Here is a 56342-nt window from a genome sequence, read left to right on the forward strand (position 1 = left end):
TCACTCCCCGGGCGGCCCCACCACCGAGCGGGCGAAGCCCAGTTCCACCAGGTCCTGGGGGCGCAGCCGCAGCTGGTCGGCCGTGGCGTGCACCTCGTCGGGGGTGCGCTTCAGGATCGCCGCCGCCAGTTCCGGGGCGATGACCGAGAAGTAACTGTCCCGGGTGACATGGGTGTTCCCCGGCGCCGCCAGCGCCAGCGCGCCGCCCGAGCCGCCCTCGCCGATCACCAGGGTGGTGACGGGGACCCGGGCCTCGGCCATCGCCGCGAAGGCGTCGGCGATGGCGGCGCCCGCGCCGGCCCGCTCCGCCGCCGCGTCGTTGGCCGCGCCGGGGGTGTCGATCAGGGTGAGCACGGGGACGCCGATCCGGTCCGCCAGCCGGATCACCCGGGCCGCCGTGCGGTAGCCGGCCGGGCGGATCGCGGTGCCGCACTGGGCCACGTACGCGATCGACCGGCGGTCCCGCCCCCCGAAACCGGCGAGCAGCCCCGGGTCCGTGCCCCCGCAGCGGTCGCCGACGAGCGGCAGCCGGTATGCGAAATAGGCGTCCAGATACGCCTCGGCGCGCGGCCGGGAGGGTGAGCGGGCCTGCCGTACCGCGTCCGTGCCGGTCACCGGGAGCCCGGCCGTGGAGAGGGCCTCCGGCACCGGGGCGGGGGGCTCCGGGGCGTCCGGGAGGTGCAGCGCCCGCAGCCAGCGGCCCACCGTCCTCGGGAGCTCGTCCGGCGGGACGACCGCGTCGACCTGGCCCGCCGCCAGCTGGCCCTCGGCGGTGTACGCGTGCGGGTCCGCGTCCGGCGGCCGTACCCGGGAACCGGCGAACCCGACCTGGGCGCCCGGCAGCGCCAGGATCACATCGGCGCCGGCCCCCAGCGTGGCCCAGCCGCCGCCCGTCGTCGGGTCGCGCAGGACCGCGATCTGGGCCGGGCCCGCCGCCCGCAGCCGCGCCGAGGCGCGGGCCACCCGCTGGAGCTGGGTCAGGGCGACCATGCCCTCCTGCATCCGGCTGCCGCCCGTCGCGATCAGTGAGACCAGCGGCAGCCCCCGGGTCCGGGCAGCCTCGTACGCGGCCACCAGCCGGTCCCCGGTGCGCTGCCCCAGCGAACCGCCCAGGAAGCCGAACTCGAACGAGACCAGGACGCAGAACCGGCCGCCGAGCGAGGCGATGCCGTGGACGACGGACTCCTCCTCGCCGGTACGGGCGGTGGCGCGGGCCCGGGATTCCCCGTATCCGGCCCAGGAGAGCGGCCCGTCCCCGGTGTCGTCCGGAGCACCGCAGCCGGACGTGAGCTCCTCGAACTCCGTGGTGAGTGCCGTGATCGCCGCTCTCGCCGTCGGACGCTCAGCCATGGAGCGACCGCTTCATGATCTTGCCGAGGTCGTTGCGGGGCAGCGCGTCCAGGTAGCGGACCGTGCGCGGGCGCTTGTGCGGGGACAGCTGGGCGGCCACATGGTCCGCGAGCTCCTGCTCGCAGGGCGGCGCCGCCGGGTCGGCCGGCACCACCCAGGCGACGATCCGCTCGCCCAGGTCCGGGTCCGGTTCACCGGTGACGGCGGCCTCGCGGACGCCGGGGTGGTCCAGCAGCGCGTTCTCGATCTCCCCGGCGCCGATCTTGTAACCGCCGCTCTTGATCAGGTCGGTGGCCTTGCGCCCGACGATCCGCACATAGCCGTCGGCGTCCCGGGTGGCCATGTCCCCGGTGCGGAACCAGCCGTCCTCGGTGAGCGCGGCGGCGGTGGCGTCGGGGCGGTTCAGATAGCCGGTGAAGAGGTTCGGGCCGCGTACCTGGATCTCGCCGATGGTGTCGGGGCCGCTGCCGTCCCCGGGCAGGACGGTGCCGTCCTCCTCGACCAGACGGAGCTCCACGCCGCGCAGGGGTGCGCCGACCGTTCCGGGCCGGGGTTCGCCGTCGGCCCGGACGCCCGTGTTCATCAGGGTCTCCGTCATGCCGTACCGCTCGATGACCCGGCGGCCGGTGGCGGCAGCGATCCGCTCGTGGTCGTGCACCGGCAGCGCGGCCGACCCGGACACCAGCAGCCGGGCGCCGGCCAGCGCCTTCGCCAGCCCGTCCGCCCCGGGGCCGTCGAGGGCCTCGGCCAGCCGGTGGTACATCGTCGGCACGCCGAAGAGCATGGTGCCGCCGGACGAAAGCTCCCGGGCCACCCCGTCGGTGGAGAACCTGCCCAGGTGCCGCACCGAGCCGCCCCGGCGCAGCGGCCCGAGCACGCCCAGGATCAGGCCGTGCACATGGAACAGCGGCAGGGCGTGGACGAGCACGTCGTCGCCGGTCCACTGCCAGGCGTCCTCCAGCGCGTCGAGCGAGGCGGCGATCGCCCGCCGGGGCAGGATCGCGCCCTTGGGCGGGCCGGTGGTCCCGGAGGTGTAGACGATCAGCGCGGGGGATTCGGGGGAGGGCTCGGGGAGCGTGGTGCCGGCGCCCTCCCCGGCCGTGTCGACGTCGATGCGGTCCAGCGCGTCCAGCACCGGCGGGAGCGTGTCGCCCGCCCCGGCCAGCACCACGGCCGGTTCGCTGTCGGCCAGGATGTGGGCGAGTTCGCGCGTCCCCGTCTTCGGGTTGAGCGGAACCGCCGGTACCCCGGCACGCAGCGCGGCCACGACGGCGACCACCGTCTCGGGGGTGGGGGTGGCCCAGACCGCGACCCGCCCGGCCCCGGCGAGACGCCCGGCGAGCGCGGTGGAGGCGGTGGCCAACCGGTCGTAGGTCATGGTGTGTTCGCCGAACCGGGTGGCTTCCCGGGTCGAACCGTCATCCGGCACAGAGAGAAGAGGAGTCACCCACCGCACCTTATGGGCTGAGCCGGAAGCGCGGACTTGGATCGACCGGCAATCGGAAGGAGGGACGACGTCCTAGTCCCGCTTGAGTCCGCGCATGCGGCCGTACGCGTACACGCACCCCGCCAGTGCCAGGTCCGACAGCAGCATGAAGCCGATCGAGTACGAGCCCTTCGCGCTGTAGATCGCGCCCATCACCAGCGGTGGCACGAAGCCGCCCAGGCCGCCCATCGCGCCGACGATCCCGGTCACGCTGCCCACCTTCGCCTGCGGGGTCACCTGCGAGACCAGGGCGAAGACGCTGCCGCTCGCGGTGCCCAGGCCCGCCGCCATGCAGAGCAGCGCGATCGTGCCGCCCGGGGCCAGCGGCGGGTCGAAGGCCTGGACGATCGCCATCAGGGCGGCCAGGCCGAGTGCCCCGGCCGTGACCACGGCCGGGTGGACGCGGTCCGACAGCCAGCCCCCGATCGGCCGGAAGACGACCGTGACCAGGGCGAATCCGGCGGCCTTCGTGCCGGCGTCGGTGGGCGACAGGTCGTACCAGGTCTTCAGATAGGTGGGGAGGTAGACGCCGAACGCGACGATTCCGCCGAACCCGATCGCGTACAGCGCGGACAGCTCCCAGGTGACCCGCAGCCGTCCGGCGTCGGCCAGCCGGTGGGCGAGCGAGTCGGTCGGCACCGGGCGGCCCGGCCGGTCGCCGACCAGCACCGCGGCCAGTGCCGCGTACACCACGAGCGCCGCCGCGACCACCAGGTACGGCAGGTTGTCGCCGTGCTCGGCGATCCTCGGGGTGAAGTACCCGGACAGCGCGACACCGCCCATGCCCATGCCGAAGATCCCGAGCGCGAGGCCGCGTTTGGCGGGCGGGAACCACGAGTTGACCAGGGGGATGCCGATCGCGAACGTGGTGCCGCCCAGACCCAGCAGAAAGCCCACGGCGAGCATCGCGCCGTAGGAGTCCCGTGCCGGGATCAGCAGCAGCACCGGCACGATGGTGAGCGCCGAGACCAGCGGGAACATCAGCCGTGCGCCGTACTTGTCGGTCAGCGCGCCCACCGGGATCCGGCCCAGCGAACCCACCAGCACCGGCACCGCCACCAGCAGCGACTGCTCGAACGAGGTCAGCCCCAGCCGTTCCTTGTAGTCCCCGGACAGCGGCGCGATCAGATTCCAGGCCCAGAAGGTGAGCCCGAAACCGATCGTGGCCATCAGAAGGTTGCGGTAGGCGGCCGGGGACGGCGCGTCGACCGGGGCGGAGGACTGTTTGACGGCTGTATCCACCCCTTCAGTCAAGGGCGGGCGGAGGCCGCGGGCCTGCCGGGATGCGCCATGCGGGTCACCCGCCGGCAGGGGGCCGGGTACGGGGGCGGGGTACGGCCGGACGCGACTTGCACAGTCACGAACCGGACAAAGCTGCGACAATCGCAGTATGGACCGGCTGGACAGGGAAATCCTCGGCATCCTCCAGGAGGATGCCCGGATCTCGTACCGTGATCTGGGCGTACGGGTGGGGCTCAGCGCCAACGCGGCGGCCGACCGGGTGCGCAGACTGCGCCGCGACGGTGTCATCCGCGGTTTCACCGTGATCATCGATCCGGCCGCCGACACCCGTACCGGCCTCGTCGTCTTCATCGATGTGACGCTGCGCATCGACACGACCAACGAGGTGTTCGAGCGGGCGGTGCTCGCCCTGCCCGGCATCACCGAGGTGGTCCATGTGACCGGCGGCCACGACTATCTCGTACGGGCCACCGTCGCCGACACCGCCGCCCTGGACGGGCTGCTGCGCCGGCTGAAGCGGGAGGCCGGGGTCGCCCACTCCAACACCCGGGTCGCGCTCAGAGCGGCGCCTGCCAGCTGACGGTCGGCGAGCGCGAGCCGTCCTCCTCGCGCCCGTCGTCGGCGACCGTCAGCCGGACCGCGGCCCGCCCGTCCGGCAGCTCGGTTGTCGCGTCCACCGACACCTCGATCGCCGACACCCCGGCCCGTCGGTGCGCTGTCGCGAGCGCGCCGCGCAGCGCGGCGAGCAGCTGCCGGTCCACGGGCTCCCGGACCAGCGCGTCGACCGCCCCGGTGAAGTGCACCGACGGCTGGAAGCCGAGTACGGCGGCGGCGCCCGCGGTCTCCCGCAGCACCCGGCCGCGGAAGGTCGCGGGAGCCTCGGCGGGCGGCTGCTGAAGGGCGAAGATCGCCGTCCGCACCTCCTGAATGGTGGAGTCCAGCTCGTCCACGGCCCTGCCGAGCAGCTCGTCGGTGTCCGGGGCGGCGGCCCTGCGGCGGGTCGACTCCAGCATCATCTCGGTCGCGAACAGCCGCTGGACCACGAGATCGTGCAGATCGCGGGCGATCCGGTCCCGGTCCTCGTACACCGCGAGCTGTTCCCGGTCGTGCCGGGCGTCCGCCAGGACCAGCGCCAGCGCGGCCTGCGAGGCGAACTGGGTGGCCAGCAGCCGGTCCACGGCCGTGTACGGGCGGTCGCCGCGCCGCCGGGGCAGGGCGAGGGTGCCGATCAGCCGGCCGCCGCTCTGCAGCGGCAGCATCATGCTGGGGCCGAAGCGCGAGCGCACATGCGTCGTCATCCGCGGATCGGTCGCCGAGTCCTCGATGAACACCGGTTCCCCGCCGAGCAGTTGGACCAGTACCGCGGAGCCGGGCGCGATGGTCGTACCGACGATCCCGGCCGGGTCGTCGAGCGTGGACGCGGTGACGATCTCCATCCCGCCCTCCTCGTTCGGCTGGAGGATGACCCCCGCACAGGCGTCGGCGAGCGTCCTGGCCCGTTCGGCGACGGTCATCAGCGCGTCGGCCGCGCTCCCGCCGGTCAGCAGCGCGGTGGTGACGGCGGCCGCCCCCTCGATCCAGTGCTCCCGCTGCCGGGCCGCCGCGTACAGCCGGGCGTTGGCGATCGCGATCCCGGCCCGCGAGGCCAGCGCGCCGAGTACCGCCGTGTCCGGGTCGGTGAACCCGCCGGGGTGCTTCTCCGTGAGGCAGAGGTTGCCGAAGACCTGGCCGTGCACCCGGATCGGCGCCGCGAGGAAGGGGCGCTTCGGCGGATCGCCGGGCGGCAGCCCGCCCGTCCCTTCGAGCCCCGAGGTGTACAGCTCGCCGATGGTGCCGCGCTCCGGGTCGAGCACGCCGAGCGTGCCGTACCGGGCCCCGGTCAGGGCCGTCGCGGTGTCCACGATCTGCTGGAGCATGGTCCGCAGTTCGAGGTCGGAACCGATGCTCAGCACCGCTTCCAGGAGCATCGACAGCGCCGGTTTCTCCGGGGCGGGGGCCGCCGGGGCCGCCCCGCACGGTCCCGCGTCCGCCGTCTCTTCGGTCATGCGCCGCACGCCCGCGGTGCTCAGCAGGCCAGCGGGTCGAGGACCATCGGCTCGATCTTCCCGTCCAGCATGGCGCCGAGCCCCAGCACCGCGCAGACGTCCGGCCGCTCCGCGATGTGCACCGGCACGCCCGTAGCGTCCCGCAGCATCTGGTCGAGCCCGGGCAGCAGCGCGCTGCCGCCGACCATCATGATCCCGCAGTCCGCGAGGTCGGCCACCAGATCGGGCGGGCAGTCGCGCAGGATCTTGCCGAGCCCGTCCAGCACCGCGGTGAGCGGGGCGTGGATGGCCTCCCGCACGGCGGCGGTGTCCACCTGCACCGAGCGGGCCAGACCGGTCGCCACGTCACGGCCGTGGATCTCGGTCGTGGTGGGCCCCTTCGCGGTGAGGCCGCTGCCGCTGAGTGCCAGCTGCAGCGGGCGCACGGACTGGCTCGGCAGCATCAGCTCGTGGTGCTGGCGCAGATACTGGATCACCGTGTGGTCGATGGCGTCGCCGCCCACCGGGATGCGTACGGCGCTGACGATCGAGCCGAGCGAGAGCACCGCGATCTGAGTGGTCGCCGCCCCGCACACCATGATCATGGTGGCGGTCGGCTGCTCGACCGGCAGTCCGCAGCCGACGGCCGCCGCGATCAGGGTGTCGACCAGCTCGACCCGCCGGGCACCGATCCCGACCATCGTCTCCACGGCGGCCCGCTGGGCGAGCGGATCGCTGTCGTGCGGGGTGCAGGCGGCGGCCCGCAGCCGCGGCTTGCGGCGCAGCTGCCGGCGGAGCTTCTCGCCGAGCAGATGGCGGAGCATGCGCTGGGCCATCTCGATGTCGACGACGGTCCCGCCGGTGACCGGGCGGGCCACCCGGATGTAGTCGGGAGTGCGGCCCGTCATCTGTTCGGCGAGCGCGCCGACGGCGATGAGCGACCCGGTACGGGTGTTCACCGCGGCGACGCTCGGCTCGTCGACGACGAGCCCGAGGCCCTTGACGTACACCCGGGTCCGGGCGGCCCCGAGGTCGACGGCGACATGGCAGCGGCGCAACTGCTCAAGACTGACGGTCACGGCAGGTCTCCCGAGAGCGCGGACGATGACACCGGCGGCAGCCGGTTCTGTCCCGCAAGCGTGCGCCGTTCGGAGTCCTGGCGCGCGCTGGGCTGAGCCGTCGGAGGGACCGGGCTGACGGGCCGGCAGAAGGCCGCGGTACGCGTTGATCAGCCCGGCAGCAGCCGCTGGAGGAGCCCCCAGGTGAACTCGGCGACGTACGGCTCGCCCGTGTCCGGCGCGGTGATCGCGAGCGCCCACCGGGTCGGCGCGCCGCCCTCCAGCGGGCGGGCCGGCGCGAAGGCCCGCGCGACCTCGTCGACCGTGCTCGACCAGGGGCGCAGATCCGCGACCGTACGCAGCTCGGGGCCCGGTGCTCCCGGCGCCCGGACCAGCCACTCGTTCCACACCGCGCCGCCCGGCGCGACCATCACCTCGAACCACAGGTCCGGCCACAGCACCGTCGGCCACCGCAGCGCGTCGCACTCCAGGTCGCCGACGGTGCGGCGGACGGACGAGGCGGGCTCGCCGAGCACCGAGCGGTAGCGGCGCAGCGCGCCCCGCCCGCCGGGCGCCCGCACCATGGCCTGCCAGCGGCGGTTGGCCTCCCGCATCTCGGCGAGCGTGGCCCGGGGCTCCAGCTCGTGCCGGGCGTCCTCGACGAGGCCGGGCTGGTGGTCGGCCATCCGGCGCAGCAGGACCAGCTGGAACTCACGGGGGCCGAAGGGAGCGGTCACGGCTTCGACGGTTCCGTACCGGGGCCCCGGCCGCCGGACGGTGCCGGCTCGCCGAGCATCCGGCGCAGCAGGTCCCGCAGCATCGCCCGGTCCCCGTCCGACAGCCCGGCCAGCGGCTCCCGGGCGAAGGTGAGCGAATCGCGCAGCTGCTGCGCGGTCCGCGCGCCCAGCTCCGTGGGAGCGGCCAGCTTCACCCGCCGGTCGGCCGGGTCCGGCCTGCGCTCCACCAGGCCGCGGGTCTCCAGCCGGTCGACGATGCCGGTGACGTTGGACGGCTCGCACTTCAGCTTCTGGGCGATCCTGCGCATGGGCATCGGCTCCAGCGAGAGCAGCCCGAGCACCCGCGCCTGCGCACCGGTGAGCGAGTGGGCCGCCGCCGCCTCGTCGTACTCCTCGTAGTAGCGCGCCACGACGGTGCCGATGAGCTCGACGACTTCGAGGGTCAGCGGGTCTGTGCGGGTGGTGGCCATGACACCCAGGATAGCCGGTTGCTTGACAACATGAAATATTCAGGAGCATGGTTGTTTCACCACATGAAGTATTTCACTTCCCCGGTACGGCACCGACCGCCCCGGCCGGAGCCTCCCCCCCCACCGCGTAGGACTTCGAGGAGAACCCGAGCCCATGTCAGCAGCACTTCCCACGTCCGGCCGTGAATGGCACCTCGTCGCCCGCCCCCACGGCTGGCCGAAGGCCGAGGACTTCGCGCTGCGTGAGGTCCCGGTCGCCGCTCCCGGCGAGGGCCGGGTCCTCGTCCGCAACGTGCACTTCTCGGTCGACCCCTACATGCGGGGCCGGATGAACGACGTGAAGTCGTACACCCCGCCCTTCAAGCTCGACCACCCCATGGACGGCGGAGCGGTCGGCGAGGTCATCGCCTCGAACGCCGACGGCTTCGCGGTCGGCGACCACGTCCTGCACGGTCTCGGCTGGCGCGAGTACGCCGACGTCCCGGCCAAGCACGCCGTGAAGGTCGACCCCTCGCTCGCCCCGCTCTCCGCCTACCTCGGCGTGCTCGGCATGACCGGGCTCACCGCCTACGCGGGCCTCTTCGACGTCGCCTCCTTCAAGCCGGGCGACGCCGTCTTCGTCTCCGGCGCGGCCGGCGCGGTCGGCAGCCAGGTCGGCCAGATGGCCAGGATCAAGGGCGCCTCACGGGTCATCGGCTCGGCCGGCTCCGACGAGAAGGTCAAGCTCCTCGTCGAGGAGTACGGCTTCGACGCCGCCTTCAACTACAAGAACGGCCCGGTCGCCGACCAGCTGCGCGCGGCCGCGCCCGACGGCATCGACGTCTACTTCGACAACGTCGGCGGCGAGCACCTCGAAGCGGCGATCTCCTCGCTCAACCTGCACGGCCGCGTCACCGTCTGCGGAATGATCGCCCAGTACAACGCGACCGAGCCGACCCCCGGCCCGCGCAACCTCGCCCTCGTCATCGGCAAGCGGCTGCGCATCCAGGGCATGCTCGTCGGCGACCACGCCGACCTCCAGCCGCAGTTCGTCCAGGAGGTCGCCGGCTTGCTGGCCTCGGGCGAGCTGAAGTACGGCGAGACCTTCGTCGAGGGCATCGAGAACGGCTTCGACGCCTTCCTCGGTCTGCTGCGCGGCGAGAACACCGGGAAGATGATCGTCTCCCTCGCCTGACAGCCGCTTGGGCGGACCCGTTAGGCTCATCCACAGGCCGTCGCGATCGTGGGCGCGAGTCGCGGCGCACAGCAGGAGGAATCCTCAGCATGACCATTCAGGACATAACCGTTGCCTACACCGCCGTCGCCACCGCCGAGAACGGCCGTGACGGCCGCGTCTCGTCCGACGACGGCAACCTCGACGTCGTCGTGAACCCGCCGAAGGCCATGGGCGGAAGCGGCGCGGGCACCAACCCCGAGCAGCTCTTCGCGGCCGGCTACAGCGCCTGCTTCCAGGGCGCGCTCGGCGTCGTGGCCCGCCAGGAGAAGGCGGACATCACCGGCTCCACGGTGACCGCCGAGGTCTCCATCGGCAAGACGGCCGAGGGCGGCTTCGGCCTGGAGGTGGCGATCAGCGCCACCATCCCGAACGTCGACACCGCCACCGCGCAGGCGCTCGTCGAGAAGGCCCACCAGGTGTGCCCGTACTCGAACGCCACCCGGGGCAACATCAAGGTCGAGCTGTCGGTCGCCTGACCGGCCGTCCGCGACAGGCCAAGGGCCGCACTCCCGAACGGGGTGCGGCCCTTCGCCGTCGCCCCTCGCGGCAACGCCCGCCGACCATTGGGGACAAACCGTCCGGCGGCCCGTGCCCCGCCCCAACTCCCAGGTCAACGGCCCCCTTCGCCACCAGTACGCTGACGCCATGCGTGATCTGGGTGCGGGCTTCGGCTACTTGGCAAAGGGACAGCGCTGGGCCGTCCGGCACGGGCGCTGGTTCGGTTTCGGGCTGCTGCCCGGACTCATCACACTCGTGCTGTACGCGGGTGCCCTGGTCGGCCTCGGCTACGGCGCGGACGACCTCGTGGACTGGGCGACCCCGTTCGCCGACGACTGGTCCTCGCCCTGGCTCGGGCTGCTGCGCAACACCCTGACCGTACTGGTCTTCGGTCTCGGCCTCTTCCTCGCCGTGATCACCTTCACCGCCGTGACCCTGCTGGTCGGCCAGCCCTTCTACGAGTCGCTCTCCGAGCAGGTCGACCGCACCGAGGGCGGCGACGTCCCCGAGTCCGGGCTGCCGCTCTGGCGGGAGCTGTGGATCTCCGCCCGCGACAGCGCCCGCATCCTGGTCCGGGTGGGGCTCTACTCGGTGCTGCTCTTCGCCCTCGGATTCGTCCCGGTGCTCGGCCAGACGGTCGTCCCCGTGCTCGGCTTCTGCGTCACCGGCTACTTCCTCGCCGAGGAGCTCACCGCCGTCGCGCTCCAGCGCCGCGGCATGGTGCTGCGCGACCGGCTCGCGCTGCTGCGCGGCCGGCGGCTGCTGACCCTCGGCTTCGGCGTACCGCTGGGGCTCGCCTTCCTGGTCCCGTTCGTCGCCGTGTTCCTGATGCCGGGTGCCGTCGCCGGAGCGACGCTGCTGGCGCGCGACCTGGTCGCGCCCGCCGAGGACGAGGACGAGACCCCGGCCCCGTACACCCTCGACAAGGACTGAGGAGAACACTCGCCCATGACCGAACTCGTCGCCGTCGCCGTCATCACCGTTCTCGCCGTCATCAGCCCGGGCGCGGACTTCGCGATGGTCATCCGCAACAGCTGCCTCTACGGACGTACGACGGGGCTCATGGCCGCCGCCGGGGTCGCCGCCGGCGTCCTCGTCCACGTCACGTACACGATGCTCGGCGTCGGGCTGCTGATCGCCTCGTCGACCGCCCTGTTCACCGCGATCAAGCTGGTCGGCGCGGGCTATCTCGTCTACATCGGCCTGCGGACCTTCTTCGCCCGCGGTGACCTCGACGTCGACCTGGAGACCAAGCCGCAGCTGACGCGGCTCGGGGCCCTGCGCACCGGCTTCCTCACCAACGCGCTGAACCCCAAGACCACGCTCTTCGTCGTGTCGACCTTCACCCAGGTCGTCGGGCCCGACACCGCCCTGTGGCAGCAGGCCGGTTACGGGCTGTTCATGTCCGCCGCCCACTTCGGCTGGTTCGCCCTGGTCGCGCTGTTCTTCTCGAACTCGCGGCTGCGCACCTCGATGCTGAAGTGGCAGAAGGCCCTCAACCGGGGCATCGGATCAGTGCTCGTCGGACTGGGCGTCACCCTGGGCCTGGCCCGCTGAGCGACGCCCGCCGGTCCCGGCTCAGCTGCTGTGCACCTCAAGCGCCGACCTGACCGCCGACTCCAGCGCCCCCTCGATCCAGGCCGGCTTGACCGAGGTGTGGTCGCCGGCGAAGTACAGCGGTCCCTCGGCCGACCGCACATCGGCGAGGAGCTCGGTGTGCTGGCCCGGCAGCAGCACCGAGGCCTCGCCGTACGCGTACTGGTCGCGCATCCAGGACTGGGTGGCCCCGGCCCCCGTGTAGAACACCTCGACGCGCTGCCCGTACACGTCCTGCACCCCGCCGAGCGTGTGCGGGTAGCGCTCGTCGTCGTCCAGCGAGTCCCACTTCAGGGCGTCGTCGGCCCAGCTGTACGAGGCGAGGAGGACGCCGCCCTCGCTGCCCTCGACCGGGTGGGAGGGCTGGTAGACGAAGCGGTTGGCGTTGTCGGTGACCGATCCGCCGCCGATGACGTGCGCCGCCTCGGGCTGGTTGCGGGCGGTGGCCCGGGAAGCCGCGTAGTGCACCCGCTGGTTGGGGGTGATGTGGCCGGGCGGTACGGAGGGGTGCGCGCCGAGCAGTGAACCGTCGGCCGGTGCCTTGCCCAGCCGGTAGGCGTCGTACAGGCCCGGCTTGACCTTCTCCAGCTCGATCTTCCAGTCCTTCTCCTCGAACTCCCACCAGCGGCGGCTGAATTCGAGCAGCACCTTGGTCGCCGCGTCGTAGTGGATCTCGGTGATCGCGCGCCGCTTGCCGTACGAGAGCGCGGGCGTGACGGGGACGTGGCGCAGTCCGGAGAACGGCACGGTGATGATCGCCCGGTCGCCGGTGAACTTCTGCCGCACCAAGGGCTTTCCGTCGCGGCCCTCGGAGACCGTCTCGACCTCGACGCCGTCGGGTCCGTAGCTGATCCTGGTGGCCCGCCGGTCCAGCCGGACCAGGTCCTTGACCCGCTTGTACATCGCGTCGGCCAGGGTGGCCGTGCCGTCCGGCAGCTCGTAGAACGCGGTGTCCGGGCTGATCAGGGAGGCCCCGATGAAGCTGTGCACGAAGGCGAGATGGAGGCGGGAGGTGAGGTTCTCGACCGTGCCGACGAGGTCGATGGTGCGCTCGTCGAGCTTGGCCGCCTCGGTCAGGAAGCGGAACATCGACCAGTGCCCGTACTTCTGGATCACCCGGGCCCAGCCCTCGACGAGCTCCCGGCCCTGCTTGCCCTCGAACTCCTTGCGTACGGGGGCGAACGCCTCGCGCACGATCGTCGCGGCGGTCTTGTTCTCGAACTCGGCGGGAACTCCGAACGAGCGGTTGATCGCCTGGGGCTTGGCCGCGTAGTCGGCCTTGCGCATCCGGACGCCGTTGACGTGGATCCAGGTGTGGTTGACGGGCCGGCCCTCGGAGTCGACGTCCACCAGGTAGAAGCGGCGGCGCTTCAGACCGAAGCTGTCCATCAGGCCGGTGACCAGCGGATGGCTGTCGGGGATCCGCATCGCGCCGGCCTCGGCGTACTGCTTCGGGTCCGCGAACGGCGTTTTGGCGTGCTCGTGGCCGCCCTTGCGGAAGGTCTTGATCCGGCCGCCGACGCGGTTGCCGTTGGCCTCGATGACGGTGACGGTGTGCCCTGCGCTGCGGAGCAGATGGGCGGCGGTGAGCCCGGCCGGTCCGGCGCCGACGATCAGCACCTTCTTGGGGCGCTTGCTGCTGCGCGGCAGGCCCTTGGACAGCAGGATGTCGCGGTAGCGGGGGACCAGTGGCCGGTCCTGTTCGTCGACCACGAGGATGGCGCGGGCGACGGCCAGGCAGGTGTCCCAGTCGGAGCCGGTGGCCGCGGGGGCGAGCGCGGCACCGGAGGCGGTGGCGGATCCGGTGGCGGCGGGCGCCGCGGCGCGCGCGGTGCCGGCGGCGGTGGCGGCCAGGGCCGCGGCACCGGCGGTGGCACCGGTGATCAGGGTGCGGCGGGACGGCAGGCCGGGGGTGGATCCTGTGGGGTTGGAAGTCATGCGGCAACCCTGGGGCGCCCCGGAGGGTGCCCTGCGCCCGGACGCGCGTAGACCGGCCCGAAATCACCCGCAGGGGGAGCGGATCGATCATGTTCCGCCCCGGTCGGTCACAGCTCATGTCATGATTGCCGGTTCTCCAAGACCCTTGATCCTGCCCATGGTTGAGGGTCTGCGGGCCTCGGTCCGGTCCGCCGTCACGGGGTCCGGGGGCCTCCGGTCCGGTCCGCCGTCACGGGTTCTGCGGAGCCTCGGCCCCGTCCGCCGTCGCGGGGTTCGCCGGAGCCCGGCCCGGTCCGTCTTCACGGGTTCTCCGGGGCCTCCGGGTTCTCCGGGTTCTCCGGGCCCTCCGGTCCGGTCGGCCGCAGCAGCGCCAGGAAGTCCCCGAACGCCGCGGGCATGTCCACCGAGTCCGGGTCCAGCAGCCACTGGTACTGGAGCCCGTCCATCACCGCCACCAGCAGCGGCGCCGCACGCTCCGGGGTCAGTCCGCCCGGCAGCCGTTCGCCGTACTCCGCGCGCAGTATCGCCGCCATGCTCGCCCGGACCTGGGTGTAGCGGCGGGTGAAGAACTCCCGCGCGGGATGACCCTCCGTCACGCTCTCGCCGAGCAGCGCCGAGAACGTCTGGACGATGCCGGGCCGCATCGCGTTGTACTCCACCAGTGAGGCCAGCAGTTCGATCCGCCAGACCCCGTCGCTCCGGGTGCCGCCCCCGGTGTCCCACTGGTCGCGCTCCTCCAGCACGGCCACGAGCAGCGCCTCCTTGGTCGGGAAGTAGTGCAGCAGCCCCTGCTGGCTGAGGCCGACCCGCTCGGCGACGGCGCTCAGCGAGGCGCCGCGGTAGCCGCGCTCGGCGATCACTTCGAGCGTGGCCCGGACGATCTCCGCCCGGCGCTCCGTACTTCTGGCCCGCACCATCGCCCCGGCCCCTTTCGGCGCTCCATCGGTCCCGCACAGGGACCGTACGCCATCCTTGAAATCACGGAATGATAACGAAACCTACTGGTCTACCTGTGAGGGGGTCAGTATGGAGGTATTCAGTCCAGAATCCGACCAGGAGGCACGGCCGTGGCAGACGCGTCCACACCCACCAACCCCGATGCGGTCCGCGAGGCCGTGGTCGACGCGGCGCTCGCCGCGCTGGGACTCGACGACAAGGTACGGCTCCTGGCCGGCCAGGACATGTGGTCGCTGCCCGCGCTCCCGCAGATCGGGCTGCGCTCCCTGGTGATGTCCGACGGGCCGATCGGGGTCCGGGGCGTCGCCTGGAGCGCCGACGACCCGTCCGTCGCGCTGCCCTCGCCCACCGCGCTGGCCGCGACCTGGGATCCGGCGCTGGCCCGCCGGGCCGGCCGGCTGCTCGCCCAGGAGGCCCACCGCAAGGGGGTGCACGTCCTGCTCGCCCCGACCGTGAACATCCACCGGTCCCCGCTCGGCGGGCGCCACTTCGAGACGTACAGCGAGGACCCGTACCTCACCGGCGAGATCGGCGCCGGCTATGTCCTCGGGGTACAGGACGGCGGAGTCGGCACCACCGTCAAGCACTTCGTGGCCAACGACGCCGAGACCGACCGCTTCACCGTCGACAACATCGTCTCCCCGCGCGCCCTGCGCGAGATCTACCTCGCCCCGTTCGAGCGGATCGTCAGGAACGCCCACCCCTGGGGCATCATGTCGGCCTACAACCGGGTCAACGGCTCCACCATGACCGAGCACCGCTATCTGCAGAACGCGGTGCTTCGCGGCGAATGGGGCTTCGACGGCTACATCGTCTCCGACTGGCTGGCCGCCCGCTCCACCGCAGCCGCCGTCAACGGCGGCCTCGACGTCGCGATGCCCGGCCCGAAGACCGTGTACGGCAAGGCGCTCGCCGACGCCGTGCGGGCGGGCGAGGTCGAGGAGTCCGTCGTCGACGGCGCCGTACGCAATGTGCTGCGGCTGGCCGCCCGCGTCGGGATCCTGGACGGCGCCCCGCCCGTCGTCGACGAGACCGCCCGCCCCGCCGGCATCGACGGCGACGCGCTGGCCCGCGAGATCGCCCGCCGCTCCTTCGTGCTGGTGCGCAACGAACGCGCCACCCTCCCGATCGACCCGGCGGCCGTCCGCAGGATCGCGGTCAGCGGGGCGCTCGCCCGGGACGCCCGGGTCCTCGGCGGCGGCTCCGCCCAGGTCTTCCCGCACCACATCGTCACCCCGCTCGACGGCCTGATCGCGGCCCTCCCCGGGGACGTCGTCGACTACCGGATCGGCGCCGACCCGAACACCGAACTCATCCCCGCCGAGAAGGGCTTCGAGTTCACCGCGGTCTGCTACGACGAGGCCGGCACCGTCATCGGCACCGCACCGCTGCGGGGCGGCACCGTCCAGTGGATCGGCGACGACCTCCCCGAGGGCGTCACCCGTGCGAACCTGCACAGCGTCGAGATCACCGGCACCTTCGTCCCGCGCGACAGCGGCGAGCACGTCTTCGGCACCCGCGGCACCGGCGCGCTCACCCTCACCGTCGCGGGCGAGACCCTGTACGACGAGATCCACCGGGTCGTCGGATCCGCCGACCCCGGCGAGGCCTTCTTCGGCAACCCGCTGGAGCGCGGCCGGATCACCCTCACCGCGGGCGAACCCGTCGAGGTCTCGCTGCGGCAGGTCCCCGAGACCCTGGGCGACGACCAGCCGGTCCTCGGCGTCTCGTTCTCGCTCTGCCACCTCGGCCCGCGCCGCGACCCGCGGGAGCTGATCGCCGAGGCCGTCGGGGCGGCCCGCGCCGCCGACGCCGCGATCGTGGTCGTCGGCACCACCGAACGCGTCGAGTCCGAGGGCTTCGACCGCACCGACCTGAGGCTCCCCGGCCACCAGGACGACCTGGTCCGCGCCGTCGCCGCCGCCAACCCGAACACCGTCGTGATCGTCAACTCCGGCTCCCCGGTGGAGCTTCCGTGGCGCGACGAGGTCGCCGCGGTCCTGCTCGGCTGGTTCCCCGGCCAGGAGGCCGGCCACGCGCTCGCGGACGTGCTGCTCGGCGCCGCGGAACCGGGCGGGCGCCTCCCCACCACCTGGCCGGCCGTGCTCGCCGACGTACCGGTCCTCGACACCACCCCGACCGACGGCGAACTCCACTACGACGAGGGCGTCTTCGTCGGCTACCGGGCCTGGGAGAAGGCCGGCACCACGCCCGCCTACCCCTTCGGCCACGGACTGGGCTACACCACCTGGGAGTACGAGAGCCTGGAGGCCGGCCCGGACTCCGCCACCGTCCGCGTCCGCAACACCGGCACCCGGCCGGGCGCCGAGACCGTCCAGGTCTACCTCGCGCCCCGGGACGGCACCGCCGACCGCCCGGCCCGCCGGCTGGCCGGCTTCGCACGGGTCGAGGCGGCACCCGGCGAGAGCGCCGAGGCGGTCGTCGCACTGGACCGGCGCGCCTACGAGATCTGGGACGAGGAGGCGTACGGCTGGGTCCTGGTCCCCGGCGCGTACGAGGTGCAGGCGGCCCGTTCGCTCGGTGACGTGCGCCGGACGGCGGTCCTGGACATCAAGGAATAGGCAGGGCCGGGCAGGGGGACGGGACGGCTTTTGTCCCCCTGCCGCCCCGTCAGCGCACCGAGAATCCGTACACGGTCGTCGAGACGAACTCCTCGCCCGGCCGCAGCACCGTGCTCGGGAACGCGGGCCGGTTCGGGGAGTCGGGGAAGTGCTGGGTCTCCAGCGCGATCCCGGCGCACGGTCCGAACGGCCGCCCGTCGAAGTGGTCCGCCGTGTACAGCTGGAGGCCCGGCTCCGTCGTGGTCACACTCAGCACCCGCCCCGAGGCCGCGTCGTACAGCTCGGCCGCCGGACCCGTGCCCGCCCCGTCCAGCACGAAGTTGTGGTCGTAGCCCGCGCCGAGGGGCCCCGGCTCCCGGAAGTCGAACCGGGTGCCTTCCACCGGCAGGAACTCGCCCGTGGGCAGTGATTCGGCGTCCACCGGAGTGATCCGCCCGGCCGCGATCCGCAGCGTCTGCCCGAGCGCGCTGCCACTGCCGGCGCCCGCCAGGTTCCAGTACGTGTGGTTCGTCGGGTTCAGCACCGTCGGGGCGTCCGTCGTCGCCCGGTACGTGATCCGCAGCGCCCCGCCCTCGTCCAGGGTGTAGGCCGCCGACACCGCCAGACGGCCCGGGAAGCCCTCCTCCCCGTCCTCGGAGACCAGCGACAGCTCGACACCGTCCGCCACCTCCCGGGCCCGCCACACGCGCTTGTCGAAGCCCTCGGCCCCGCCGTGCACCTGGTTGCGGCCCTCGTTGGCCGTCAGCCGGTGGACGCGCCCGTCCAGCTCGAAGCGGGCCCCGCCGATCCGGTTCGCGTACCGCCCGACCAGCGCGCCGAAGTACGGGCCGGGAAACTCCCGGTACCCGGCGAGATCGGGCAGCCCGAGCGCGATGCCGGCCCGCACCCCGTCCCGGTCCGGCACCTCGACGGACTGCACGATGCCGCCGTACGTCAGCACGCGCACCCGCGTACCGTCCCGCTCCAGCGTCCAGCGGTGCACCCGGGTACCGTCCGCGAGGGTGCCGAACTCTTCCGTACGCATCGCCGTGCCCGGACCAGTGATCATGATCACGGAGCCTACGCGGGGGGCCGGGCCGCGGTGACATTGCGGTAGGCGATCTCCGCCAGCCTGGCCTGCCCGTCGCGCCCGGGATGGAACCAGTCCCACCGGCTGAGCTGCTCGCCGGTGAACGGGAAGTCGAAGACCGCCCCGCCGTCGTAACGGCAGCGCAGATCCTTCGCGCAGACCTCCCGGAGCACCGTGTTGTACGCCACGACCCGGTCCTGCACCGATGCGCGCCGGGCCGTCGCGGGCGCGCCCATGTCGTCCGCGTCGGCCAGCATCGACCGGCAGATCCCCAGCTTCCAGATCTGCTTGCCGAGCGCGTTCCCGCGCCCCGTCGACCAGAGCCGCTTGAGATCCGGCACGCTCGACACGTACACCTGCGCCTTGGGCGCCGTGGCCCGCAGCTGACGCATCGAAGCCTCGAAGGAGGCGCGAAAATCGGCCACCGGAGTCATGTACCGGGCGGAGTCCCGGCAGGCGTCGTTGGCGCCGATCATCACCGTCACCAGATCGGGTTTCTCCTTCGCCGCCGCCGCCATCTGCTCCGGCAACTGCGCGATCCTGGCCCCCGTCTCCGCGTGGTTCCAGCTGCGCGAGGAGGCCCCCGACGCACCGAGCAGCCGCACGGCCAGGCTGCGCACCTCCGTGTCGGTGCCGGTCGCCCAGGAGACCTCCGGGCAGTCCGCCAGCACCGAACAGGCGTCGAAGCCGCGGGTGATGGAGTCGCCGACGGCGGCCACCGAACCCGGCTCGCGGTCCCAGACCGGCCCCGGCCTGGCGGACGGCTGCGCGGCCGCCCCCTTCGTCGTCCCCTCCCGGCCGGAGTCGCAGCCGGTCAGGGCGGCCGTACCGAGCAACGAGACTGCCGCCAGGACGGCGGCCGCGGTGCGCGAACGGCGGCGGGCGGAACGATCCTGCATCGCTTGGTCCCCTCGGTTGTGCCCCCGGCAACCCCTGGTGGCACCGGTCGGAAGGCCCGGACGCCCCGGCGGGTGAAAGCTGAGCGAATGATGGGCCCGGGACCGACCGTACGTCACACCTGGGCCCCCGCAGCGCGGTAGCTTTTCCTCGTCGAACCAGCGGCGCGTTCCCCCGCCCGGCTCCACTCGGGTGGCTTTCCGGAAATCACATCACGTCACATACTGTCCCTTTTCAGGAGCTTCACCCCGATGCTGTTTACTGATGACAACCTCGGGATCCGGCCGAGAAGAGACGGTACGGGCGCGAGGCCGCTGGGAAAGGCGAACTTCGTCCCACACTGGAGGTCCCGGTGACGACACGTGGAGTTCTGTACGTTCACTCCGCACCGCGCGCGCTCTGCCCCCATGTCGAATGGGCGATGGGGGGCGTCCTCGGTGTACGGGTCCAGCTCGACTGGATCAGACAACCCGCCGCGCCCGGCACCTGGCGTGCCGAGTTCTCCTGGCAGGCCCGGCCCGGCACGGCGTCCAAGCTCGCCTCCGCGCTGCGGGGCTGGGACCTGCTGCGCTTCGAGGTGACGGCGGAGCCGAGCCCCACGTCGGAGGGCGAGCGCTACAGCTCCACGCCCGGCCTCGGCATCTTCCACGCCGTCACCGGCATGCACGGCGACATCCTGGTGCCCGAGGACCGGCTGCGGGCCGCGCTGGCCCGCTCCGCGCGGGGCGAGAGCGATCTGGAGGCCGAGATCGCCAAGCTGCTCGGCAAGCCCTGGGACGACGAGCTGGAGTCCTTCCGCCACGCGGGCGAGGGCGCACCGGTGCGGTGGCTCCACCAGGTGGTGTAGTTCCGGTCTCGCCGGCGTGTGAGGCGCGGGGGCCGGGGCGGAGCCCCGGGAGCACCCCGCGCAACGTACGATGCCGCCTCCCCCTGCGGGGAAGGCGGCATCGCCGTACCGGGGCTGCGGACCGCAGGTCAGACGCTGCGGAACGCCAGGACCACGTTGTGCCCGCCGAACCCGAACGAGTTGTTGATCGCGGCGATCGAACCCTCCGGCAGCGGACGCGGCTCGTCACGCACGATGTCCGCCTCCACGGCCTCGTCGAGGTGCTCGACGTTGATCGTCGGAGGGGCCATCCGGTGGTGCAGCGCCAGGACCGTCGCGACGGTCTCGATGCCGCCGGCGCCACCGAGGAGGTGACCGGTCATCGACTTCGTCGCGGAGATCGCGACATGGTCCAGGTCGTCGCCCAGGATCTTGCGCAGCGCCTTCAGCTCCGCGACGTCGCCCTGCGGCGTCGAGGTGGCGTGCGCGTTCAGGTGAACGACCTCGGACGGCTTGAGGTCCGTCTGGTCCAGCAGGTTCTGCATCGCGGCGGCGATGCCGCGCCCGGTCGGCTCGGGCTGCGCGATGTGGTGGGCGTCCGCGGACAGACCCTGGCCCAGCACCTCGCAGTAGACCTTGGCGCCACGCTTCGCGGCGTGCGCCGCGGACTCCAGGACGACGACCCCGGCACCCTCGCCGAGCACGAAGCCGTCCCGGCCGGTGTCGTAGGGGCGCGACGCCTTCTGGGGCTCCTCGTTGTTCTTGGACATCGCCATCATGTTGGCGAACGCGGCGATCGGCAGCGGGTGGATCGCCGCCTCGGTGCCACCGGCGAGGACCACATCGGCACGGCCGGTGCGGATCATCTCGACGGCGTACCCGATCGCCTCGGCGCCCGAGGCGCAGGCGGAGACCGGGGTGTGCACGCCGGCCTGGGCGTTGACCTCCAGGCCGACGTTGGCCGCCGGGCCGTTGGGCATGAGCATCGGCACGGTGTGCGGGGAGACGCGGCGTACGCCCTTCTCCTTCAGCACGTCGTACTGGTCGAGCAGGGTGATCACGCCGCCGATGCCGGAGGCGATGACCGAACCCAGCCGGTCGGGCTGGATCTTCTCGTCCTCGCCGGCCTTGCCGGTGAAACCGGCGTCCGCCCAGGCCTCACGGGCCGCGATCAGCGCGAACTGCGCCGAGCGGTCCAGCTTGCGGGCGAGCGGGCGGGGCAGGACGTCGCCCGGGTCGACGGCCGCGAGGGCGGCGATCCGGACGGGCAGTTCGGCGAAACGTTCGCCCTCGAGAGGCTTGACGCCGGAACGACCGGCCATCAGACCTTCCCAGGTCGACGCCGAGTCGCCACCCAGCGGAGTGGTTGCGCCGATACCGGTGACGACCACGGTGCGATTGGTCGAGTTCACTGGAAAATCTTCTCCACGTGTAGAGGGTCGTGAATCAGCGGCGCCACCGCCGGGTGGCGACACAGGAGCCGGCCGATCAGGCCTGGTGCTTGAGGATGTAGTCGGCAGCGTCGCCGACCGTCTTGAGGTTCTTGACGTCCTCGTCGGGGATCTTGACGTCGAAGCGCTCCTCGGCGGCGACGACGACCTCGACCATGGACAGCGAGTCGACGTCCAGGTCGTCGGTGAAGGACTTGTCCAGCTGGACGTCCTCGACCGGGATACCGGCGATCTCGTTGACGATCTCGGCGAGACCCTTGACGATCTCTTCCTGAGTGGCGGCCATGTTGGCGCTCCTTCGGTGTTTATCTGCAGGTTGGGGCGTGCGGGCCGAAATGGCCCGGTGTGCCTAGGGGAGGGTAACGACCGTCGCGGCGTAGACGAGACCCGCCCCGAAGCCGATGACGAGCGCGGTGTCGCCGCTCTTCGCCTGACCGGTCGCCAGGAGCCGCTCCATAGCGAGCGGGATCGAGGCGGCGGAGGTGTTGCCGGTGGTCTCCACGTCGCGGGCGACGGTGACGTTCTCCGGCAGCTTCAGGGTCTTCACCATCGAGTCGATGATCCGCATGTTGGCCTGGTGCGGAATGAAGACGTCCAGGTCTTCCGGGGAGATCCCGGCCGCGTCCAGCGCCTGCTGGGCGACCTTCGCCATCTCGAAGACGGCCCAGCGGAACACCGCCTGGCCCTCCTGGGTGATGGCCGGGAACTTCTCCGGACGCTCGGCGTGGAACTCGTCCCACGCCACGGTCTGCTTGATGGTCTCGGACTTGTCGCCCTCGGAGCCCCACACGGTGGGGCCTATGGCCGGCACCTTGGAGGGGCCGACGACGACCGCACCGGCGCCGTCACCGAACAGGAAGGCCGTCGCGCGGTCCTCCTTGTCGGTGAGGTCGCTGAGCCGCTCCACGCCGATGACCAGCACGTACTCCGCGGAACCCTCGACGACCATGCCCTTGGCGAGGGTCAGACCGTAGCCGAAGCCCGCGCAGCCGGCCGAGATGTCGAAGGCGGCGGGCCTGCCCGCGCCGACCTTGTGGGCGATCTCGGTCGCGATGGCCGGGGTCTGCTTGAAGTGCGAGACGGTGGAGACGATCACGGCGCCGATCTGCTCGGGCGTGATGCCGGCGTCCGCGATGGCCTTGCCGGAAGCCTCGACGGACATCGCGGCCACGGTCTCCTCCTCGGAGGCCCAGTGGCGGGTGGCGATGCCGGAGCGCGAACGGATCCACTCGTCGGACGAGTCGATCGTCTCCAGGATCACCTCGTTGGGCACGACACGGGTCGGGCGGTAGCCGCCGACACCCATGATCCGTGCGTACGGGGCGCCCTGGCTGGGCTTGATCTTCGACATTCTCTCGGGCTCCTTAGGCGCCGGCGTGCTCGGAGACGAGTGCGCGAGCCGCGTCGAGGTCGTCGGGGGTCTTGAGCGCGAGCGTCTTCACACCGGGCAGCGCGCGCTTGGCGAGGCCCGTGAGGGTTCCGCCGGGGCATGCCTCGATGAGAGCGGTGACGCCCAGCTCCTTGAAGGTCTCCATGCACAGGTCCCAGCGGACCGGGTTGGCCACCTGGCCGACCAGCCGGGACAGGACCTCGTCGCCCGTGGCGACGGCCTTCCCGTCGGCGTTCGAGACATATGTCACGGCCGGGGCGGCGGGCTTCAGCTCCGCGGCGGCCTCGCGCAGCCGATCGACGGCGGGGGCCATGTGGCTCGTGTGGAAGGCTCCGGCGACCTTGAGGGGCACCACGCGGCGCACGCCCTCGGGCATGTCCTCAAGCAGCGCGGCGATCTGCGCGGCGGTGCCCGCGGCGACGATCTGGCCCGCCCCGTTGACGTTCGCCGGGGTCAGCCCGAGCTTCTCCAGGTGCGCGACCGACACGTCCGGGTCGCCGCCCAGCAGGGCGGCCATACCGGTCTCGGTGACCGCGGCGGCCTCGGCCATGGCGAGCCCGCGGGTCCGTACGAGACGCAGCGCGGCCTCGTCGCCGATGACTCCGGCGAAGGCCGCAGCGGTGATCTCGCCAACGCTGTGACCTGCGACGACGTCCGGCGACGCGTCCAGCGCGGCGGCGGAGAGCAGACCGGCGGCCACCAGCAGCGGCTGCGCCACCGAGGTGTCACGGATCTCGTCCGCGTCGGCCTTGGTGCCGTAGTGGACGAGGTCGAGCCCGATGGCGTCGGACCACGCCGCGATGCGGTCGGTGGCACCGGGGAGATCGAGCCAGGGAGTCAGGAAGCCGGGCGTCTGAGCGCCTTGGCCGGGAGCGACGAGTACGAGCACCCTCACACTCTCTCTTGTGAACGGTCCCGAACACCCGTGGGGACAGGGACGAAGAACCGTATGGGGAATTGTTGATGTCCGACAAAAGTCTAGGACTGAGGATCTCTCGCGGCCAAGCGCCCCAGAATCAGGGCGATCCGCAGCGTGAACGCCGAGCGGACATCGGACGGTGACCATCCGGTGACGTCTGTCACACGTCGGAGCCGGTAGCGCACGGTGTTCGGGTGGACGAAGAGCATTCTTGCCGCGCCCTCCAGGCTGCTCGCCTGCTCCAGATAGACACTCAGTGTTTCCAGGAGCGCGGAGCCCGCCTCCTCCAGCGGTCTGTAGATCTCCTCCACCAATTGGTCCCGCGCGGCGGGGTCGCCCGCCATCGCGCGCTCCGGCAGCAGATCGTCGGCGAGCACCGGCCTGGGGGCGTCCTGCCAGGCACCGCACGCCTTCAGACCGGCGGCGGCGGCCTGCGCGGACCGGGTGGCCGCCAGCAGGTCGGGCACCACGGGGCCGGCGACGACGGGGCCCGCCGCGTACGGGCCGATCAGCGCCTTCGCGACGTGCAGCGGGTTGTCGCTGCCGCCCGCGATGACGACCAGGCGGTTGCCGAGGACCCCGGTCAGGACCTGGAGCTTGGCGTGCCGGGCGGCCCGCCGGATCGCCTCCACGGTCAGCTCGCTGTCGCCGTCCGGGGCCGTACCGAGCACCACGCAGACGTGTTCGGGGGAGTTCCAGCCGAGCGCCGCGGCGCGCGACACGGCGCCCTCGTCGGCCTCCCCGGACAGCACCGCGTTGACCACGAGGGACTCCAGCCGGGCGTCCCAGGCGCCGCGCGCCTCGGCGGCCTGCGCGTACACCTGGGCGGTCGCGAAGGCGATCTCCCGGGCGTAGACCAGCAGCGCCTCGCGCAGCACCGACTCGTCGCCGGGTGCGGCGACCTCCTCGATCGCGGCCTCCATGACCTCGATCGTGGTGCGCACCATCTCGACGGTCTGCCGCAGGGTGATCGCCCGGGTCAGCTCGCGCGGAGCCGTGCCGAAGACATCGGTGGAGATGGCCTGCGGGGTCTCCGGATGGCGGAACCACTCGGTGAACGCCGCGATACCGGCCTGGGCCACCAGCCCGATCCAGGACCGGTTCTCCGGTGGCATCGCCCGGTACCACGGAAGTGACTCGTCCATGCGGGCGATCGCGTTCGCGGCGAGCCGGCCGGAGGACTGCTCCAGCCGTTTCAGGGTCGCGGCATGCAGGTGGGCGTCGTTCGCAGCGGGCTGCTCAGGATCGGGTCGGGACACGGAGACAAGATTGCCTTATCGGGCGACGGGCACGGAGGGCCGGGGCGACCGCGGGTCGTACCGGCGGGTAGCCGCCGGGGGATCGGGCGGGAGGTACGGCCGCACGCCGGCCCGGCTACCGTGGGCGGGTGATTTCCGTACACCGCGCCGAGGACCGCTTCACGGGCGGGGACCAGGACGCCGGCATCCTGACCCGGCACGCCTTCTCCTTCGGCAGCTTCTACGACCCGGACAATCTGCGCTTCGGCGCGCTCATGGCCTGCAACTCGGAGCGGCTGGAGAGCGGTGCGGGCTTCGAGGAACACCCGCACAGCCATACGGAGATCGTCACCTGGGTGGTCGAGGGCGAGCTGACCCACCGGGACTCCGCCGGTCACGCCACGGTCGTACGCGCCGGTGACCTCCAGCACCTCGGCGCCGCCTCCGGCGTCCGGCACGTCGAACGCAACGACGGCGACACCCCGCTGACGTTCATCCAGATGTGGCTGACCCCGCTCGAACCGGGCGGCGACCCCTCGTACACGATTGTCCCCGGCCTCGCCGACTCCACCCCGTACGCCGTCCCGGCGGCCGGCGCGACGCTGCATGTACGCCGGCTGGACGCGGGGGAGCGGGCGGCGGTGCCGGACGCGGCACGGGTGTACGTCCATGTGGTGGCCGGGGGCGTACGGATCGGCGACGAGCGGGGCGAGGAGCTGGAGCCGGGCGACTCGGCACGGATCACCGGCGAGGCTGGGCTGGAGCTGGTGGCGGAGGGAGCGGCCGAGGTGCTGATCTGGGAACTGTCGGCCTGAACTGCCGCTTCGGACCGCCGGCCCGGACTACCGGCCGTCGTCCCGGCGCCACATCGACCACATCGGCGGCCCGGACCGGAACGTCATCTCCTCGTGCACGGTGAAGCCGTGCCGCTGGTAGAAGGTGAGGTTGCGGCGGTTGCTGGACTCCAGGAAGACCGGCCGCCCGTCCGCGTCCGCCCGCTCCAGCAGCCCGCCGAGCACCCGCGCCCCGCGCCCCGTGCCGCGCGCGTCCGCACGGGTGCCGATGTACTCCACGTACCAGTGCTCGGGCCCGGCCGGGTGGCGGTGCTCCATGGCGAACAACCGGGCTGCGGTACGCGGGAGTTGGGCCCTCGTCGCGCGTACGAGCGGCCCCGCGTTGCGCAGCAGGTAACTCGTCGGCAGCTTCCACTTCCCGGGCTCCGCCCACACCGCGGTGACGGTGCGCTCCGGATCGGTCCAAACCCGGCCGGCCGGGACCTGCTGGGCCAGATGCGCGGTGAACAGCAGCCGCAGGCGCCGGTCCCGTTCGCGCGGCATCAGCCAGGACCAGACGGGATCCTCGGCGTAGGCACTGGCGAGCACGGCGGCGAGCGCGGGAACATCGGCGGCGGTGGCGCGGACTATGTCTGCCATGGCCGAGGAGAGTAGCGGGTGTCGGGCCGTCCGATGCTGCGACGGGGGCTCGGGACGACTGTCGGTCGCCCCGAACCCCCTTCGCCGTACCGGCTTTGCGAGGTGACGTCAGACGAGCCCGCCCACGAACGCCCGCCAGGCATCCGCGCCGACGACCAGGACGGGGCCGTCAGGGTTCTTGCTGTCGCGCACGGGGACGGCACAGGGGAGGCCGTCGACCACCTCGACGCATTCGCCGCCGGTGCTGCCGCTGTAACTGGACTTACGCCATGCGGCGTTGCCGGTGACGGTGCACTCGACGCAGTCGCCGCCGGTGTTTCCGCTGTAACTGGACTTACGCCACCGCGCGTTCTTCAGGTCGTGGCCGGTCTCCATAACACTCCTCCATCACGCGGGTGATCAGCGCCGCGGACTCCTCGACGGAGAGGGCCGTGGCCTGCAAATGAGCGTAACGGAGCGCGGCTTCCTTGACAGTGTCAGGGCTGGCGGTCATATGGCCGGAGACGATGTCCTCCGTGTAGACGATGTCAGGGTCACTGTCGAAGCGCATCGTTGTGAACGAGCCGTCCAGACTGGCATGTTCACCGGCCGCGAAGGGCAGCACCTGAATGCGCATCCAGCGGTGGTCAGCGAACTCCAACAAGCGGAGCAGTTGCCTCCGCATGACGTCTCGGCCGCCGATCGGCCGGTGCAGCAAGGCCTCATCGAGAACGACCCAGAGGAGCGGGGGGTGCTCCCGCTCCAGGATGCGCTGGCGCTCCATTCGGGCCGCCACCTGGTTCTCCAGGTCGTCCGGCATGCCGGTGGCCAGCACAGCCCGCGCGTACTCCTCCGTCTGCAGCAGCCCGTACACCACCTGCGCCTGATACGTGGAGATGTAGGTGGCCTTGGCCTCCATGTCGGCGTACGGCTGGAACCAGGCGGGCAGTTGGCTGCGCAGAACGAGGCCGATCAGCCGCGAGAACATCCCGCCCGTGCCGAGTGCCGCGTCCACGCGTTCGGAGAAGTCGCGCGTGGGGAGCTTCTTCGTGGTCTCGATCTGGCCGATCAGAGAACCGGTGCAGAAGATGATCTCGCCGAGCTGCCCCTGCTTGAGGCAGGCCGCTTCTCTCTGGCGACGTAACTCCCAGCCGTAGTAGTCCAGTGGAGAAGCGCTCGGATCGAGCGCATGGATGTTGGCCACGGCGGGGCACCTCCGGCGTTCAACGCCTCGCGGCGTTCGTTTCCGTACGTAGCCGAGCGTAGTCAAACCACTGCAACCTGGTGACATGAATCACGTAACTGCCTCGCCGCCGGTCGGCGCGGAGCCGACCTATCACGCCGACTTCGCGATGGGCGAGCACTCCGCCCGGCATCTGCGCCGCATCCTGCGCCTCTACCTCAAGGGCTGGGGACTCCTGGACGTGGCCGACGCGGCGGAGCTGGCGCTGACCGAGCTGATCGCGAACGTGGTGCGGCATGTGCCCGGTCGCCGCTGTCAGACGTTCATCTTCCTGCTCGCGGCCGGCGGGGTGCGCGTCGAGGTCGCGGATGCCTGCCCCGACGTGCCGAGGATGGTCGTGGGGGACGAACTCGACGACGGCGGGCGCGGGTTGGTGCTGGTCGACGCCGTCACCGACCGGTGGGGCGTCGAGCCGCGCCCGGACGGGCGCGGCAAGACGGTGTGGTTCGAGTGCCTGGCCACGAAGGCGGCCGACCGGTGATCCCGCTCGTGGCGAGCGGCACCGCGCGCCCTACCCGGCGTCCCCCGGGGTGTCCCGGACGTCTGCCTGGGCCGGGAGGTCCCGGGCGTCCGCCTGGGGCGGGAGGTCCACCTGGGCGTCCCCCTTGGTCAGCGACGGCCTGGCGTCACCGGTGACTGCGTCGTTCCCGTTCAGGCTCCGCATCTTGTCCAGCAGCTCTTCCAGCCGCGCGATCGGCTGCGTCTCCAGGTAGGCGGAGAGGTCGCCGCCTCCGATGAACTGCGGAACAGGTGCCTTGGTGATCTCCGTGAGCATCTCCAGCACCATGACGTTGTTCAGCCCCAGTACGTCGATGCGGGCCTTGAGCTCCATGGCCATGCGTCGGCTCTCGGCCTGTACCCGCACCACATCGATGGCGTCCTCGCGTTCCGCGTTGGCCAGTTCCAGGTCGAGCAGTTCGCTGCGCATCTGCTCGTGGGCCGGCCTCTTGAGGATCTCGTTGAGCATGGGGTCCTCGGCCCTGAACTCTCCGAGAGTGGTGTTCCGGACCTCCACGCCCCATTCCTGCAGCGCGTTGCGCACCTGGGAGGCCAGGTCGGTCCGGGTCTCCGCGTACGCCTCCAGGAATTCCCTTACGGTGGCCGCGGCGGCGATCTCGTTGAAGTACGAGGCGACGATGGCGCCCAGCACCCGTTCCACGAACCGCTGGACGGGGAGCGGGTCCGGGTCGAGGCCGCCGAGGCCCGTCGTCTGGCTGCCGCCGTTCTTGCTGACCAGGATGGGCGCGGATGCCGGCGGAATCTGCAGTGTCTGGCTCATTTCCACGAGCAGCCGGTGGCCCTGGACGGTGACCGCGATCCGGTCCAGATGCGCGTCGTAGTTCCGGGACTCCGCCGGGGTCTTGTCGTTCCACTCCAGAATGAGCAGACGCGTCGGGATCAGCACGACACGGACGAAGTACGGATTGAGCGCGCAGACCGTGCCCTCGCGGAGGGTTTCCTCCTGCACGCCCCGGTGTCCACCGTTCCGCAGGAACACCCACGGCAGTTGAAAGCCCTGATGCCCGGGAATACGCGGCCCGAGCTGATCGGACGACTCAGGCTCCGCGCCGTCGAGCGTGATCACCACTCCGGTGTAGCCGATGGGAATGGAGATCTCCTGCAGGTGCTGGGCCGTCAGTTCCCCGTCCTTCTTCCGGAGATTCTTGACGGTGACGACCTCGAACAGTGCCGGATTGATGTTGTAGTAGGCGCCTCCTTGCAGAATGGCCAACTGCCGCCCCTGTTCACCGCCGTCGGCGAGGAACCGGCCGCCGTTCTGGAAGTTCTCGCACTCCACGTGCGGGCCGAAGAGACTGCCGGGCGGCCGGAGCCCGCCCGCCTTCGCGTTCACCAGGCCGATCGTTCCCGGGGGGACGTGGACGCGGTCCACCTGTTTGACCTTGAAGAGTTTCGTATTGATGTCGTAGGTCTGGCCGTGGGCCAGTGTGTCGACCTGCTTGCCCTGCTCCCCGCCGTTCAGCAGAAAGGCCTGGCCGTCCTGGAAGTTGTCGCACTCCACGGACATGGCCACGGCGCGGTTGGCCGGCCGCGTCTTCCCCGCCCTGGCCGTGACCAGGCCGATCTTGTCCTCGGCCACCCGCGTCCGCGGTACGTACTCGACCTCGTAGAGCATGGGCATGAGCCAACTGGAACGGTCCGGCAGCAGAATGCGCGCAAGGGTTCCGCGGGTTTCGTGCGGTGTGATGTGCCGGAATTCCGGATGGCTGGAGCCCAGGACCCGGCGCACGATTCCGACATGATCGGCGGGGACGGTGCGGTAGCCGCTCCACGCGCCGAGAGCGGCAATCACCAGCACCACGGCCAGGATGACCAGGAAAATAACCAAGGAATCCACCTTCGACAACTTCTCACCGGTCAGTGAAAGCAGGATCAGGATGAGGCCTGATTCCGCGCATCCGCTGTTTCTCCAGTTCTCTCCCTGCTCCTCGCGCATGCGCTGCTTCCGTGCAACGCGGCGGGAAAGTATGACGACTCCGTAAATGCCTACCAGTACGTATCCCGCAGGCGTTTCGAAGTGCACGGCCACACCGAACCCGATCAGGAAAACAATCAGATTCATCTGCTGTTCCTTCCGTTCCAGGGATGCAGCTGGACGGCCAGGACCGTGGCGGTCCACTGGTCGTACCAGTCGAGGAAGAGCTCGTTCTGCGGATTGCGCAGGGTGGGATAGAACCCGCTGCGGGGGCCGGGTCCTGCCAGGTCGGTGAATTCGCGGTAGCGCCGCGGCACGGCGGTCTCCGCGGAACTCCGCCAGCCGCAGGCCACCGACAGCGCGAGGAAGTCCGCGTGCCGCGCACGGCGCACCGGGGCGGAGGCCGCCTGGGTGCGGAATCCCTGCCTCCCGTGCGAATGGTCCGCCCACACCGCGTCGATGCCGGCCAGCACCGGGGAGGGAATCGTGCGTGCGTGCCGCGCGCCCACCCAGCCCTCGTCGAGCCGGCCCGCCGCCTCCAGGACGACGGCGGTGGTCTGGAGGTCGGCGTGTGCGAACTCCCCATCGCGCAGGTAGGTGTCCAGGCGTTCGAGGGAAGCGGCCGGCGGGACTCGTACCGTCCCCACCGCCGGGCGGGTGAGCGGGGCCGGGAACACCGGGGAGGAGACATCCGGCCGGCCGGCGTCCAGGTCCCGCAGCAGGTCGAGTTCGGCCGGGGCCAGCAGCCGGCCGTCGCGTGCGTCGACGTACCAGGTGTGCGCCAGGTGGTAGTTGCGTTGCCCTTCCAGCAGGACGGGGAAGAACGGGCGCTGGTGCAGCATTCCTTCGAGGATCATGCTGGTGATGTCGTCGGAATCCTGGGAGTGCGGCGACATCAGCACGACGACCGCCGCGGCAGAGGCCAGTTGCCGCCGGATCGTCCAGAACTGGGAATCCCCGGGCCGGAGATCGGCGGCCGACCAGACGGGCAGCCCGGCGGTTCTCAACTGGTCGGCGAGCGCCAGACCGTAGGCCGCGTCGGCCGCCGCGTAACAGAGCACGAAGGCGTGCTGGTCCGGCGAGGTGAGAGGGCGGGGCGGCGACGGCAGTGCCGCCGCCAGGTTCTCCTCCCGCAGCGGCGTACCGGAGCCACCCGGCACCTCGCGTGCCGTCTCGCCCAGAACGACGGCGAGGAGTTCCTCGACCTTGCCTTCGTATTCCCGCTCGTCCACGTTCCTGAAGTCGCGCCAGACCCGGTTGGCGGCGAAGGGCGGAAGGGTGGTGTCGCCGATCAGTACGGGAATGAACCGCAGGTTCCGCGTGGCTCCGGCCGTGGCCAGGGCGGCGTACTCCTCAAGTGCCCGCGGTGACGTCGCCGAAGCGGGGCTGATGACCACGACGGCGCACGCCGTGTCGCTGATCGCCGCGTCGGTGCGGTGCACGACCACGTCTCCGGGGAGCACGTCCCATTCGTCGAAGAAGACTGTCAGCCCACGCAGACGGAGGCCGCCGGCCAGCCTTCTCACCCATGCGGCGTCCTCGTGGGCGTAGGAGAGGAATACGTCGATCAGGTGGCATCGCTCCGGGACCGTAAGGCCCGCACCAGCATGGCGAGGCCGTCGTCGAACGGGGCGCTGCCCGGGGCCCGCAGATCCACCGGCCTGCGGATGCGGGCGAAGGGCGGCAACTCCACGTCCTCCACCAGCACGGGGACGAGCCGTCGGCCGCCGGTGTGCACACGGTCGAGCAGGGCGGCGTACTCGTCGCGGATCGCGGCGTCGTTCATGGTCGCGGTGCTGAAGACGAGGATTCCGTTGGCCGAGGAGCCCAGAGCCGCTTCCTTCTCCAGACTTTCCACAAGGCCGGGGCCGATCCACTTGGCCAGAAAGACGCGCAGCCCCTCGGCGGAAAGCCGGCCGGCCAGTGTTTCCGCCGCTCCGCTGTCCGCTTCGGCGTAGGAAATGAATACGTCGTATCTTCCGCCCTGATTCACCTGATTCACGGGAGGTGAGGCAGGGGCGGGGGACCGTCTGCGGGACATTCGGCCACGTACCTCGATGCCGGTCGAGACCACCGCGGCGACCGTGCCGATCACGCCCACCACCAGCCCCCACTCCTCAAGACCCATGCCGAAAAGGCTAACGGCGGATCCATGGGGTCCGCAGCCGGTCGGCCGGTCACCCGCAATTCTTGGCGCATTGTGGGCGGGTGGATTTCCCCGGTGATCGCCAATGAGACGGTGGGCCTGCCCTGCCGCTCAGGAAAGCAGCGGGTCGACCGTGCGCTCGGACACGTACCGCGGGTCACCCTCGCGGGTGACGACGAGCGTGCTGATCGTCTTGACCCGAGTCGCGGGGGCGAGCCGGTCCGAGCCGGAACGCCGGGCGGCGACGGCGCCCCGCGTCAGCGGGCGGTACGCAGCTCCGCGAGCACCGCGTCCGTGAACGGGGGCCACGCCTCGACGGCCCACGGGCCGAAGGGGCGGTCGGTCAGCGCGACGCACGCCGCGCCCGCGACCGGGTCGATCCACAGGAACGTCCCCGACTGCCCGAAGTGCCCGAAGGTCGCGGGGGAGGAGGAACTTCCCGTCCAGTGCGGGGACTTGGAGTCCCGGATCTCGAAGCCGAGGCCCCAGTCGTTGGGGTTCTGGTGTCCGTAGCCCGGCAGCACGCCCTTCAGGCCGGGGTGTACGACGGTCTGCGCGGCCAGCACCGTGCGCGGATCGAGCAGACGGGGCGCCTGCACCTCCGCCGCGAACCGGACGAGGTCCTCGACGGTCGAGACGCCGTCCTTGGCGGGCGAGCCGTCGAGCGTGGTCGCCGTCATCCCGAGGGGTTCCAGCACGGCCTGGCGCACGTACTCGGGGAACGGGATGTCGGCGGCCTTGGCGATGTGGTCGCCGAGCACCTCGAAGCCCGCGTTGGAGTAGAGCCGGCGGGTGCCGGGCGCGGCCGTCGTCCGGTGCTCGTCGAAGGCGAGCCCGCTGGTGTGCGCGAGCAGGTGCCGCACGGTGGAGCCCTCCGGCCCGGCCGGCTCGTCGAGCTCGACCGCGCCCTCCTCGTACGCCACCAGCGCCGCGTAGGCCGCGATCGGCTTGGTGACGGAGGCGAGCGGGAAACGGTGCGCGGTCGGGCCGTGCGTACCGAGAACGGTGCCGTCCGCTCGTACGACGGCAGCCGCCGCGGTGGGGACGGGCCAGTTGTCGATCATCGCCAGGCTCTGCATGCGTACGAGCCTAAGGGGCGCCGTTGAGCGGCGGAGAGGCGGTGGCCGGTGGTCCGCCAGGACCCGTCCCCGATCGCGCTTGCTTAGAGTGCACTCCAAGGTTCTAGCGTGGAGGGCATGACGGTGACGGAGAGCACTTCGGCGAAGGTGGACGCCTGCGCCGCGGCCCCGCAGGCGCCTTTGCGCCCCGAGGGTCAGGACCGGTACACCATCAGTGAGGTCGCGGCCCTGACCGGGCTCACCGCGCACACCCTGCGCTGGTACGAGCGGATCGGGCTGATGCCGCACGTCGACCGGTCCCACACCGGCCAGCGCCGCTTCACCAACCGCGATCTGGACTGGCTGGCCTTCGTCGGCAAGCTGCGACTGACCGGGATGCCGGTCGCCGACATGGTCCGGTACGCGGAGCTGCTGCGCGAGGGCGAGCACACCTTCGAGGAGCGGCAGGAGCTGCTGGAGGCGACCCGCCGCGATGTGATCACGCGGATCGCGGAGCTCCAGGACACCCTGGCCGTGCTCGACTACAAGATCGACTTCTATGCGGGCGCCCGACGGGCGCCGGAGAGGCCCAGTGCCTGATGACTGACGACAAGATCACCACCGTGGAGCTCGGCGACGGCGGCCCGCAGGTCGGCGTGCAGGGACTCGGCTGCATGGGCATGAGCGAGTTCTACGGCGACACCGACGAACCTGCCGCCCGCGAGACGCTGGAGACGGCGCTGGCGGCCGGCGTCACCCTCTTCGACACCGCCGACATCTACGGCAGCGGCGCCAACGAGACCTTCCTCGCCCCGTTCGTCGGGGCGCACCGGGACGAGATCACCCTCGCCACGAAGTTCGCCATAGAGCGCAGGGACGACGACCCGCACTACCGGGGCGTGCGCAACGACCCCGCGTACATCCGCAAGGCCGTCGAGGACAGCCTGCGCCGGCTGAACACCGATGTCATCGACCTCTACTACATGCACCGCCGCGACCCGGCCGTCCCGCTGGCCGAGTCGGTCGGCGCGATGGCCGAGCTGGTCCGGCAGGGCAAGGTCAAGCAGCTCGGGCTGAGCGAGGTGACCGGCGCGGAGCTGCGCGAGGCACACGCGGTGCACCCCATCACCGCCCTCCAGTCGGAGTGGTCGCTCTTCAGCCGGGACGTCGAGCGCAGCGCCGTACCGGCCGCCGTCGAGCTCGGGGTGACTCTCGTGCCGTACTCGCCGCTCGGCCGGGGGTTCCTGACCGGGGCGTTCACGGACGCGGGCAAGGAGCTGTCGGAGGGCGACTTCCGTAAGTCCCAGCCCCGCTTCACCGGCGAGAACGCGAAGACGAACGCCGCCCTGCTGGAGCCCGTCCACAAGATCGCGGCGGCGCACGGGGCGTCGGCCGCGCAGGTGGCGCTCGCCTGGGTGCAGCAGCGGGCCCAGGTGCACGGGCTGACCGTGGTGCCGATCCCGGGCACCCGCAGGAGCAGCCGCCTCCTGGAGAACGTGGCCGCCACCCGGCTCGTCCTGACCGACGGGGAGCTGGCACAGCTGGAGCCGATCGCGGGACTGGTGGCGGGGGACCGCTACCCGGACATGAGCTCGACGTCCGCGGCGCGCGAGTAGTCCGGCCGCCCGTGGCCACCGCACCCCGTGGCCCCGGGTCTCGGTGCCGTGGCGAATGATGGCACCGGCCTGTGGCAGGGCGCGTTCATGCGAGGGGTGCACTCATGCTGTTTGCTGCAATTGCTTCCATTGCCGTATTCGGAGGCTTGACCAAGGAGGTGGAAGGCAGGGACACCGTTTCCGCCTTCCACTCGTCGAGGCTCCGGAAGGGCTGCGAGATCGACATCAAATATCTGGACGACAACAACACCATGTTCCTCTTCGACAAGTAGCCGAAGAGGGAACGAATACCGAGGGGCAGCGGCGGACGAAGGAACGACGTCACCCCTCGCCCGGCACCACCACCCCCGCCTCGTACGCGAAGATCACCGCCTGCGCCCGGTCCCGCAGGTCCAGCTTGGCCAGGACCCGGCCGATGTGCGTCTTCACGGTCTGTTCGGCCAGTACCAGCTTCCCCGCGATCTCCTGGTTGGACAGGCCCCGCGCGATCAGCTCCAGCACCTCCGTCTCGCGCGGAGTCAGCCCGTTCAGCCGCAGCGACTGGCCGCTCCGGGTGGCCCCGGTCGGGCCCTGCCGGGCGAAGTCCGCTATCAGACGGCGCGTCACGGACGGCGCGAGCAGCGCCTCGCCCGCCGCGACCACCCGCACCGCCGAGATCAGGTCGGCCGGCGGCGCGTCCTTCAGCAGGAAGCCGGACGCCCCGGCGCGCAGCGCCTCGTACACGTAGTCGTCCACGTCGAACGTGGTGAGCATCAGGACCTTCGGCCGGTGCACCACCCCCACCGGCGGGTTCAGCAGCTCGCGGGCCGCCGCCAGGCCGTCCATCTCCGGCATCCGGACATCCATCAGCACCACGTCCGGACGGGTGCTGCGGCCGACCTCGACGCCCTGGCGCCCGTCCGGTGCCTCACCGACCACATCGATGTCGCTCTGCGCCGAGAGCAGCGCCGCGAAGCCCGCCCGCACCATGGCCTGGTCGTCGACGATGATCACGCGAATGGTCAAGAGTCCTCCGGGGCCGGGGGCGTAGCAGGATCGAGGGGCAGCCGCGCCGCCACCCGGAAGCCGCCGCCGGGCAGCGGTCCGGTGTCGAGCGTGCCGCCGGTCAACCGTACGCGCTCCCGCATACCGACCAGTCCGTGCCCCGTGCCGGTCGCCTCCAGCGGCGAATCGGGCTGCTGTGCCCGGTCGTTGACCACCAGGACGGTCAGATGGGTGCCGTCGGAGGTGACCGATATCCGGGTCCTCGCCCCGGGCGCGTGCCGGATCACATTGGCCAGTGCCTCCTGCACGATCCGGTACGCCGACACGTCCACCGCCTGCGGCACGTCCGGCAGCCGGGCCGACAGCGACAGCTCGGCCGGCAGCCCCGCCCGCACCGTCGCCTCCACCAGCTGCTGCACCCGGTCGAGCCCCGGCTGCGGTGCCCGCTCACCCTCCGTGCCGTCACTGCGCAGCAGCGTCAGCAGCCGCCGCATCTCCGTCAGCGACTCCCGGGCGCTCGCCGCGATCGCGGCGAACTCCTCGTGCGCCTCCTCGGGCAGCCCGCTGATCCGGTACGGCGCGGAGTCGGCCTGGACCGTGATCACGGACATGTGGTGCGCGACCACGTCGTGCAGCTCACGGGCGATCCTGGTGCGCTCCTCCAGCAGCGTGCGCTGCGCCCGCTCGGCCTCGCTGATGGTCTCCTGCTCGGCGAGCTGGCGCTGCGCGACGCCCCGTTCCCGTATCACCGCACCGATCACCATGAACACCGCGCCGAGCGCCGGAAGCAGTCCCGCGGTGCCGTTGCTGCGGTCCGTGCCGCCCAGGTGCAGGACCAGGCTCGCCACGGCGGTCAGCGCCCAGACGGAGACCGCGGTCCGCCGGGTCTCACGCAGGGCCACCGCCAGCATCACGAAGAAGTGGGCGATCAGTGTCGGCGGCGGCCACGGCCAGACGGCCATCAGCGGTTCCGGGTACCGCAGCAGTACCAGCGCCCCCACGATGTCGGCGGGGAAGATGATCCACCACGCCTGCAACGGGCGGTGCGCCAGCATCAGCAGCGGCGCCGTCTGGGCGACGGCCAGCAGGCCCGCCAGCCCCTCGGCCATGCCGTATTCGTTGGTCAGCACATTGAGCGTGACCGGAACGAAGATCGCCGCGAGGACGAGGACGGCGATGTACGGCAGCAGCCGCCGCCACCGTTTGGACGCGTTCGCCAGCGGCGGGACCGGGGGATGCGACGGGTGGGCGAGGCCGTGGGCGATCTCGCGCAGATTGCGGCGGGCGGCGCTCACCAGCCCGTCGGCGGCGGGCGGCGGGCGCGGCGGCGCCTCGGGCGGAACGTACGGCGGGGTGGTCGTCATGGCCGCAGCAGCCTAAGCAGCGGACCGGCGCGGTGGCGTCATACCAGGGTTCCGGTTCGCCGCCGGGCCTCTCGTACGGGGGTACTACCCGCCGGTCGCCGCGGCCGCCACGGGGCTCACAGCTCGGCGAGCAGCTGGGCCTTCTTGGCGCTGAACTCGTCGTCCGTCACCAGACCGGCCTGGTGCAGCTCCCCGAGGTGCCGGATCCGCTCCGCGATGTCCGCCGGGTCGCGCCGTCCGGCGCTCGCCAGGACGGCGGCGGGCACGGCAGCAGCTGAATGGTTCCTGCGCACCGATTCCAGCACGGCCGCGGCGAACGGCAGCGACTCGTGGACCGGGCCGTAGCCGAGCCCGAAGACCACCGCGGCCGGGTCCTGATCGGCCCGGGTGGGGCCGGCCGCGACCGGCTGCGGGCCGTGCGCCGCGCCCGGCTCCGCGACCAGGCCCGGACCACTGCTCCGGGCGGGCCCCTCGCCCGCGACCGGTCCCGGGACCGCGGCCTCCAGGCCCCTCGGCACCAGCCGCAGATAGCCCTCGAAGGCCTCCGGCGAGCGCCACTCGACACCGCTCAGCTCCGTCACCGGGAACGTCTGGTCGCCGGCCTTCCACTTCGCCGTGGAGGCGCCCGTCCAGAACCAGCGGAAGGAGACCCGGTGCCCGTCGAAGCCGGCCCGGCCGTCGTACGCCTTGAAGTGCATCGGTGCCTCGGGCGCCGCGACCAGGAACCGGTCGGCGGGTTCCGTCGCGTCGGGGCCGAGCCGGGCGCGCAGCTCGTCCGCGTAGTACTCGGCCAGCGTCTCGCGCTCGGCGGGGAGCACCAGCCGGTACGGATCACAGCCGTCCTTCAGCTGCCCCGCGGCGGCCTCGACCAGCGGATCGGCACCCGGTCGCGGCACGGCACGCAGGACCACCGTGCCCCGCTTGCCCGGGGTCAGCGACACCGACGACAGCGCCGCGTGCGGGATGCGTCGTTCCCGCAGGCTCTGGAAGAGCCTCGGCGTGCGGATCCCCCGTTCGAAGCGGATGAGCACGGAGTCGGTGTCGAACTCCCAGGTGGCATGAATTCCGGCCAGCACATCACCCATGTGCCTCATGGTATGCGGCACTTGCCCCACACGTCCCCCCTCGGCGCACGCTGTGATCGATGGCCCGCCAGGGCCCTGTACCCGTCAGACGGCCCGGCCTCCGGTGATTCGTTCACGGCAGGAGCCGTCGGCGGGCGCGCAGCTCACCGATTCGTAGGAGCCCGTGCCGATGGCGGCGAAGTTGCCGAGGCTCTCGGTCCCCGGCTCGAAGTAGCCACTGTGCCCGACCGCGTCGCCCGCCGAGACGATCCGCGCGCCGAAGCCGGGGTCGACCGGGTCCGCCCCGTGACCGAGGCCGCCGAACTCCAGGTTCGGTACGTCCTCGATCCAGTCGTCGCGATCGCGCGTCGCCCACACCCTGGCCCCGGTCCGCAGCTGCGCGGCGTTCTCCACCCGCATGCCGGGGCTGCCGGCCACCGCGATGTCGCCGACCCTGGCGGGCAGTTCATGTGCGGCGACCCCGCACAGCACCGAGCCGTAGCTGTGGCAGAACAACGAGACGGGGGCGGTGCCGGGCAGCGCCGCCACCAGGGCCTTCAGCCGCACCGCCCCGCGCTCGGCGAGGTTGCCCAGCGCCGCGTCCATGCCGATCCCGGCGGGCGTGGTGTAGTCGGCCCAGGCGATGACGGCGGTACGAGTGCCGGGGCGCGCGGCGCGCTCCGCCGCGTACAGCGACTTCGCCATGCCGACCGGGGCGGCGTTCACCTTGGGCTCGGGCCGTTCCAGCGTCAGCAGGTTGGTGTCGACGCCGGGGACGATCACGGAGATCCGCTCGGCCCGGTCGAGACTGCCGAACACCTCTGCGGCGCGGCCCTTCCCGGACGGGTCGAAGGCCAGGAAGTGGCGGCCGCGGGCCAGCATCGAATCGAAACGGTGCATCCGGCGGACCGCCTCGGCGCGGCCCTCGGGCGAGAGCCGCACATCGTGCATGCGCCGCTGCTCGACCTTGCGCGCCTGCCCCACGGCCCGCCGGTTGGCGCGGTAGCGCAGAGTCACCGGTGCGCCGTTCAGATTGCCCACGACCAAGGGGTACTTGTCCGCCAGCCCGGCGCGCTGCGCGGCCGTGAGCGTGGCGAAGAAGTGGGCCAGCCGGTACGGCGGCGCGTCGGCGTCCGGCAGCGCATGACCCGCCACCCGGCCCCGGGCCCAGGCGGCGAGTGCGACGGTGCGTGGCTCGTCGGAGCGTTGGTGACGTACGGCGGTCCAGCCAGTGGTCGCCAGCATCACGAACACGACCGCGACGGCGAGCAGCGCGCGCCATGCGGTGAGCGTGGGAGAGGAGTCGAAGGAAGTCACTGCGGCCCACATTAGGAGACGCGCGACGACAGCCGTGGAGAGGGTGACGCACATCACTCCGCTGCGGGGAATTCGGCGCCGCGCTTTTCACGCTGTGTGGTTGTCATACGCACGCTCAGGCGCGCGGAGCGCCTCCCGGAGATCACATCAGGCCACCGGGGCGCGGCTGTTGTGAAGTCGGTCATGCCGAACCGCTGAGGCGTACGGCACACCGGGCAGGGCGGGCACGGGTGTTGCCCGGCCCCGCGCCGCTACCCGGCCGTCGCGCCGGATTCCGTACGCCAGTTGCCGGCCAGCGCCGGTCCGAGCTGGTCCAGGTACGCCTCGGTCAGGGCGCGCAGTGCGTCCACGCCGGACTCCCGGCCGCGCCCCCAGAGCTGACCGGTCACCCGCATCACCCCGAAGAACGCCGCCACGAGGACCCTCGGCCGCGGGTCCTCGTCCACGTCGAGCCCCTCGCGGCCGGCGATCAGCAGCGCGATCTCGTCCTCCAGGTCCGCGCACCGCCGCAGATGGGCGGCGAGCAGTGAGGGAGTCGATTCGATCATCCGGTAGGTACGCATGTGGAGTTCGACCGTGACGAGTTCCTCGATCGTCTCGCCGATGCTGTTCCAGGCGCACAGGAACGCGCCGCGCAGCGCCTCGAACGGGGCCTCCTCGGCGGGGCGCCGGCGCAGCTCCGAGAGGAAACTCGACTCCACCATCTCCTGGATGGCGAGGGCGGCCTCCTCCTTGCCGGCGAAGTAGCGGAAGAAGGTGCGCTGGGAGACCTCCGCCACCTCGACGATCTCGTCGACGGTGGTCTTCTCGTACCCCTGGGTGATGAAAAGATCGAGGGCGGCGTGCAGCAGGGCGTCCCGGGTGCGTCGCTTCTTCCGTTCGCGCAGTCCGGTCGGATACGCGGCCCGCTGCTCATCGGTCACTTAACCGGCCTTCTTTCTCCTGCTTTGTCCAGCTCAGCGTACCTGTGAGCTACGTGACAGTTACTGTCTTGTGAAATGGTTTGTCAACTGTCAGAGGCTGACACTAATGTCCCCGGCATGACTAGTCAGACCACCGTCGACAAGGCGTCGCGGGAGCCGCAGGAAACCGTCGCTCCCGCTCCGGCCAAGGGGCTGCGCGGCCACCCCTGGCTGACGCTCTTCTCCGTGGCCATCGGCGTGATGATGGTCGCGCTCGACGGCACGATCGTCGCGATCGCCAACCCCGCCATCCAGCAGGATCTGAACGCCTCGCTCGCAGACGTCCAGTGGATCACCAACGGCTACATGCTCGCCCTCGCGGTCTCCCTGATCACCGCGGGCAAACTCGGTGACCGGTTCGGCCACCGCCAGACCTTCCTCATAGGCGTCGTGGGCTTCGCCGCGGCGTCCGGGGCCATCGGCCTGTCCGACAGCGTCGCCCTGGTGATCGTGTTCCGGGTGCTCCAGGGCCTCTTCGGCGCCCTGCTGATGCCCGCCGCGCTCGGCCTGCTGCGCGCCACCTTCCCGGCCGAGAAGCTGAACATGGCGATCGGCATCTGGGGCATGGTGATCGGCGCCTCGACCGCCGGTGGTCCGATCCTCGGCGGCGTGCTCGTCGAGCACGTCAACTGGCAGTCCGTCTTCTTCATCAATGTGCCGGTCGGGGTGCTCGCGCTGGTGCTGGGCCTGGTGATCCTCAAGGACCACCGCGCCGAGAACGCGCCGCGCTCCTTCGACATCGGCGGCATCGTGCTGCTGTCGCAGGCGATGTTCTGCCTGATCTGGGCGCTCATCAAGGGCTCCGAATGGGGCTGGGGCGACTACAAGACGCTCGGCTTCCTGGGCGCCGCCGTGGCCCTGTTCGTGGTCTTCGCGCTCTCCCAGAAGAACGTCAGGGAACCGCTGATCCCGCTCGCCATGTTCAAGTCCGTGCCGCTGTCCGCGGGCGCGGTCCTGATGGTGCTGATGGCCTTCGCGTTCATGGGCGGGCTGTTCTTCGTCACCTTCTACCTCCAGAACGTGCACGGTCTGAGCCCGGTCGACAGCGGCCTGCACCTGCTGCCGCTGACCGGCATGATGATCGTCGCCTCGCCGCTCGCCGGCGCCATGATCACCAAGTTCGGCCCGCGGGTCCCGCTGGTCGGCGGCATGGTGTGCACGGCGGTCGCCATGTTCGGCATGTCCCAGCTGGAGATCGGCACCGGCACCCTGACCATGTCGATCTGGTTCGGTCTGCTCGGCCTCGGCCTCGCCCCGGTGATGGTCGGCGCCACCGAGGTCATCGTCGGCAACGCCCCGATGGAGCTCTCCGGCGTCGCGGGCGGTCTCCAGCAGGCCGCCATGCAGGTCGGCGGCAGCCTCGGTACGGCGGTGCTCGGCGCCGTCATGGCCTCCCAGGTCGACTCCAAGCTGGCCGACAACTGGAAGGCTGCCCAGCTCCCGCCGCTGAGCCCGGAGCAGCTGGACAAGGCGTCCTCGGCCGTCGAGGTCGGCATCCCGCCGGTGGGCGGGAACGTCCCGCCGGAGGTCGCGGGGAAGATCGCGGGCGTCGCCCATGACACCTTCGTGTCAGGGATGAGCACGGCGTTCATGGTCGCCGGGATCGTCGCGGTCGTCGCGGCGCTGGTCGCCACGCTCACCAAGCGCGGTGCGAACGCCGAGGCGGGCGCGGGCGCCGGACACATCTGACCGGACGCCACCGGGACGCCCGGGGCTCGCGCCCACGCGTCAACACAGTACGTACGACAGCCCCGCCGGAGCGTTCCGGCGGGGCTGTCGCCTATCCGGGTGGTGTGCCCGAAGGCCCCTTCCCCGGGCATTGCCCCGCAGGTCAGGGTGCGTGCAACTGATTCGCACCACCACGGGGGTCGATTTCCATGCGCACGACCGTTCTCGCCACCACCCTGGCCGCCGCCTCGCTGGCCGCCATCGCCCTGATCCCGGAGAGCGCCGCCCACTCCGCGCCCGTCCGGCCCGGATCCTGCGGCGCCGGCCAGCTCTGCCTCTGGGACGATCCGGAGTTCACCGGCACCCGCCGGACCCACGAGCTGTCCACGATCGACATCGATAGCTGTGTCCCGCTGCCGAAGGGCAGCAGCGTCCAGTCGCTCGCCAACCGCACCGGCCGCCCCGTCACCACGTACCAGTCGGCGGAATGCGCCGAGACCGGTGAGTTCGAGACCTACCCGGGCGGCGGCACCTGGGTGCCCCGGTCCCCGTACCAGGTCAGGGCCTTCAAGGTCTGGGAGAACTGACCGCAGGACGGGGATCCGGCCGGATACGCCGAAGGGCGGCGGGACCAGCAGGCCCCGCCGCCCTTCATGCGTCGTGCGTCGTCGTTACGCGTCGCCGCCGGCCGCGCCCGGGTCGGCCGCGGCGACGTCCAGCAGCTCGTACCGGTCGATCGCCTTCTTCAGCAGCGAACGGTCGATCCGGTTCTCCTTGGCGAGCTCGGTGAGCACCGCCAGGACGATCGACTGCGCGTCGATGTGGAAGAACCGGCGGGCCGCGCCACGGGTGTCGGCGAAGCCGAAGCCGTCCGCACCCAGCGACTGGTACGCGCCGGGCACCCAGCGCGCGATCTGGTCCGGCACCGAACGCATCCAGTCCGAGACCGCCACGAACGGGCCCTCGGAGCCGGAGAGCTTCCGCGTGACGTACGGGACGCGCTGCTCCTCCTCCGGGTGCAGCAGGTTGTACCGCTCCACGTCCACGGCCTCGCGGCGCAGCTCGTTCCAGGAGGTCGCCGACCAGACGTCCGCCCGGACGTTCCACTCGTCGGCGAGGATCCGCTGCGCCTCGACCGCCCACGGGACCGCCACGCCGGACGCCATGATCTGGGCCGGGATCTCGCCCCGGTCGGCCGCCTTGAAGCGGTACACGCCCTTGAGGATGCCCTCGACGTCCACGTTCTCCGGCTCGGCCGGGTGCTGGATCGGCTCGTTGTAGACCGTGAGGTAGTAGAAGACGTCCTCGTTCTCCTCGGGGGTCCCGCCGTACATCCTGCGCAGACCGTCCTTGACGATGTGCGCGATCTCGTAGCCGAACGCCGGGTCGTACGCGACACAGCCCGGGTTGGTCGAGGCGAGCAGCTGCGAGTGGCCGTCCGCGTGCTGGAGACCCTCACCGGTCAGCGTCGTACGCCCGGCGGTCGCGCCCAGCACGAAGCCGCGCGCGAGCTGGTCGGCCATCTGCCAGAACTGGTCACCGGTGCGCTGGAAACCGAACATCGAGTAGAAGACGTACACCGGGATGAGCGGCTCGCCGTGCGTGGCGTACGCCGAACCCGCGGCGATCAGCGACGCCGTGCAGCCGGCCTCCGAGATGCCGTCGTGCAGCATCTGGCCGGTCGGCGACTCCTTGTACGCGAGCAGGAGATCGCGGTCCACCGCCTCGTACTGCTGGCCGAGCGGGTTGTAGATCTTCGCGCTCGGGAAGAAGGCGTCCATGCCGAAGGTGCGGTACTCGTCGGGCGCGATCAGCACGAAACGCTTGCCGATCTCCTTGTCCCGCATGAGGTCCTTCAGGATGCGGACGAACGCCATGGTGGTGGCGATCGACTGCTGACCGGAACCCTTCTTCGCGGTCGCGTACGTCTTGTCCTCGGGCAGGGCCAGCGGCTTCGCACGCACCACACGGGTCGGGACGTAACCGCCCAGACCCTTGCGGCGGTCGTGCATGTACTGGATCTCCTCCGAGTCGCGGCCCGGGTGGTAGTAGGGCGGGTAGCCCTCGTCCAGCTGCTTGTCCGTGATCGGGATGTGCAGCCGGTCGCGGAACCGCTTGAGGTCCTCGACCGTGAGCTTCTTCATCTGGTGGGTCGCGTTGCGGCCCTCGAAGTTCGGCCCCAGGGTCCAGCCCTTGACCGTCTGCGCCAGGATCACCGTCGGCTGGCCCTTGTGGGCCTTGGCCGCCGCGTAGGCCGCGTAGACCTTCTTGTGGTCGTGACCGCCGCGGCCCAGGTGCAGGATCTGGTCGTCGGTCATGTCCTTGACCATGTCGCGCAGCCGCGGGTCGTCCCCGAAGAAGTGGTCACGGATGTACGCGCCCGACTCGGTGGCGTACGTCTGGAACTGGCCGTCCGGCGTGGTGTTCAGCTTGTTGACCAGGATGCCCGTGCGGTCCTGCGCGAGCAGCGGGTCCCAGGAGCGGTCCCAGACCAGCTTGATGACGTTCCAGCCGGCGCCGCGGAACTGCGACTCCAGCTCCTGGATGATCTTGCCGTTGCCGCGCACCGGGCCGTCGAGCCGCTGCAGGTTGCAGTTGACCACGAAGGTGAGGTTGTCCAGGCCTTCGCGGGCGGCGATGGAGAGCTGGCCGAGCGACTCGGGCTCGTCCATCTCGCCGTCGCCCAGATACGCCCAGACATGCGACTTGGAGGTGTCGGCGATGCCGCGCGCCTCCATGTAGCGGTTCATCCGGGCCTGGTAGATCGCGCCGAGCGGGCCGAGGCCCATCGAAACGGTCGGGAACTCCCAGAAGTCCGGCATCAGCCGCGGGTGCGGATAGCTGGACAGGCCGTTGGGCGCCTTCGACTTCTCCTGGCGGAAGGCGTCGAGCTGCGCCTCGCTCAGCCGGTCGAGCAGGAAGGCGCGGGCGTAGATGCCCGGGGACGCGTGCCCCTGGAAGAAGATCTGGTCGCCGCCCAGGCCGTCGTCCTTGCCCCGGAAGAAGTGGTTGAAGCCCACGTCGTACAGCGAGGCGGAGGAGGCGAAGGTGGCGATGTGACCGCCGACGCCGATCCCCGGGCGCTGGGCGCGCGACACCATCACGGCCGCGTTCCAGCGGGTCGCGTTGAGGACCTTGCGCTCGATCTCCTCGTCGCCGGGGAAGAACGGCTCGTCCTTCGTGGCGATCGTGTTCACGTAGTCCGTACTGCGCATCTCCGGCACGGCGACGCGCTTCTCGCGCGCACGCTCGATGAGCCGGAGCATCAGATAACGGGCCCGCTCGCGGCCTCGCTCGTCGACTGCGGCGTCGAGCGAGTCGAGCCATTCCTGGGTCTCTTCGGGATCGAAGTCCGGGACCTGGCTCGGCAGGCCGCCAATGATGATCGGGTTGCGATCGGATCCGGAAGCCACGCTGTTCCTTCGCTGTTCGGTGGTGCTCTACGGGGCCTGATTGAGGGAGAACATGCCCCAGGGATGTATGCAAGTGCGCCATCACCATCGTGTACCGCGAGGGCGCAAACGTCATCTCTACCGAGGGGTAACCGCCGTGTTGCGAGACATCGCGGCCGGAGCGCGGGGATGGGTCGGGCCAAACCGCAACCATACGCCCAACCCGTCCAAGCGTTCCCAAAGGATGTTCGACTCCGAATGGCGGACCGAAACGGCATAAGCTGTGGAAGGACGTAAAGGGTGTGGACGGTAGCGCCGGGCCCCGGAGGGGATCTGCCGACAGTGCGGCGACGTGGCAGGGAACGTCACCGTTTAGGCGGTCTCGCACGCCGGGTACTTGCGCGATCCGCCGCTCCCGTGTGGACTACGGCCAACGCCCCGCGCACGCGCGTGGCTCAAGCATTTTCCGAAACATGATCAGGAGGCAACCCGTGAGCGCGACCGCGGACCACGCGGAGGAGCGGACCAACCCGGCAGCACGCCTGGGGTTCGAGCCCGGACAGGTGGTCCAGGAGATCGGCTACGACGACGACGTCGAGCAGGAGCTCCGTGAGGGCATTGAGGCCACCATCGGCCAGGATCTCGTCGATGAGGACTACGACGACGTCGCAGACGTCGTCCTGCTGTGGTTCCGCGACGAGGACGGCGACCTTACGGACGCGCTGGTGGATGCCATTGGTCTGATCGAGGACGGCGGTGCGGTCTGGCTGATGACGCCGAAGACCGGCCGTGACGGATACGTCGAACCGAGCGACATCAACGAGGCCGCACAGACGGCCGGTCTCTCCCAGACCAAGAGCATCAACGCCGGCAAGGACTGGACGGGCAGCCGCCTGGTCACGCCGAAGGCGGCCAAGGCCAAGCGCTGAAACACGCTCGCCACGCATTCGCCTTGAAGGCCCCCGACGGCACCGTGCCGCCGGGGGCCTTCGTGCGAACGGGGATCTTCGTGCGGCCCGGGGCCGTGCGGCGGCCCCCGGGCTCGTCGGCCCGGGGCCCGGTCGCCCCGTGCGGGCGCTTCGTGGCCCGCTGCGGGCTCTGCGTAGGGTGGGAGCCACCCGGACAGCCCAGCCCGGTGAACGTAGCGAAGGGACGCTTTTCATGGCGATCGAGGTCGGCACCAAGGCCCCGGATTTCGAGCTGAAGGACAACCACGGCCGGACCGTGAAGCTCTCCGACTTCCGCGGCGAGAAGAACGTCGTCCTGCTGTTCTACCCGTTCGCCTTCACGGGCGTCTGCACGGGTGAGCTCTGCGCGCTCCGCGACGAGCTGCCGAAGTTCGAGAACGACGACACGCAGCTGCTCGCCGTGTCCAACGACTCCATCCACACCCTGCGCGTCTTCGCCGAGCAGGAGGGCCTCGAATACCCGCTGGTCTCGGACTTCTGGCCGCACGGCGAGACCTCGCGGGCCTACGGCGTCTTCGACGAGGAGAAGGGCTGCGCGGTGCGCGGCACCTTCATCATCGACAAGGAGGGCGTGGTGCGCTGGACCGTCGTCAACGGTCTGCCCGACGCACGCGACCTCAACGAGTACGTCAAGGCGCTCGACGCGCTCTGATCCGGCACCGGTGGATCCGCATGCGACCCGGTGAAAAGCCTGCTTCGCCGGGAACCGGTCACTAGGATCCAGTCGTTGATCGGATGCCAACGCAACGTGGAGGCGCCGGCGTCTGCCGGCCCCCAAGGAAACCAATGGGAGGACTCGTGGGAGTCAGCCTCAGCAAGGGCGGCAACGTCTCGCTGACCAAGGCCGCGCCCAACCTGACGGCGGTCGTCGTCGGGCTCGGCTGGGACGCTCGCACCACCACCGGTGGTGACTTCGACCTCGACGCCAGCGCCCTGCTGACGAATGCCGAGGGCAAGGTCGGCAGCGACGGAAACTTCGTCTTCTTCAACAACCTCAAGAGCCCCGACGGTTCCGTCGAGCACACCGGTGACAACCTCACCGGTGAGGGCGAGGGCGACGACGAGGTCATCAAGGTGAACCTGGCCGGTGTCCCGGCCGACGTCGACAAGATCGTCTTCCCGGTCTCGATCTACGAGGCCGAGACCCGCCAGCAGAGCTTCGGCCAGGTGCGCAACGCGTACATCCGCGTGGTCAACCAGGCCGACAACAGCGAGCTGGCCCGCTACGACCTCAGCGAGGACGCCTCGACGGAGACCGCCATGGTCTTCGGCGAGCTGTACCGCAACGGGGCGGAGTGGAAGTTCCGTGCCATCGGTCAGGGGTACGCCTCGGGGCTGCGCGGCATCGCGCAGGACTTCGGCGTCAACGTCTGAGAAGGCGCGACCGGGCCGTGCCGCCGAGGGGCGGCCCGGGTTACGCCCAAGCAGTACCCCGTCCGGCGCCGCACCCTCGTGCGGCGCCGGACGCGCTGGCAATACGGCTCGGGGGCCCGGACGGCCCGACGGGCCCGGCAGACGGTTCATCGACTCGGGGAGGACACACACCATGGGCGTCACGCTCGCCAAGGGAGGCAATGTCTCCCTCTCCAAGGCCGCACCCAACCTCACCCAGGTGCTGGTCGGGCTCGGCTGGGACGCACGATCCACCACGGGCGCCGACTTCGACCTCGACGCCAGCGCGCTGCTGTGCCAGTCGGGCCGGGTGCTCGGCGACGACTGGTTCGTGTTCTACAACAACCTCACGAGCCCCGACGGCTCCGTGGAGCACACCGGTGACAACCTCACGGGTGAGGGCGAGGGCGACGACGAATCGGTCATCGTGAATCTCACCCAGGTGCCGGCGCATTGCGACAAGATCGTTTTTCCGGTGTCGATCCATGACGCCGACAACCGGGGTCAGACCTTCGGCCAGGTCAGCAATGCGTTCATCCGTGTGGTGAACCAGGCGGACGGTCAGGAACTCGCGCGTTACGACCTCAGCGAGGACGCCTCGACGGAAACGGCGATGATCTTCGGCGAGCTCTACCGGTACAACGGCGAGTGGAAGTTCCGTGCAGTGGGACAGGGGTACGCGTCCGGGCTGCGAGGTATCGCTCTAGACTTCGGGGTCAACGTTTCGTAAAGCCGCGCACGGCGCGGGGGAGCCCCGTACATCTCGGGGGAGACCCGTTACATACACGATGGGGTAGCCAGTGCTTCTGAAAACCTTCGGCTGGTCGTTCGCGGTTACCGCGCTCGGCCTTGCCGCAGCTTGGATCTACGGAGGGTGGGAAGCCTTCGGTGTCGTTGCGATTCTTTCCGTCCTTGAGATCTCGCTGTCCTTCGACAATGCGGTGGTCAACGCCGGAATCCTGAAGAAGATGAATGCCTTCTGGCAGAAGATCTTCCTGACGGTCGGTGTGCTCATCGCGGTCTTCGGCATGCGGCTGGTGTTCCCCGTCGTGATCGTGGCCATCACCGCCAAGATGGGTCCGATCGAGGCGGTCGACCTTTCCTTCAACCAGCCCGAGCGCTACCAGGAACTCGTCACCGACGCCCACCCGGCGATCGCCGCGTTCGGTGGCATGTTCCTGCTGATGATCTTCCTCGACTTCATTTTCGAGGACCGTGACATCCAGTGGCTGCGCTGGATCGAGCGTCCGCTCGCCAAGCTCGGCAAGGTCGACATGCTGTCGGTCTGCATCGCGCTGATCGTGCTGCTGGTCGCCTCGATGACCGTCGCGACCAACGCGCACCAGCACGGCGGCGGTCACGCGGACAAGGCGGAGACGGTGCTGCTCGCCGGTATCGCCGGTCTGATCACATACCTCATCGTCGGCGGTCTCTCCGGCTTCTTCGAGAACAAGCTGGAGGAGGAGGAAGAGCGCGAGCACGAGGCCGAGGAAGAGGCCAAGCGCAGTGGCAAGAAGGTTTCCTCCGTCGTGCTCGCCGGCAAGGCCGCGTTCTTCATGTTCCTCTACCTGGAAGTGCTCGACGCGTCCTTCTCGTTCGACGGTGTCATCGGTGCCTTCGCCGTCACCAACGAGATCGTGCTGATGGCTCTCGGCCTCGGTATCGGCGCCATGTACGTCCGTTCGCTCACGGTCTACCTGGTCCGCCAGGGCACGCTCGACGACTACGTCTACCTGGAGCACGGCGCCCACTACGCCATCGGCGCGCTGGCCGTTCTTCTGCTGGTCACCATCCAGTACCAGATCAACGAGCTCATCACCGGTCTGACCGGTGTCGTGCTGATCGCCTGGTCCTTCTGGTCCTCGGTCCGGCGCAACAAGGCGATGGAAGCCGAGGGCGGCAACGACGAGGGTTCCAGGGCGGAAGTCCCGTCCGGGGTGTGACCCGGTAGGGATTGAGGAACGCTCTCAGCGGGGCGGTCCGTGAGGCAACGGTTCTCCGGAGACATCCGGACCCGGCCCCGCGGCCGCCCCGCAGTGATGTGGGCGCCCCCGCCGAGGCGCGGGCCGGCCGTGGGACGGGGCACTTTTCTACTGAGATGCATGGGGGTTGGGGATGGCGTTCTGGGACGGCCTGTGGCCGCGGCGGGAGGCACAGTTCGAGTCGGGCAGCGCGGCGACCAACTCCATCGTGCTCACCCGGCGGCACGCCACGGTCTCGCTCACCAAGCAGGGTGCGCTGACCGGCAATCTGCGGGTCAATCTCTCCTGGCAGATGCGTACGTCGGACATCATGGGCCGGTCGCGGCAGAGCGGCCGGCTGCTGCGACCACTGAAGCTCTTCCAGCCCGAACCGGTCCAGGCCCACACCCAGGGCATGGTCAACGTGGACCTGGACCTGGGCTGCATGTACGAACTGAAGGACGGCACCCGAGGCGTCGTCCAGCCGCTGGGCAACCTCCTCGGCGACCTGAACGCGCCACCGTACATCCGGCTCAGCGGGGACGACCGCTTCGGGGCGCCGTCGGGTGAGACGGTCTACGTCAATCTCGACCAGCGCGATCAGATCAAACGACTGCTGTTCTTCGTCTACATCTACGACCAGACGCCTGCCTTCGACCGTACCCACGCCAAGGTGACGCTCTACCCGGGCAACGGCCCGCGGATCGAGATCGAACTCGACGAGCACGCCCCGGAGGCCCGCTCCTGCGCGGTATTCACGGTGGACAACACCAAGGACGATCTGATCGTGCGGCGCGAGGTGAAGTTCGTCTACGGGTTCCAGTCGGAGCTGGACCGGCTGTACGGCTACGGCATGCAGTGGGGGCGCGGCTACAAGTCCCGGACCTGAGCGGCCGCCCGGATCTGCGCGGCCCGGATCTGCGCGGCCCGGATCTGGGCGGCCCGGGAGGCCCGGGCCGGTGTGGGTCGGTTCTGGGCGTCCCGGGCCGGTGCGGGACGGGACGCCCGGGATTGTGCGGGTGCCGCCCCCGCGTCCGTCTCAGGACCGCACGAACTGCGGCCCCTGCGGCGGCAGCACGAAATTCGGGTCCGGGGCGGGTGCCGCGGCGGCGGCGGGCTGCGGATAGGCATGGGCCGGCTGTGCGGCGGCGGGCTGCGGGTACCCGTACGCGGGCTGGGGAGCAGGCTGGGCCGCGGGCTGCGGATAGCCGTACGCGGGCTGCTGATGCTGGACCGTGACCTGAGAGTCGGGGCCGGGCGCCGCCGGGGGGAACGGGGGCGCGGGCGGGAACCCGGGCGCCGGCACGGGCGCGGCAGCCGCCGCGGGTGACGGAGCCGGTTCGGGCTCCGCCGCCGCGGTCTCGTCGACCGAGATGCCGAAGGCGGTCGCCAGGCCGACCAGCCCGGTCGGATACCCCTGCCCCACGGCCCGGAATTTCCAGCCATCGCCGCGCCGGTAGAGCTCGCCGCAGATGATCGCCGTCTCCTCGCCGGTCTCCGGCTGCACGTCGAAGACCGCGAGCGGCTCCCCGCCGGCCGACGCCGAGTCGTACAGCAGGATGCGCAGATCGCGCACCTGTGCGAATGCGGCGCCGTCGGAGGATGCGGCGACCACCACCTGCTCGACCGAGGCGTCCAGCCTGCCCAGGTCGGCCTCGATGGTGTCCGTGAGCTTCTCGGCGACGCTGCGCTTCGGCAGCCGTCGTACCAGGCCGGAGGGGTGGCGGGGCTGGTTGTAGAAGACGAAGTCCTCGTCCGAGCGCACGCGGCCACCGGCTCCGAGCAGCAGGGCCGAGGCATCCACATCCGGAATTCCGGCGCCCGGGGTCCAGCGCAGAACGGCCCGTACGGCCATGGCGTCCAGAGGGACGTTCGAGCCTTTCACCATCGCGTGCGTCATGCCCGTCATCCTGCCTGCTGGCCGGCCGTGCGGACAACGCGGGGGGCACGCCGGATGTGTCCCGGACAGGCCGGAAGAACACGGTCCGGGGCGCTCTCACCCGTCGGGAAATGGACGAGTTACCCGGAATTCATGCACGTGGGGAACTCTTGACACCCGTCCGTACGTACTATTACCGGCCATGCGTTGTCCGGCCGGTCAGGCAGTTCGGGGGAGTTACATGCGTCATTTCGGGCATATTGCGCCCGCTGCGAGGAAGCGTCTGTTCTTCCAGGAGCCGTGCGATTTCGGGCAGGATTCATCGGCCCGCGTGCTGTCGGCCGCCCTGGGGGCGACCCTGTACAGCCCCGCCACCCGGCCCAGACTTGCTGACGACGTCATCAAGCAGGCCGGGCGCGGCGTTGTCTCGATGGTGCTGTGCCTGGAGGATTCGATCGACGACTCCGAGGTCGCCGGTGCCGAGGAGAACCTGGTCGGCCAGTTCGCCGAGCTCGACGCGCGTGGCGCCGAGGTGCCCCTGCTCTTCATCCGGGTCCGGGAGCCGCACCAGATAGCCGATCTGGTGCGCCGCCTCGGTGACACCGTCCGGATGTTGTCTGGTTTTGTACTTCCGAAGTTCACCGAAGAACGTGGCGTGCCCTTCATGGAGGCGCTCGCCGACGCGGAGAAGGCATGCGGGCGGCGTCTGTTCGCGATGCCCGTTCTCGAATCGCCGGAGCTGCTGCATCTGGAGACCCGGGGCGAAACGCTCCAGGGAATAGCCCGCACCGTCGACAAGTACCGCGACCGGGTGCTCGCGCTGCGCCTCGGCGTCACCGACTTCTGCTCGGCGTACGGACTGCGCAGGGCGCCCGACATGACGGCGTACGACGTACAGATCGTCGGCGCCGTCATCGCCGACGTGGTCAATGTGCTGGGCCGTGCGGACGGCACCGGATTCACGATCACCGGGCCGGTGTGGGAGTACTTCCGGCTCCAGGAGCGCATGTTCAAGCCCCAGCTGCGCCGCAGCCCGTTCCTGGAAGGCCGGGCCGAGGAGCTGCGCACGGCACTGATCGAGCACGACCTGGACGGCCTGCTGCGCGAGATCGAGCTCGACCGTGCCAACGGCCTGCTCGGCAAGACCTGCATCCACCCGTCGCACGTAGCACCCGTACACGCGCTGTCCGTGGTCAGCCACGAGGAGTACAGCGACGCCCAGGACATCCTGCGGCCGGAGCGCGGCGGCGGTGGCGTCATGCGCTCCGCGTACACGAACAAGATGAACGAGGTGAAGCCGCACCGCGCCTGGGCCGAGCGGACCCTGCTGCGGGCCGAGGTCTTCGGCGTGGCGAGGCAGGACGTGGGCTTCGTGGAGCTGCTGGCCGCGGGCCTCGCCGAGTGAGCGCCGGGCGGGGCGGCGCACGAGCGCGTCCCGCCGGGTGGGCTCGGGACGAACAGCGGAGCCGGGCGCACGGCGACGACAGGGATGAACGCGGAAGCCGGGCGCACGGCATCGGCAGGGATGAACGCGGAAGCCGGGCGCACGGCATCGGCAGGGATGAACGCGGAAGCCGGGCGCACGGCATCGGCAGGGACGAACGCGGAAGCCGGGCGAACGGCAACGGCAGAGAAGGAGACGGCGGACGTGGTGTGGTCGGGCAGCTGGGTGGCGGAGCGACTGGGCGTCGAGCTCGTCGGTGACGGGAAGCCGGACGGCGACAGGGAGCTGAAGGACCTGCTGGGACTCGCCCTGCGCCGCAACCCCAAGCGGGCCCACCTCCTCGTGTCGAACGTGCTCGGCAAGCACGTGCCGCAGAAGCCCTCCGTGGTGTACGGCACCGGATTCGAGCTCGGCCACAGGGTGCGCGGACTCCTCGGTGACGCCGAGGCGCGCCGGGCCGTCGTGCTCGGTTACGCGGAGACGGCCACCGGCCTCGGCCACGCGGTCGCCGACGGGCTGGGCGTGGCACCGTACCTCCACTCGACCCGCCGCCCCGTCGAGGGCGTGGCACGGGCGGGCGGCTTCGAGGAGTCGCACTCGCACGCCACCTCACACCTGCTGCTCCCGGAGGACCCCGACCTGCTGGCGGGCGACCTCGGCCCGGCACCCTTGCCGGGCGCCGTCTCCGACGCGCCGCTGGTGCTGGTGGACGACGAGTTCTCCACGGGCAACACCGTGCTCAACACCATCCGCGCACTGCATGAGCGGTACCCGCGGAGCCGTTACGTCATCGTCGCCCTGGTGGACATGAGGTCACCGGCCGACCGGGGGCGGCTGACCGAGTTCGCCGCGGAGATCGGCGCCCGCGTCGACCTGGTGTCGCGCGGCTCGGGCACGGTCACCCTCCCGGAAGGTGTCCTGGAGAAGGGCCAGGCGCTGGTCGCCGCACACGAGTCGGAGGCCGCGGAAGCGCCCGCGAGTGGGGCGGCATCCGAGAGCGAGGCAGCGGCCACGGGCGGGGCGGCATCCGAGAGCGAACCGGCAGCCACCGGCGGGGCGGCCCCCGCTCCCCGCCCCTGCACCCGGGTGGATCTCCGCTGGCCCGCCGGTGTGCCCGACGGCGGACGGCACGGTTTCACCCCCGCACACCGGGCCGCCCTGGAACCCGCGCTCCCCGCCATGGCCGCCCGGATAGCCGGAGCCCTGGGCGACGCCCGTCGCGTACTGGTCCTCGGCTTCGAGGAGCTGATGTACGCCCCGCTGCGCCTGGGCACGGCCCTGGAGGACCACACCGACGCCGAGGTGCGCTACTCCACCACCACCCGTTCCCCCGTCCTCGCCGTGGACGACCCGGGCTACGCGATACGGACCCGGCTGGTCTTCCCGGCCCACGACGACCCGGCCGACGGGCCCGGTGACCGGTACGCGTACAACGTCGCGGGCGCCGGCTTCGACGCCGTGGTGCTCACCGTCGACTCCGCCGCCGACACTCCCGAACTCCGCGCCCCCGAAGGCCTGTTGGCGCAGCTCGCCGCACACACCGACCACGTCCTGCTCGCGGTCGTCCCCTCGTACACACCCCCGTACGCCCGGTCGGCCCCCGACCCGCGCGCCTCCGCCTTCGAACGGCAGGAACCCCCCATGCTGCCCGAGCCCCTCCGCGGCCCCGACTTCTCCTCCTACGCGCCGGACGAGGTCGGCTGGCTGCTCCAGGACCTCTCGGACACCGAGCTGGAGGCGCCCACCGAGGAGCGCGAGGAGGCGATACAGAGCGGTGGCGCGCACTACGCCGAGTCGCTGCCCGTCGAGTACCAGCCGTCCGCCCAGTACCAGGAGCTGTTCAAGGCGGCGCTGGAGCTGTCGGCCGCCCGCGTCGCCCGCGCCGTGGGCACCGTCACCGAGACCGTCCTCGCCGAGCGCACCCCGCGCCCGGTCCTGGTCTCGCTCGCCAGGGCCGGCACGCCCGTCGGCGTGCTGATGCGCCGCTGGGCCCGGCAACGGCACGGAATCGACCTGCCGCACTACGCCGTCTCCATCGTGCGTGGCCGGGGCATCGACGCCAACGCGCTGCGCTGGCTGGCCGCCCACCACGACCCGGCGGACGTCGTCTTCGTCGACGGCTGGACCGGCAAGGGTGCGATCACCCGCGAACTCTCCGCGGCGCTCGCCGAGTTCGACGGGTTCGACCCGGAGATCGCGGTGCTGGCCGACCCGGGCGGCTGCGTCCGCACCTACGGCACCCGCGAGGACTTCCTCATCCCGTCCGCCTGCCTCAACTCCACGGTCTCCGGGCTGATCTCGCGGACCGTCCTGCGCGCCGACCTGGTGGGGCCCGAGGACTTCCACGGTGCGAAGTTCTACCGGGAGCTCGCGGACACCGATGTGTCCGGCCACTTCCTCGACACCGTCGCCGCGCACTTCGACGAGGTCGCCGACGCCGTGGACGCTGAGGTCAAGGAACTGCTCGCGGCCGACCGCGCGCCCACCTGGGAGGGCTGGGCCGCGGTGGAACGCATCAGCGAGGAGTACGGCATCCACGACGTGAACCTGGTCAAGCCGGGTGTCGGCGAGACGACCCGCGTACTGCTGCGGCGCGTCCCGTGGAAGATCCTCGCCAAGCGTGGGGCGGGCGCGGACCTCGAACACATCCGTCTGCTGGCCGAGCAGCGGGGCGTACCGGTGGAGGAGGTCGACGGACTTCCGTACACCTGCGTGGGTCTGATCCACCCGAAGTACACCCGGGGCGCGACGGGCGCGGACGGCAGGGCGGTGGAGTCCAAGTGACCACCCGGGCACCCTCGGCCGATACGGCAACCGCCCCCGTGACGCTCGTCGCGAGCGACCTCGACCGCACCCTGATCTACTCCTCGGCCGCACTCCAGCTGGCCATGCCGGACGCCGAGGCGCCCCGGCTGCTCTGCGTGGAGGTCTACGACCACAAGCCGCTCTCGTACCTGACGGAGCCGGCTGCGGCGCTCCTGGACGAACTGGCCCGCACCACGGTCTTCGTCCCGACGACCACCCGTACCCGCGAGCAGTACGGACGCATCCACCTGCCGGGGCCCGCACCGCGGTTCGCGATCTGCGCCAATGG

The 56342-nt window shown here is 71.0% G+C and carries 53 protein-coding genes (1 of these 53 running past the window's edge); 23 read left to right on the forward strand and 30 right to left on the reverse strand.

The window, feature by feature from the left end; translation table 11 throughout:
- The 3 genes from AADR41_RS13595 to AADR41_RS13605 form a co-directional block, all read right to left on the reverse strand.
- Positions 1 to 1350, reverse strand: a complete 1350-nt coding sequence (locus AADR41_RS13595) for a carboxyl transferase domain-containing protein (RefSeq protein WP_342281628.1) — start codon at positions 1348 to 1350, stop codon at positions 1 to 3.
- Positions 1343 to 2728, reverse strand: a complete 1386-nt coding sequence (locus AADR41_RS13600; protein ID WP_446751031.1) for an acyl-CoA synthetase — start codon at positions 2726 to 2728, stop codon at positions 1343 to 1345. The genes AADR41_RS13595 and AADR41_RS13600 overlap by 8 nt, the downstream gene beginning before the upstream one ends.
- Before the next feature lie 141 nt (positions 2729 to 2869).
- Positions 2870 to 4078 carry a nitrate/nitrite transporter gene (locus AADR41_RS13605; RefSeq protein WP_342281630.1) on the reverse strand — a complete coding sequence of 403 codons (1209 nt, stop codon included), beginning with the start codon at positions 4076 to 4078 and terminating at the stop codon, positions 2870 to 2872.
- 148 nt (positions 4079 to 4226) lie between these two features.
- Here AADR41_RS13605 and AADR41_RS13610 point away from each other — a divergent pair, with 148 nt between their 5' ends.
- The gene (locus tag AADR41_RS13610; protein ID WP_342281631.1) at positions 4227 to 4658 is read left to right on the forward strand and encodes an Lrp/AsnC family transcriptional regulator; all 432 of its coding nucleotides are present in this window, start codon (positions 4227 to 4229) and stop codon (positions 4656 to 4658) included.
- Here the strand turns inward: AADR41_RS13610 and AADR41_RS13615 are convergent.
- The 4 genes from AADR41_RS13615 to AADR41_RS13630 form a co-directional block, all read right to left on the reverse strand.
- A complete protein-coding gene (locus tag AADR41_RS13615) occupies positions 4636 to 6123 on the reverse strand; it encodes a GAF domain-containing protein (protein WP_446751030.1) in 1488 nt (495 codons plus the stop codon). The genes AADR41_RS13610 and AADR41_RS13615 overlap by 23 nt on opposite strands.
- 20 nt (positions 6124 to 6143) lie before the next feature.
- Positions 6144 to 7181 carry a rod shape-determining protein gene (gene mreB, locus AADR41_RS13620; RefSeq protein ID WP_342281632.1) on the reverse strand — a complete coding sequence of 346 codons (1038 nt, stop codon included), beginning with the start codon at positions 7179 to 7181 and terminating at the stop codon, positions 6144 to 6146.
- A gap of 149 nt (positions 7182 to 7330) precedes the next feature.
- Positions 7331 to 7846 carry a hypothetical protein gene (locus tag AADR41_RS13625; RefSeq protein ID WP_342281685.1) on the reverse strand — a complete coding sequence of 172 codons (516 nt, stop codon included), beginning with the start codon at positions 7844 to 7846 and terminating at the stop codon, positions 7331 to 7333.
- Between the two features lie 47 nt (positions 7847 to 7893).
- Positions 7894 to 8367, reverse strand: a complete 474-nt coding sequence (locus AADR41_RS13630; RefSeq protein ID WP_342281633.1) for a MarR family winged helix-turn-helix transcriptional regulator — start codon at positions 8365 to 8367, stop codon at positions 7894 to 7896.
- Between the two features lie 154 nt (positions 8368 to 8521).
- Between AADR41_RS13630 and AADR41_RS13635 the strand changes: the two genes are divergently transcribed.
- The 4 genes from AADR41_RS13635 (at position 8522) to AADR41_RS13650 (ending at position 11638) form a co-directional block, all read left to right on the forward strand.
- Entirely contained in the window at positions 8522 to 9541 is a 1020-nt protein-coding gene (locus tag AADR41_RS13635) for an NADP-dependent oxidoreductase (RefSeq protein WP_342281634.1), read from the forward strand.
- 89 nt (positions 9542 to 9630) lie between these two features.
- Positions 9631 to 10059 carry an organic hydroperoxide resistance protein gene (locus AADR41_RS13640; RefSeq protein WP_342281635.1) on the forward strand — a complete coding sequence of 143 codons (429 nt, stop codon included), beginning with the start codon at positions 9631 to 9633 and terminating at the stop codon, positions 10057 to 10059.
- Between the two features lie 169 nt (positions 10060 to 10228).
- Entirely contained in the window at positions 10229 to 11014 is a 786-nt protein-coding gene (locus tag AADR41_RS13645) for an EI24 domain-containing protein (protein WP_342281636.1), read from the forward strand.
- Positions 11015 to 11029: 15 nt separating this feature from the next.
- Positions 11030 to 11638 carry a LysE family translocator gene (locus AADR41_RS13650; protein WP_342281637.1) on the forward strand — a complete coding sequence of 203 codons (609 nt, stop codon included), beginning with the start codon at positions 11030 to 11032 and terminating at the stop codon, positions 11636 to 11638.
- A 21-nt stretch (positions 11639 to 11659) separates the two neighbouring features.
- Here AADR41_RS13650 and AADR41_RS13655 read toward each other — a convergent pair whose 3' ends face one another.
- On the reverse strand, positions 11660 to 13615 hold the full coding sequence (locus tag AADR41_RS13655) for a flavin monoamine oxidase family protein (protein ID WP_342281638.1): 1956 nt from the start codon (positions 13613 to 13615) through the stop codon (positions 11660 to 11662).
- A 299-nt stretch (positions 13616 to 13914) separates the two neighbouring features.
- Positions 13915 to 14532 (reverse strand): TetR/AcrR family transcriptional regulator, encoded by a 618-nt coding sequence (locus AADR41_RS13660; protein WP_342281639.1) that lies wholly within the window; start codon positions 14530 to 14532, stop codon positions 13915 to 13917.
- A gap of 150 nt (positions 14533 to 14682) precedes the next feature.
- Here AADR41_RS13660 and AADR41_RS13665 point away from each other — a divergent pair, with 150 nt between their 5' ends.
- Positions 14683 to 17154 (forward strand): beta-glucosidase, encoded by a 2472-nt coding sequence (locus AADR41_RS13665; protein ID WP_342281640.1) that lies wholly within the window; start codon positions 14683 to 14685, stop codon positions 17152 to 17154.
- 49 nt (positions 17155 to 17203) lie between these two features.
- On the opposite strand, the gene AADR41_RS13670 is transcribed toward AADR41_RS13665, so the two are convergent.
- Both AADR41_RS13670 and AADR41_RS13675 read right to left on the reverse strand, forming a co-directional pair.
- Complete coding sequence (locus AADR41_RS13670; RefSeq protein WP_342281641.1) at positions 17204 to 18202, reverse strand: aldose epimerase family protein; 999 nt, start codon at positions 18200 to 18202, stop codon at positions 17204 to 17206.
- Positions 18203 to 18213: 11 nt separating this feature from the next.
- On the reverse strand, positions 18214 to 19122 hold the full coding sequence (locus AADR41_RS13675; protein WP_342281642.1) for an SGNH/GDSL hydrolase family protein: 909 nt from the start codon (positions 19120 to 19122) through the stop codon (positions 18214 to 18216).
- Between the two features lie 350 nt (positions 19123 to 19472).
- On the opposite strand from AADR41_RS13675, the gene AADR41_RS13680 reads away from it, so the two are divergent.
- On the forward strand, positions 19473 to 19967 hold the full coding sequence (locus AADR41_RS13680; RefSeq protein WP_124717843.1) for a DUF3145 domain-containing protein: 495 nt from the start codon (positions 19473 to 19475) through the stop codon (positions 19965 to 19967).
- Between the two features lie 128 nt (positions 19968 to 20095).
- On the opposite strand, the gene fabF is transcribed toward AADR41_RS13680, so the two are convergent.
- The 5 genes from fabF to AADR41_RS13705 all read right to left on the reverse strand — a co-directional run bounded on the left by fabF (position 20096) and on the right by AADR41_RS13705 (position 24965).
- Complete coding sequence (fabF, locus tag AADR41_RS13685; protein ID WP_342281643.1) at positions 20096 to 21358, reverse strand: beta-ketoacyl-ACP synthase II; 1263 nt, start codon at positions 21356 to 21358, stop codon at positions 20096 to 20098.
- A 76-nt stretch (positions 21359 to 21434) separates the two neighbouring features.
- On the reverse strand, positions 21435 to 21683 hold the full coding sequence (locus AADR41_RS13690; RefSeq protein WP_093542924.1) for an acyl carrier protein: 249 nt from the start codon (positions 21681 to 21683) through the stop codon (positions 21435 to 21437).
- A gap of 63 nt (positions 21684 to 21746) precedes the next feature.
- On the reverse strand, positions 21747 to 22748 hold the full coding sequence (locus AADR41_RS13695) for a ketoacyl-ACP synthase III (protein WP_342281644.1): 1002 nt from the start codon (positions 22746 to 22748) through the stop codon (positions 21747 to 21749).
- A 13-nt stretch (positions 22749 to 22761) separates the two neighbouring features.
- Entirely contained in the window at positions 22762 to 23676 is a 915-nt protein-coding gene (locus tag AADR41_RS13700; protein WP_342281645.1) for an ACP S-malonyltransferase, read from the reverse strand.
- Positions 23677 to 23765: 89 nt separating this feature from the next.
- The gene (locus AADR41_RS13705) at positions 23766 to 24965 is read right to left on the reverse strand and encodes a PucR family transcriptional regulator (RefSeq protein WP_342281646.1); all 1200 of its coding nucleotides are present in this window, start codon (positions 24963 to 24965) and stop codon (positions 23766 to 23768) included.
- A 128-nt stretch (positions 24966 to 25093) separates the two neighbouring features.
- On the opposite strand from AADR41_RS13705, the gene AADR41_RS13710 reads away from it, so the two are divergent.
- The gene (locus AADR41_RS13710; protein WP_342281647.1) at positions 25094 to 25759 is read left to right on the forward strand and encodes a pirin family protein; all 666 of its coding nucleotides are present in this window, start codon (positions 25094 to 25096) and stop codon (positions 25757 to 25759) included.
- Between the two features lie 27 nt (positions 25760 to 25786).
- Here the strand turns inward: AADR41_RS13710 and AADR41_RS13715 are convergent, their stop codons facing one another.
- The 3 genes from AADR41_RS13715 to AADR41_RS13725 form a co-directional block, all read right to left on the reverse strand.
- Entirely contained in the window at positions 25787 to 26377 is a 591-nt protein-coding gene (locus tag AADR41_RS13715) for a GNAT family N-acetyltransferase (protein ID WP_342281648.1), read from the reverse strand.
- 108 nt (positions 26378 to 26485) lie between these two features.
- Positions 26486 to 26752 (reverse strand): DUF397 domain-containing protein, encoded by a 267-nt coding sequence (locus AADR41_RS13720; RefSeq protein WP_342281649.1) that lies wholly within the window; start codon positions 26750 to 26752, stop codon positions 26486 to 26488.
- Positions 26712 to 27560, reverse strand: a complete 849-nt coding sequence (locus AADR41_RS13725) for a helix-turn-helix domain-containing protein (RefSeq protein WP_342281650.1) — start codon at positions 27558 to 27560, stop codon at positions 26712 to 26714. Before AADR41_RS13725 ends, AADR41_RS13720 begins: the two co-directional genes overlap by 41 nt.
- A gap of 85 nt (positions 27561 to 27645) precedes the next feature.
- On the opposite strand from AADR41_RS13725, the gene AADR41_RS13730 reads away from it, so the two are divergent.
- The gene (locus AADR41_RS13730; protein WP_342281651.1) at positions 27646 to 28080 is read left to right on the forward strand and encodes an ATP-binding protein; all 435 of its coding nucleotides are present in this window, start codon (positions 27646 to 27648) and stop codon (positions 28078 to 28080) included.
- A gap of 30 nt (positions 28081 to 28110) precedes the next feature.
- Here AADR41_RS13730 and AADR41_RS13735 read toward each other — a convergent pair whose 3' ends face one another.
- From AADR41_RS13735 to AADR41_RS13750, 4 genes are all read right to left on the reverse strand, one after another.
- Positions 28111 to 29955, reverse strand: coding sequence for an SPFH domain-containing protein (locus AADR41_RS13735; RefSeq protein WP_342281686.1), 1845 nt, complete (start codon positions 29953 to 29955; stop codon positions 28111 to 28113).
- Positions 29956 to 30176: 221 nt separating this feature from the next.
- Complete coding sequence (locus AADR41_RS13740; protein ID WP_342281687.1) at positions 30177 to 31604, reverse strand: TIR domain-containing protein; 1428 nt, start codon at positions 31602 to 31604, stop codon at positions 30177 to 30179.
- Complete coding sequence (locus AADR41_RS13745) at positions 31601 to 32161, reverse strand: toll/interleukin-1 receptor domain-containing protein (RefSeq protein ID WP_342281652.1); 561 nt, start codon at positions 32159 to 32161, stop codon at positions 31601 to 31603. The genes AADR41_RS13740 and AADR41_RS13745 overlap by 4 nt, the downstream gene beginning before the upstream one ends.
- 275 nt (positions 32162 to 32436) lie before the next feature.
- A complete protein-coding gene (locus AADR41_RS13750; protein ID WP_342281653.1) occupies positions 32437 to 33258 on the reverse strand; it encodes a serine hydrolase domain-containing protein in 822 nt (273 codons plus the stop codon).
- Positions 33259 to 33375: 117 nt separating this feature from the next.
- Between AADR41_RS13750 and AADR41_RS13755 the strand changes: the two genes are divergently transcribed.
- The 3 genes from AADR41_RS13755 (at position 33376) to AADR41_RS13765 (ending at position 35125) form a co-directional block, all read left to right on the forward strand.
- Complete coding sequence (locus tag AADR41_RS13755; RefSeq protein ID WP_342281654.1) at positions 33376 to 33837, forward strand: MerR family transcriptional regulator; 462 nt, start codon at positions 33376 to 33378, stop codon at positions 33835 to 33837.
- A complete protein-coding gene (locus AADR41_RS13760; RefSeq protein ID WP_342281655.1) occupies positions 33837 to 34853 on the forward strand; it encodes an aldo/keto reductase in 1017 nt (338 codons plus the stop codon). Before AADR41_RS13755 ends, AADR41_RS13760 begins: the two co-directional genes overlap by 1 nt.
- 146 nt (positions 34854 to 34999) lie before the next feature.
- Positions 35000 to 35125, forward strand: coding sequence for a hypothetical protein (locus tag AADR41_RS13765; protein ID WP_342281656.1), 126 nt, complete (start codon positions 35000 to 35002; stop codon positions 35123 to 35125).
- 49 nt (positions 35126 to 35174) lie between these two features.
- Here the strand turns inward: AADR41_RS13765 and AADR41_RS13770 are convergent, their stop codons facing one another.
- The 5 genes from AADR41_RS13770 to AADR41_RS13790 all read right to left on the reverse strand — a co-directional run bounded on the left by AADR41_RS13770 (position 35175) and on the right by AADR41_RS13790 (position 40505).
- Complete coding sequence (locus tag AADR41_RS13770) at positions 35175 to 35858, reverse strand: response regulator (protein WP_266691029.1); 684 nt, start codon at positions 35856 to 35858, stop codon at positions 35175 to 35177.
- On the reverse strand, positions 35855 to 36748 hold the full coding sequence (locus tag AADR41_RS13775) for a sensor histidine kinase (RefSeq protein WP_446751032.1): 894 nt from the start codon (positions 36746 to 36748) through the stop codon (positions 35855 to 35857). The genes AADR41_RS13770 and AADR41_RS13775 overlap by 4 nt, the downstream gene beginning before the upstream one ends.
- A 569-nt stretch (positions 36749 to 37317) precedes the next feature.
- Positions 37318 to 38286, reverse strand: a complete 969-nt coding sequence (locus AADR41_RS13780; RefSeq protein ID WP_342281658.1) for a DUF4429 domain-containing protein — start codon at positions 38284 to 38286, stop codon at positions 37318 to 37320.
- Positions 38287 to 38370: 84 nt separating this feature from the next.
- Positions 38371 to 39582, reverse strand: coding sequence for an alpha/beta hydrolase (locus AADR41_RS13785; RefSeq protein WP_342281659.1), 1212 nt, complete (start codon positions 39580 to 39582; stop codon positions 38371 to 38373).
- Between the two features lie 251 nt (positions 39583 to 39833).
- Positions 39834 to 40505, reverse strand: coding sequence for a TetR/AcrR family transcriptional regulator (locus AADR41_RS13790; protein ID WP_342281660.1), 672 nt, complete (start codon positions 40503 to 40505; stop codon positions 39834 to 39836).
- Between the two features lie 117 nt (positions 40506 to 40622).
- Between AADR41_RS13790 and AADR41_RS13795 the strand changes: the two genes are divergently transcribed.
- Both AADR41_RS13795 and AADR41_RS13800 read left to right on the forward strand, forming a co-directional pair.
- On the forward strand, positions 40623 to 42233 hold the full coding sequence (locus AADR41_RS13795) for an MFS transporter (protein WP_342281661.1): 1611 nt from the start codon (positions 40623 to 40625) through the stop codon (positions 42231 to 42233).
- 188 nt (positions 42234 to 42421) lie between these two features.
- Entirely contained in the window at positions 42422 to 42799 is a 378-nt protein-coding gene (locus tag AADR41_RS13800) for a peptidase inhibitor family I36 protein (RefSeq protein ID WP_342281662.1), read from the forward strand.
- 84 nt (positions 42800 to 42883) lie between these two features.
- Here the strand turns inward: AADR41_RS13800 and aceE are convergent, their stop codons facing one another.
- Positions 42884 to 45625: a pyruvate dehydrogenase (acetyl-transferring), homodimeric type gene (gene aceE / locus AADR41_RS13805; protein WP_342281663.1), complete on the reverse strand. Its 2742-nt coding sequence runs from the start codon at positions 45623 to 45625 to the stop codon at positions 42884 to 42886.
- Positions 45626 to 46095: 470 nt separating this feature from the next.
- On the opposite strand from aceE, the gene AADR41_RS13810 reads away from it, so the two are divergent.
- The 6 genes from AADR41_RS13810 to AADR41_RS13835 all read left to right on the forward strand — a co-directional run bounded on the left by AADR41_RS13810 (position 46096) and on the right by AADR41_RS13835 (position 50814).
- Positions 46096 to 46533: a DUF3052 domain-containing protein gene (locus tag AADR41_RS13810; RefSeq protein ID WP_093895494.1), complete on the forward strand. Its 438-nt coding sequence runs from the start codon at positions 46096 to 46098 to the stop codon at positions 46531 to 46533.
- Between the two features lie 232 nt (positions 46534 to 46765).
- Positions 46766 to 47224 carry a peroxiredoxin gene (locus tag AADR41_RS13815; protein WP_329870545.1) on the forward strand — a complete coding sequence of 153 codons (459 nt, stop codon included), beginning with the start codon at positions 46766 to 46768 and terminating at the stop codon, positions 47222 to 47224.
- Positions 47225 to 47370: 146 nt separating this feature from the next.
- Positions 47371 to 47946: a TerD family protein gene (locus tag AADR41_RS13820; protein WP_037696943.1), complete on the forward strand. Its 576-nt coding sequence runs from the start codon at positions 47371 to 47373 to the stop codon at positions 47944 to 47946.
- A 172-nt stretch (positions 47947 to 48118) separates the two neighbouring features.
- Positions 48119 to 48694, forward strand: coding sequence for a TerD family protein (locus AADR41_RS13825; RefSeq protein ID WP_342281664.1), 576 nt, complete (start codon positions 48119 to 48121; stop codon positions 48692 to 48694).
- Between the two features lie 70 nt (positions 48695 to 48764).
- Entirely contained in the window at positions 48765 to 49907 is a 1143-nt protein-coding gene (locus AADR41_RS13830; RefSeq protein WP_342281665.1) for a DUF475 domain-containing protein, read from the forward strand.
- A gap of 172 nt (positions 49908 to 50079) precedes the next feature.
- A complete protein-coding gene (locus AADR41_RS13835) occupies positions 50080 to 50814 on the forward strand; it encodes a TerD family protein (RefSeq protein ID WP_342281666.1) in 735 nt (244 codons plus the stop codon).
- Positions 50815 to 50964: 150 nt separating this feature from the next.
- Here AADR41_RS13835 and AADR41_RS13840 read toward each other — a convergent pair whose 3' ends face one another.
- Positions 50965 to 51825 carry a TerD family protein gene (locus AADR41_RS13840; protein WP_342281667.1) on the reverse strand — a complete coding sequence of 287 codons (861 nt, stop codon included), beginning with the start codon at positions 51823 to 51825 and terminating at the stop codon, positions 50965 to 50967.
- A gap of 220 nt (positions 51826 to 52045) precedes the next feature.
- On the opposite strand from AADR41_RS13840, the gene AADR41_RS13845 reads away from it, so the two are divergent.
- From AADR41_RS13845 to AADR41_RS13855, 3 genes are all read left to right on the forward strand, one after another.
- Complete coding sequence (locus AADR41_RS13845) at positions 52046 to 53209, forward strand: HpcH/HpaI aldolase/citrate lyase family protein (RefSeq protein ID WP_342281668.1); 1164 nt, start codon at positions 52046 to 52048, stop codon at positions 53207 to 53209.
- A 156-nt stretch (positions 53210 to 53365) separates the two neighbouring features.
- Complete coding sequence (locus AADR41_RS13850) at positions 53366 to 56032, forward strand: phosphoribosyltransferase (RefSeq protein WP_342281669.1); 2667 nt, start codon at positions 53366 to 53368, stop codon at positions 56030 to 56032.
- Positions 56029 to 56342, forward strand: partial view of an HAD family hydrolase gene (locus AADR41_RS13855; RefSeq protein WP_342281670.1) — the beginning only. The gene runs 544 nt beyond the window's last position; the window shows 314 of its 858 coding nt (coding positions 1–314); the start codon lies at positions 56029 to 56031; the stop codon falls past the right edge of the window. The genes AADR41_RS13850 and AADR41_RS13855 overlap by 4 nt, the downstream gene beginning before the upstream one ends.

The organism is Streptomyces sp. CLV115, from assembly GCF_038448545.1.
GTDB lineage: Bacteria > Actinomycetota > Actinomycetes > Streptomycetales > Streptomycetaceae > Streptomyces > Streptomyces sanglieri.

What these genes read in the sequence shown, in the direction of transcription:
- AADR41_RS13595 (WP_342281628.1), bottom strand. Translation starts at nt 1,350, where the DNA reads ATGGCTGAGCGTCCGACGGCGAGAGCGGCGATCACGGCACTCACCACG.
- AADR41_RS13600 (WP_446751031.1), bottom strand. Translation starts at nt 2,728, where the DNA reads ATGACCTACGACCGGTTGGCCACCGCCTCCACCGCGCTCGCCGGGCGT.
- AADR41_RS13610 (WP_342281631.1), top strand. Translation starts at nt 4,227, where the DNA reads ATGGACCGGCTGGACAGGGAAATCCTCGGCATCCTCCAGGAGGATGCC.
- AADR41_RS13615 (WP_446751030.1), bottom strand. Translation starts at nt 6,123, where the DNA reads ATGACCGAAGAGACGGCGGACGCGGGACCGTGCGGGGCGGCCCCGGCG.
- AADR41_RS13625 (WP_342281685.1), bottom strand. Translation starts at nt 7,846, where the DNA reads ATGGCCGACCACCAGCCCGGCCTCGTCGAGGACGCCCGGCACGAGCTG.
- AADR41_RS13630 (WP_342281633.1), bottom strand. Translation starts at nt 8,367, where the DNA reads ATGGCCACCACCCGCACAGACCCGCTGACCCTCGAAGTCGTCGAGCTC.
- AADR41_RS13635 (WP_342281634.1), top strand. Translation starts at nt 8,522, where the DNA reads ATGTCAGCAGCACTTCCCACGTCCGGCCGTGAATGGCACCTCGTCGCC.
- AADR41_RS13640 (WP_342281635.1), top strand. Translation starts at nt 9,631, where the DNA reads ATGACCATTCAGGACATAACCGTTGCCTACACCGCCGTCGCCACCGCC.
- AADR41_RS13645 (WP_342281636.1), top strand. Translation starts at nt 10,229, where the DNA reads ATGCGTGATCTGGGTGCGGGCTTCGGCTACTTGGCAAAGGGACAGCGC.
- AADR41_RS13650 (WP_342281637.1), top strand. Translation starts at nt 11,030, where the DNA reads ATGACCGAACTCGTCGCCGTCGCCGTCATCACCGTTCTCGCCGTCATC.
- AADR41_RS13655 (WP_342281638.1), bottom strand. Translation starts at nt 13,615, where the DNA reads ATGACTTCCAACCCCACAGGATCCACCCCCGGCCTGCCGTCCCGCCGC.
- AADR41_RS13660 (WP_342281639.1), bottom strand. Translation starts at nt 14,532, where the DNA reads ATGGTGCGGGCCAGAAGTACGGAGCGCCGGGCGGAGATCGTCCGGGCC.
- AADR41_RS13670 (WP_342281641.1), bottom strand. Translation starts at nt 18,202, where the DNA reads ATGATCACTGGTCCGGGCACGGCGATGCGTACGGAAGAGTTCGGCACC.
- AADR41_RS13675 (WP_342281642.1), bottom strand. Translation starts at nt 19,122, where the DNA reads ATGCAGGATCGTTCCGCCCGCCGCCGTTCGCGCACCGCGGCCGCCGTC.
- AADR41_RS13690 (WP_093542924.1), bottom strand. Translation starts at nt 21,683, where the DNA reads ATGGCCGCCACTCAGGAAGAGATCGTCAAGGGTCTCGCCGAGATCGTC.
- AADR41_RS13695 (WP_342281644.1), bottom strand. Translation starts at nt 22,748, where the DNA reads ATGTCGAAGATCAAGCCCAGCCAGGGCGCCCCGTACGCACGGATCATG.
- AADR41_RS13715 (WP_342281648.1), bottom strand. Translation starts at nt 26,377, where the DNA reads ATGGCAGACATAGTCCGCGCCACCGCCGCCGATGTTCCCGCGCTCGCC.
- AADR41_RS13720 (WP_342281649.1), bottom strand. Translation starts at nt 26,752, where the DNA reads ATGGAGACCGGCCACGACCTGAAGAACGCGCGGTGGCGTAAGTCCAGT.
- AADR41_RS13730 (WP_342281651.1), top strand. Translation starts at nt 27,646, where the DNA reads ATGAATCACGTAACTGCCTCGCCGCCGGTCGGCGCGGAGCCGACCTAT.
- AADR41_RS13745 (WP_342281652.1), bottom strand. Translation starts at nt 32,161, where the DNA reads ATGGGTCTTGAGGAGTGGGGGCTGGTGGTGGGCGTGATCGGCACGGTC.
- AADR41_RS13750 (WP_342281653.1), bottom strand. Translation starts at nt 33,258, where the DNA reads ATGCAGAGCCTGGCGATGATCGACAACTGGCCCGTCCCCACCGCGGCG.
- AADR41_RS13755 (WP_342281654.1), top strand. Translation starts at nt 33,376, where the DNA reads ATGACGGTGACGGAGAGCACTTCGGCGAAGGTGGACGCCTGCGCCGCG.
- AADR41_RS13760 (WP_342281655.1), top strand. Translation starts at nt 33,837, where the DNA reads ATGACTGACGACAAGATCACCACCGTGGAGCTCGGCGACGGCGGCCCG.
- AADR41_RS13775 (WP_446751032.1), bottom strand. Translation starts at nt 36,748, where the DNA reads ATGCTGGCGGTGGCCCTGCGTGAGACCCGGCGGACCGCGGTCTCCGTC.
- AADR41_RS13780 (WP_342281658.1), bottom strand. Translation starts at nt 38,286, where the DNA reads ATGGGTGATGTGCTGGCCGGAATTCATGCCACCTGGGAGTTCGACACC.
- AADR41_RS13795 (WP_342281661.1), top strand. Translation starts at nt 40,623, where the DNA reads ATGACTAGTCAGACCACCGTCGACAAGGCGTCGCGGGAGCCGCAGGAA.
- AADR41_RS13800 (WP_342281662.1), top strand. Translation starts at nt 42,422, where the DNA reads ATGCGCACGACCGTTCTCGCCACCACCCTGGCCGCCGCCTCGCTGGCC.
- AADR41_RS13815 (WP_329870545.1), top strand. Translation starts at nt 46,766, where the DNA reads ATGGCGATCGAGGTCGGCACCAAGGCCCCGGATTTCGAGCTGAAGGAC.
- AADR41_RS13825 (WP_342281664.1), top strand. Translation starts at nt 48,119, where the DNA reads ATGGGCGTCACGCTCGCCAAGGGAGGCAATGTCTCCCTCTCCAAGGCC.
- AADR41_RS13835 (WP_342281666.1), top strand. Translation starts at nt 50,080, where the DNA reads ATGGCGTTCTGGGACGGCCTGTGGCCGCGGCGGGAGGCACAGTTCGAG.
- AADR41_RS13840 (WP_342281667.1), bottom strand. Translation starts at nt 51,825, where the DNA reads ATGACGCACGCGATGGTGAAAGGCTCGAACGTCCCTCTGGACGCCATG.
- AADR41_RS13845 (WP_342281668.1), top strand. Translation starts at nt 52,046, where the DNA reads ATGCGTCATTTCGGGCATATTGCGCCCGCTGCGAGGAAGCGTCTGTTC.
- AADR41_RS13850 (WP_342281669.1), top strand. Translation starts at nt 53,366, where the DNA reads ATGAACGCGGAAGCCGGGCGCACGGCATCGGCAGGGACGAACGCGGAA.